Annotated in this window: 28 protein-coding genes, 1 tRNA gene and 2 pseudogenes (2 of these 31 cut by a window edge); 23 read left to right on the top strand and 8 right to left on the bottom strand. The window is 66.2% G+C overall.

Annotated elements, in window-relative coordinates; translation table 11 throughout:
- The 6 genes from rplT to GDH07_RS08895 form a co-directional block, all read left to right on the top strand.
- A protein-coding gene (gene rplT / locus GDH07_RS08870) for a 50S ribosomal protein L20 (protein ID WP_016963673.1) crosses the window boundary here: on the top strand, window positions 1-71 show its 3' portion. The gene continues 286 nt to the left of window position 1, outside the view; the window shows 71 of its 357 coding nt (coding positions 287-357); the start codon falls outside the window, past its left edge; it ends in the stop codon at window positions 69-71.
- Between the two features lie 109 nt (window positions 72-180).
- A complete protein-coding gene (pheS, locus tag GDH07_RS08875; RefSeq protein ID WP_152897151.1) occupies window positions 181-1,197 on the top strand; it encodes a phenylalanine--tRNA ligase subunit alpha in 1,017 nt (338 codons plus the stop codon).
- Between the two features lie 35 nt (window positions 1,198-1,232).
- Complete coding sequence (gene pheT / locus GDH07_RS08880; protein ID WP_152897152.1) at window positions 1,233-3,611, top strand: phenylalanine--tRNA ligase subunit beta; 2,379 nt, start codon at window positions 1,233-1,235, stop codon at window positions 3,609-3,611.
- Between the two features lie 3 nt (window positions 3,612-3,614).
- Window positions 3,615-3,917: an integration host factor subunit alpha gene (gene ihfA / locus GDH07_RS08885; protein WP_002553164.1), complete on the top strand. Its 303-nt coding sequence runs from the start codon at window positions 3,615-3,617 to the stop codon at window positions 3,915-3,917.
- Window positions 3,898-4,254: a MerR family transcriptional regulator gene (locus GDH07_RS08890; protein WP_007920509.1), complete on the top strand. Its 357-nt coding sequence runs from the start codon at window positions 3,898-3,900 to the stop codon at window positions 4,252-4,254. The genes ihfA and GDH07_RS08890 overlap by 20 nt, the downstream gene beginning before the upstream one ends.
- 88 nt (window positions 4,255-4,342) lie before the next feature.
- Window positions 4,343-4,419 (top strand) — tRNA-Pro (locus tag GDH07_RS08895).
- Between the two features lie 69 nt (window positions 4,420-4,488).
- Here GDH07_RS08895 and GDH07_RS32490 read toward each other — a convergent pair.
- Window positions 4,489-4,611: pseudogene (locus GDH07_RS32490) on the bottom strand (tyrosine-type recombinase/integrase); the annotation flags it as partial.
- 11 nt (window positions 4,612-4,622) lie between these two features.
- Here GDH07_RS32490 and GDH07_RS08905 point away from each other — a divergent pair.
- The 6 genes and pseudogenes from GDH07_RS08905 to GDH07_RS08935 form a co-directional block, all read left to right on the top strand.
- The gene (locus GDH07_RS08905) at window positions 4,623-4,880 is read left to right on the top strand and encodes a hypothetical protein (RefSeq protein ID WP_246195912.1); all 258 of its coding nucleotides are present in this window, start codon (window positions 4,623-4,625) and stop codon (window positions 4,878-4,880) included.
- Window positions 4,881-5,297: 417 nt separating this feature from the next.
- Window positions 5,298-5,630, top strand: a complete 333-nt coding sequence (locus GDH07_RS08910; protein WP_152897153.1) for a hypothetical protein — start codon at window positions 5,298-5,300, stop codon at window positions 5,628-5,630.
- 629 nt (window positions 5,631-6,259) lie between these two features.
- Window positions 6,260-6,604 carry a hypothetical protein gene (locus tag GDH07_RS08920; RefSeq protein ID WP_152897154.1) on the top strand — a complete coding sequence of 115 codons (345 nt, stop codon included), beginning with the start codon at window positions 6,260-6,262 and terminating at the stop codon, window positions 6,602-6,604.
- Window positions 6,605-6,783: 179 nt separating this feature from the next.
- Window positions 6,784-7,008 (top strand): hypothetical protein, encoded by a 225-nt coding sequence (locus GDH07_RS08925; RefSeq protein ID WP_178124016.1) that lies wholly within the window; start codon window positions 6,784-6,786, stop codon window positions 7,006-7,008.
- 186 nt (window positions 7,009-7,194) lie between these two features.
- Complete coding sequence (locus GDH07_RS08930; RefSeq protein ID WP_218584729.1) at window positions 7,195-8,229, top strand: GNAT family N-acetyltransferase; 1,035 nt, start codon at window positions 7,195-7,197, stop codon at window positions 8,227-8,229.
- A gap of 31 nt (window positions 8,230-8,260) precedes the next feature.
- Window positions 8,261-8,410 (top strand): annotated as a pseudogene (locus GDH07_RS08935) (integrase core domain-containing protein); the annotation flags it as partial.
- Window positions 8,411-8,503: 93 nt separating this feature from the next.
- Here GDH07_RS08935 and flgE read toward each other — a convergent pair.
- From flgE to GDH07_RS08950, 3 genes are all read right to left on the bottom strand, one after another.
- Window positions 8,504-9,850 carry a flagellar hook protein FlgE gene (gene flgE, locus GDH07_RS08940; RefSeq protein ID WP_124421289.1) on the bottom strand — a complete coding sequence of 449 codons (1,347 nt, stop codon included), beginning with the start codon at window positions 9,848-9,850 and terminating at the stop codon, window positions 8,504-8,506.
- A 536-nt stretch (window positions 9,851-10,386) separates the two neighbouring features.
- Entirely contained in the window at window positions 10,387-10,752 is a 366-nt protein-coding gene (locus GDH07_RS08945) for a hypothetical protein (RefSeq protein ID WP_152897156.1), read from the bottom strand.
- Window positions 10,753-11,391: 639 nt separating this feature from the next.
- On the bottom strand, window positions 11,392-12,150 hold the full coding sequence (locus tag GDH07_RS08950) for an SDR family NAD(P)-dependent oxidoreductase (protein WP_152897157.1): 759 nt from the start codon (window positions 12,148-12,150) through the stop codon (window positions 11,392-11,394).
- 143 nt (window positions 12,151-12,293) lie between these two features.
- Here GDH07_RS08950 and GDH07_RS08955 point away from each other — a divergent pair, with 143 nt between their 5' ends.
- Window positions 12,294-13,205 carry a LysR family transcriptional regulator gene (locus tag GDH07_RS08955; RefSeq protein WP_053138361.1) on the top strand — a complete coding sequence of 304 codons (912 nt, stop codon included), beginning with the start codon at window positions 12,294-12,296 and terminating at the stop codon, window positions 13,203-13,205.
- 20 nt (window positions 13,206-13,225) lie between these two features.
- Here the strand turns inward: GDH07_RS08955 and GDH07_RS08960 are convergent, their stop codons facing one another.
- Window positions 13,226-13,543 (bottom strand): hypothetical protein, encoded by a 318-nt coding sequence (locus GDH07_RS08960; protein WP_152897158.1) that lies wholly within the window; start codon window positions 13,541-13,543, stop codon window positions 13,226-13,228.
- A 217-nt stretch (window positions 13,544-13,760) separates the two neighbouring features.
- Between GDH07_RS08960 and GDH07_RS08965 the strand changes: the two genes are divergently transcribed.
- Window positions 13,761-14,408 (top strand): Qnr family pentapeptide repeat protein, encoded by a 648-nt coding sequence (locus GDH07_RS08965; protein ID WP_053138367.1) that lies wholly within the window; start codon window positions 13,761-13,763, stop codon window positions 14,406-14,408.
- 70 nt (window positions 14,409-14,478) lie between these two features.
- Here the strand turns inward: GDH07_RS08965 and GDH07_RS08970 are convergent, their stop codons facing one another.
- On the bottom strand, window positions 14,479-15,135 hold the full coding sequence (locus tag GDH07_RS08970) for an acetyltransferase (RefSeq protein ID WP_152897159.1): 657 nt from the start codon (window positions 15,133-15,135) through the stop codon (window positions 14,479-14,481).
- 157 nt (window positions 15,136-15,292) lie between these two features.
- Here GDH07_RS08970 and GDH07_RS08975 point away from each other — a divergent pair, with 157 nt between their 5' ends.
- Window positions 15,293-15,991 (top strand): pentapeptide repeat-containing protein, encoded by a 699-nt coding sequence (locus GDH07_RS08975; protein WP_152897160.1) that lies wholly within the window; start codon window positions 15,293-15,295, stop codon window positions 15,989-15,991.
- Window position 15,992: 1 nt separating this feature from the next.
- Here GDH07_RS08975 and GDH07_RS08980 read toward each other — a convergent pair whose 3' ends face one another.
- The gene (locus GDH07_RS08980; protein WP_152897161.1) at window positions 15,993-16,898 is read right to left on the bottom strand and encodes a LysR family transcriptional regulator; all 906 of its coding nucleotides are present in this window, start codon (window positions 16,896-16,898) and stop codon (window positions 15,993-15,995) included.
- A gap of 95 nt (window positions 16,899-16,993) precedes the next feature.
- Here GDH07_RS08980 and GDH07_RS08985 point away from each other — a divergent pair, with 95 nt between their 5' ends.
- From GDH07_RS08985 to GDH07_RS09000, 4 genes are all read left to right on the top strand, one after another.
- Window positions 16,994-18,169, top strand: coding sequence for an MFS transporter (locus GDH07_RS08985; protein WP_152897162.1), 1,176 nt, complete (start codon window positions 16,994-16,996; stop codon window positions 18,167-18,169).
- A gap of 24 nt (window positions 18,170-18,193) precedes the next feature.
- Window positions 18,194-19,057, top strand: coding sequence for a hypothetical protein (locus tag GDH07_RS08990; protein WP_152897163.1), 864 nt, complete (start codon window positions 18,194-18,196; stop codon window positions 19,055-19,057).
- Entirely contained in the window at window positions 19,050-20,270 is a 1,221-nt protein-coding gene (locus tag GDH07_RS08995; protein ID WP_152897164.1) for an MFS transporter, read from the top strand. Before GDH07_RS08990 ends, GDH07_RS08995 begins: the two co-directional genes overlap by 8 nt.
- 177 nt (window positions 20,271-20,447) lie before the next feature.
- The gene (locus tag GDH07_RS09000; protein ID WP_152897165.1) at window positions 20,448-21,173 is read left to right on the top strand and encodes a GNAT family N-acetyltransferase; all 726 of its coding nucleotides are present in this window, start codon (window positions 20,448-20,450) and stop codon (window positions 21,171-21,173) included.
- 42 nt (window positions 21,174-21,215) lie between these two features.
- On the opposite strand, the gene GDH07_RS09005 is transcribed toward GDH07_RS09000, so the two are convergent.
- Complete coding sequence (locus tag GDH07_RS09005) at window positions 21,216-22,010, bottom strand: helix-turn-helix transcriptional regulator (protein ID WP_022643551.1); 795 nt, start codon at window positions 22,008-22,010, stop codon at window positions 21,216-21,218.
- Window positions 22,011-22,607: 597 nt separating this feature from the next.
- Between GDH07_RS09005 and GDH07_RS09010 the strand changes: the two genes are divergently transcribed.
- From GDH07_RS09010 to macA, 4 genes are all read left to right on the top strand, one after another.
- Window positions 22,608-28,988: a non-ribosomal peptide synthetase gene (locus GDH07_RS09010; protein WP_152897166.1), complete on the top strand. Its 6,381-nt coding sequence runs from the start codon at window positions 22,608-22,610 to the stop codon at window positions 28,986-28,988.
- Between the two features lie 286 nt (window positions 28,989-29,274).
- Window positions 29,275-42,372, top strand: a complete 13,098-nt coding sequence (locus GDH07_RS09015) for a non-ribosomal peptide synthetase (RefSeq protein WP_152897167.1) — start codon at window positions 29,275-29,277, stop codon at window positions 42,370-42,372.
- Window positions 42,369-57,047, top strand: coding sequence for an amino acid adenylation domain-containing protein (locus GDH07_RS09020; protein ID WP_343038199.1), 14,679 nt, complete (start codon window positions 42,369-42,371; stop codon window positions 57,045-57,047). The genes GDH07_RS09015 and GDH07_RS09020 overlap by 4 nt, the downstream gene beginning before the upstream one ends.
- Before the next feature lie 159 nt (window positions 57,048-57,206).
- Window positions 57,207-57,671, top strand: the beginning of a protein-coding gene (gene macA, locus GDH07_RS09025) for a macrolide transporter subunit MacA (RefSeq protein ID WP_152897168.1). Its footprint extends 687 nt past the window's final position; 465 of the gene's 1,152 nt are visible here — the first part of the coding sequence; it begins with the start codon at window positions 57,207-57,209; its stop codon lies off the right edge, out of view.

Genomic DNA, 57,671 nt, shown 5'->3' on the forward strand with positions numbered 1-57,671 from the left:
CTGATCTGGCAGTGAACGAAAAAGCGGCGTTTGCTGCGATTGTCGAGAAAGCTAAAGCCACCTTGGCTTAAGTACCCCCGACAGTCACCCGGGCTCACCTTCGTGGGCTCTGGTGTTAAACGTCATAAATAGGGGAAGAGCCTTCAAGCTCTTCCCCTATTTTGTATCTGGAGTCTGTACATGGAAAACCTGGATGCGCTGGTTTCTCAAGCACTTGAGGCCGTGCAACACGCTGAAGACATCAATACCCTGGAACAGATCCGGGTTCACTTCCTTGGCAAGAAGGGCGAGCTGACTCAGGTGATGAAGACCCTGGGCAACCTGCCGGCCGAAGAGCGCCCGCAGGTCGGTGCGCTGATCAACGTTGCCAAGGAGCGTGTGACAGAGGTTCTCAATGCTCGCAAAGCGGCTTTCGAGGAGGCGGAACTCAGCGCCAAGCTCGCCGCCGAGTGCATTGATGTGACCCTGCCGGGCCGTGGCCAGACCTCTGGTGGCCTGCACCCGATCACTCGGACCCTGGAGCGTATCGAGCAGTTCTTCACCCATATCGGCTTCGGCATCGCCGAAGGCCCCGAGGTCGAAGACGATTATCACAACTTTGAAGCGCTCAACATCCCAGGCCACCACCCGGCCCGGTCGATGCATGACACCTTCTATTTCAATGCGAACATGCTGTTGCGCACCCATACCTCGCCGGTACAGGTCCGCACCATGGAATCGCAGCAGCCGCCGATTCGCATCGTCTGCCCAGGCCGTGTGTATCGCAGCGACTCCGATATCACCCACTCGCCGATGTTCCACCAGGTCGAAGGCCTGTTGGTGGATCGCGGGATCAACTTCGCCGACCTGAAGGGCACCATCGAGGAGTTCTTGCGGGTGTTCTTCGAGAAAGAACTGGCGGTGCGTTTCCGTCCTTCCTACTTCCCATTCACCGAGCCATCCGCTGAAGTCGACATGGAATGCGTGATGTGCAGTGGCAAGGGTTGCCGCGTCTGCAAACAGACTGGCTGGCTGGAAGTGATGGGTTGCGGCATGGTTCACCCCAACGTGCTGCGTATGTCCGGGATCGATCCGGAAGAATTCCAGGGCTTTGCCTTCGGCATGGGCGCCGAGCGTCTGGCCATGCTGCGTTACGGTGTCAATGACTTGCGCCTGTTCTTCGACAACGACTTGCGGTTCCTTGCGCAATTTCGCTAGTCGCGCGTCCGTAACGAATCTATTAGGAGAGCAGGATGAAATTCAGTGAACAATGGCTGCGCGGTTGGGTTAGCCCGCAGGTAAGTCGTGACGAGCTGGTCGCTCGTCTGTCCATGGCCGGCCTTGAGGTGGACAGTGTTACGCCAGCCGCCGGTGACTTCAGTGGTGTGGTCGTGGGTGAGGTGCTAAGCACCGAGCAGCACCCTGACGCCGACAAACTGCGGGTCTGCCAAGTCAGCAACGGAGCCGAGACTTTCCAGGTTGTCTGCGGTGCGCCGAACGTGCGCCCCGGCCTGAAGGTCCCTTTCGCGATGATCGGTGCCCAGCTGCCCGGCGACTTCAAGATCAAGAAGGCCAAGCTGCGTGGCGTCGAGTCCAACGGCATGCTGTGTTCCCAGGCGGAGCTCCAGATCGGTGAAGGCAACGACGGCTTGATGGAGTTGCCGGCTGACGCGCCAGTGGGTGAGGACATTCGCGCCTACCTGAGCCTTGACGATGCCAGTATCGAAGTCGACCTGACCCCAAACCGCGGTGACTGCCTGTCGTTGGCCGGTATTGCACGCGAAGTTGGTGCCCTTTATGCGGCCAAGGTGCAGCGTCCGGAAGTCAAGGCAGTTCCTGCAGTGCACGATGAAGTACGTCCAGTTGACGTGTTGGCGCCAGCAGCCTGCCCGCGTTACCTGGGGCGGGTGATCCGTAACGTGGACCTGTCCAAGCCGACCCCGCTGTGGATGGTCGAGCGCCTGCGACGTGCCGAAGTCCGCAGCATCGATGCCGCAGTGGATATCACCAACTACGTGATGCTTGAATTGGGTCAGCCGCTGCATGCGTTCGACCTGGCCGAGATCAACGGTGGCATTCGCGTACGCATGGCTGAAGAAGGCGAGAAGCTGGTATTGCTCGATGGTCAGGAAGTGGCCCTGCGCAGCGATACCCTGGTGATCGCCGACCATACCCGTGCCCTGGCGATTGCCGGTGTGATGGGTGGCGAGCATAGTGGTGTCACCACCAAGACTCGCGATGTATTCTTGGAAAGCGCATTCTTCGACCAGATCGCCGTGGCTGGCAAAGCCCGTTCCTACGGCCTGCATACCGATGCTTCCCATCGTTATGAGCGTGGCGTGGATTGGCAGTTGGCCCGTGAGGCCATGGAGCGTGCTACTGGCCTGCTGCTGGAAATCACCGGCGGTGAAGCCGGCCCGATCATCGAAACCGTCAGCGAGCAACATCTGCCATTGGTGGCACCTGTCACCCTGCGGGCCGAGCGCATCAGTCAAATGCTGGGCATGGAACTCGAAGATTCCGAGGTCGAGCGCCTGCTCACCGCGTTGGGCCTGACGGTAGCTGCCGATGGGGCAGGGCAGTGGCGCGTTGACGTGCCGAGTCATCGTTTCGATATCAGCCTCGAGGTCGATCTGATCGAGGAACTGGCACGCCTGTACGGTTACAACCGCTTGCCGGTTCGTTATCCGCAAGCCCGCCTGGCTCCTCAGGCCAAGGCCGAGGCGCAAGGCGACTTGCCGGCACTGCGGCGCCTGCTGGTGGCTCGTGGTTACCAGGAAGCCATCACCTACAGCTTCATCGACCCGAAACTGTTCGAACTGTTCAGCCCTGGTGTCGAGCCGTTGCTGTTGGCGAACCCGATTTCCGCCGACATGGCTGCCATGCGTTCGTCCCTGTGGCCAGGCTTGGTCAAGGCGCTTCAGCACAACCTGAACCGTCAGCAGGATCGCGTCCGCATGTTCGAAAGCGGCCTGCGGTTCGTTGGTCAGCTGGAAGGCCTGAAACAGCAGCAGATGCTGGCAGGTATCGTTTGTGGTACCCGGTTGCCTGAAGGTTGGGCGCAAGGCCGCGATGGCGTGGACTTCTTCGACGTCAAGGCAGATGTCGAGGCGGTGCTGGGCTTTGCCGGCGCTTTGGATGCGTTCACTTTCGTACCGGGCAAGCACCCTGCGCTGCATCCGGGCCAGACAGCACGCATCGAGCGCGCTGGGCGTGAAGTCGGTTACCTGGGAGCCATTCATCCGGAACTGGCGAAGCAACTCGGGCTGGATCGCGCGGTTTTCGTGTTCGAACTGGTCCTGGGCGAAGTGGCCCAGGGTCGTTTGCCGAAGTTCCACGAGCTGTCGCGCTTCCCTGAAGTGCGTCGTGACTTGGCCCTGCTGGCAGATCGTGACGTTGCCGCGAGTGCGGTCTTGGAGGTCATTCGCGAGAATGCTGGCGAGTGGCTGACCGACCTCAGGCTATTTGACGTGTATCAGGGTAAAGGCATTGATCCTCATAGAAAAAGCCTTGCCGTTGGCTTGACCTGGCAGCATCCATCGCGCACTCTTAATGACGATGAGGTGAACTCAGCGACGCAAAATATCCTCACCTCGCTCGAACAAAGGTTGAACGCCACGTTAAGGAAGTGACGTATGGGGGCTCTGACGAAAGCTGAAATGGCCGAACGTCTCTACGAAGAGCTGGGCCTGAACAAACGCGAGGCCAAGGAATTGGTCGAGCTATTCTTTGAAGAAATCAGGCACGCTCTCGAAGATAACGAACAGGTCAAATTGTCCGGTTTTGGTAACTTCGATCTTCGGGATAAACGCCAGCGTCCTGGCCGGAACCCGAAGACAGGCGAAGAAATCCCGATCACGGCTCGCCGAGTCGTCACCTTTCGTCCAGGGCAGAAGTTGAAGGCCCGGGTTGAGGCTTATGCTGGAACCAAGTCATAACGACGAGCTCCCGGTTATCCCGGGTAAACGCTACTTCACCATTGGTGAAGTCAGCGAGCTCTGTGCGGTCAAACCGCATGTGCTGCGTTATTGGGAGCAGGAGTTTCCTCAACTCAACCCCGTCAAACGCCGCGGAAATCGCCGGTATTATCAGCGCCAGGATGTGCTGATGATCCGGCAGATCCGCGCGTTGCTTTATGATCAGGGTTTCACCATCGGTGGCGCGCGCTTGCGCCTCTCTGGTGATGAAGCCAAAGACGATACCACCCAGTACAAGCAACTGATCCGTCAGATGATCTCCGAACTGGAAGATGTGCTCGTAGTACTCAAGAAATAATTCTCTGTTTTAAATACTTCCACTTTTCAAAAGGTTGCGGTATATTCCTCAGCGTTTCCTGAGAAGTGAAACAGGTTTCACGCCTAGTCGGGGCGTAGCGCAGTCCGGTAGCGCACTAGCATGGGGTGCTAGGGGTCGAGTGTTCGAATCACTCCGTCCCGACCATATTTTTCAATGACTTAGCCCAATCTTCACAGGTTGGGCTTTTTCATGCCCAGGGACTTTTGCGGGGGGTCAACCCGTTTTCCTCCTCAAGATGGTCAGTGCCGGCCCTCGCGAGTCGGTCGCTGATACTTTGGTCGCCGCCTCAATCAGCTGCTGCAGCTCCGGGGTAGAATAGTGGCTACCTTTACCACCCGGCGATGAACATGCGGCAGCTGCTGAACGCAGTGCTGTTGATTACCGCCAAGGCAGCATTGCCCGATCTGACATCAGCCAAGCGCGTGAAGGCTCAGTACCTGATGGCCCTGGCCTTGCAATCGTATAAAGGGGAGGCTCACGGCGCCGCAGAGTGGGGCCCCCGGGTCGCCTCCGAGATGAAGGAGTTCTTTGGTGTCACCATCGATCCAAAGAACTGGACGCGTGACTGGCTGGAGTTGTGGGAATCCCTGAAAGAGGTGATCTAGGAAGTGGATAAACAGGCTCAGCAGCCAGTATGGTAGGGATTCACGCGGAAAAATATCAAAAAGCGGCATAATTATATTGATATGACGGGTTTTGTACGTACTTTACCCATAGTGTACAAGTAACGTGAAACGCACACGAAACCCTGAGCCCGGCCAAGCGCCGGGTTTTTTATTACTCCGATTTCACCAGAATGATTTTTGTAGGGGCGGGCAGCAGTATGAAAAATACTGTTTGCATGTACAGTGTTTTGTTGAGATAGTCATTCCACTCCACGGTTGCATCGGGCGCGATCATCTACTGATGTAGATGCTGACCTGCAGTCAGCCGTGCGAAGGCCTCGAGCCCCGAACCTTCGCCTTTGAGCGACATGAAAGCGGAATTTCCCGCAACCAATCATTCCATTCAAAGGTAGCAAAATGAACGCAGTAACTATGGGTAAGCACTTCACTACACTGCACCCTAAAGGGATTGTGGAGATTGTATCGGCAGCACAAAACACTGGTGGCCTGATTATCCAGACTGGTCTGATCGCCCCCTCGAACGGTACTGTTGATCTGTATGTAGGGCCGACCGGTTCTTCCCTTGCCGATTCAGCAATCATCTTCTCCGGCAACGGCTCTCATATCACGAATAGCAACTCGGAGGTTGTTATGCCGTACCCGATTCGCATCCCTGCGGGCAAAGCACTGTGGACGTACTCGTCTACTCCGGATGGCGCAATCGCATTGACATGGGATTTGCTGGCTTAACGGTGCTTCCTGATCCATAAACCTGGATGAAATAGAAAAGCCCGGACCTGTACCGGGCTTTTTTGTGCCTCTGAGGAAAGTCGCTACCGAAGTGGACGTTTTCCCGGATGTCTTTCGGATTCCCGGCAGCGACGGCAGCCTCACGGAAGGCCTGGATATAGATAAGCGGGCAAGTGCAGTGCAACGGAAAAACACCGGCAGTCCGCGTACCTTTACCTCACGCTTGCTGTCGGGATGGTGCGAGACTGGGTCTGGCGAGATCGATGCAATGGGGCGTCGACGCTGGGAAGGTCTTTGGCAGACAGCGCGGAAAGACGCGCGCACCTATTCAGGCCCTGGCACCCGTTGGGGCTTTTTCATTTCTAAAGCGTCGATGGGCGCGACCAGGCCGGTCCGGTTAGGCGTCCTGGCTGTGGATGCGAATGGCTAGAATGATTACTGGTTGCATATCCAGTATTTTGCTGAGATAGTAATTTCACTCCTCGGGTGTATCAGAAGCGAAACCCACTGCGCTGTTGGTGTTTACATTCTCGACTCGTGTGAAGGCCTTGAGCCTCGAGCAATCGCCTTTGAGCGACATGAAAGCGGAATTCTTCGCGATACGACATTCGACTCAATAGGTGGTTAATATGAACGCAGTAAAAGTTGGCAAGAATTACCTGACAGTAAACCCAGGTAGCAATGTGGTTCAGGTTGTAGCTCCTGCGGCAAACACCTCCGGTGTGATTGTTAGCACTTGCCTCATTAGCACGTCCAACGGCGGGGTGGGAGTATTCACTGGTACTTCTGCTCCTTCGAGTATTGTCGACCAGTCCAAGCCAATCATTTTCTCTGCAAACGCGAGCTCGGCTGTCGGCACAGGCTCTGAGCTTGCTTTGCCATACCCACTGTTTCTTCCCGCTGGTCAGGGGCTGTGGCTCGCTGCAAGTGTTCCAGGCGCAGCGGTTGCACTGACCTGGGATGTCTTGGCTTGATTTGAGAGTGTGTGGAAGGGCTTCGATAGAAGCTCCCACACTGGTGACATAAGCCCCTAGCTAACCCATAGCCTCGGCAACTGTCGGGGCTTTTTCGTTTTCGGCTTCCCGAACCTATTGCTCCGAATTGGGAGTGCAAAGGGGGTGAGCTATTCGCATGCACCCACGGAGTCGAGCGCATGGAGTTTCTGTACCGCCTGCTCGACAGGCTTGATACCTGGTTTACCGCAGGATTGGTTGGTGCGTTCGCCGCGAGCTGGTGGCACCGCGACGACCTGGTCGATCGAAAGGCTTGGGCCGTCTTCATTTTCTCGCGTGCTGTATGCGCCCATTACTTGACTGGACTGGTGAGCGCTTATCTGGGGGGGGGCGAGCCCCGTAGCTGCAGCATTCTTGGCGTGTGATTGTTTCGTCTTGGCTTAGAACAGACGGTCGTGACAGATAGTTCTCGACCAAAAGCTGCTTGCCAGCTACCAATCAATCTGCCCCCTTACTGTTCTGTTCCGCCCAATCTCCTCCTGACTGTCCTTGTACTTCCAGACCCTTTGCGGCGAGCATGCATGCACTGACCGACCCCTATGATCCTGAACATGATGAACCTTCCTGTCGAATTCCCCGAGTTCTTCCTGCCCGACTGCACGCTGCGGCGGATTCATCGCCGTGATGTCGATGCGATTTTCGCCGGGTTGTCCCACCCGCAGGTGATCGCCCACTACGGTGTGTCTTACGACAGCCTCGAGGCGACAGGTGAGCAGATGCGCTGGTACGACGAGTTGCTGGAGGAGCGTCGGGGCATCTGGTGGGGCATCGCCTTGCCGGGGCGGGAAGAGCTGGTGGGTGCCTGTGGCTTCAATGATTGGTCCCACGCCGATCGCAGTCTGGATATTGGCTACTGGCTGATGCCTGAGCACTGGGGGCGGGGGCTGATGCAGGCCTGCTTGCCCACCATCCTCAACTTCGCCCTGGGTACCCTCGGTGTGCACCGCATCCATGCCGATGTTGAGCCGGAGAACTCCGCCAGCGCCCGCTTGCTGGAGCGGTTGGGCTTCTTGCTTGAGGGAACCCTGCGGGACGTGGAGTACAAGAACGGGGGCTTCCTGAGCCTGCACCAGTACAGCATGCTGGCCACTGACCCGGCCGCGCGAGTGTTGTTGGCGGACGATACGCCAACCCTGCGCCCGTCCTGTGGGAGGGATGCGCCGGCGCTCAGTGCCTTGGCTCAGCGCAGCAAGGCCCATTGGGGTTATCCCGAGGCCTGGATGGAGGCGTGGGAGGCCGCACTGACTTTAACCCCGGCGCAACTGGTCGGTCATTACGCGGTGCTGGCTGCGGCGAATGGCTCGACGCTGGGATTCTATGGACTGGAGCGCGACGAGGACGGCTGGAAACTGGAGCACTGCTGGGTCGACCCCTCGGCCATGATGGGGGGGCACGGGCGGCGCTTGGTAGGACATGCCCTGGCTGTGGCTCGCGGGCTGGGCGTGACCACTTTGGCGGTGGAGTCCGATCCTTCGGCCCAGGCCTTCTACGAGCGGCTCGGGGCCCGGCATGTGCGCGATGTATCACGCCCGGTGTGTGGCGAGCCACGGCAACTGCCGGTACTTGAGTGGCAGCTCGGTGACTGACCCTTGGTAGTGGATAGGCGAAGCATTGCGGTTATTGAAGACGGAGTTTCTGCGCCATCGCCCGAAAGCCTTGGCCGAAGCCAAGCGTATGGTCGACGAATCGGTAGAGGTTTATAACCGCAAGCGGCCACATCAGGCCTTGAAATACAAAACGCCCGATGTGGTGCATCGGGCGTTTTGAGTGTGAAACAGGTGTAAACCTATTTCAGGACTAGACCCTGCTTTCAAAAAAGCCCCTTGAGCTAGGGGCTTTTTGCTTATCGGCATCAGCGCATCATCGGCCCATCTGGATGATGGTCTGCATGATGGTGCTCTGGGTGGAGATGGTCTTGGCGTTCGCCTGGTAGTTGCTCTGGGCCTTGATCAGGTTCACCAGCTCGTTGGTCAGGTTGACGTTGGACTCTTCCAGGGAGTTGGACTGGATCGCTCCCAAGGTGCCGGTCTTCGGTGCGTCATAACCCGGGATACCCGAGGCGTAGGTTTCCTTCCACTGAGTACCACCGATCGGCTGCAGGCCCTGCTCGTTGGTGAAGCTGGCCAGGGAGATCTGGCCGATCGGCTTGGTCTGCTCGTTGCTGAAGTTGGCCAGCATCACGCCGCTGCCGTCGATGGTCAGGTTGGTGATCTGGCCAGTGGAATAGCCGTTCTGCGCGACTACCGAGCGGGCGGTATCACCCAGTACCGAGCCGGTCTTGGTCATGTCGATCTTCACGCCGCCTGCCGCTGCTATCGAACCGTTGGGGACGAAGTTGCCATTGACCACGTTGCCCGGGGTCCAGTTGCCCATCACGATACTGTTGCCACTCACCGTGAACTGGCTACCTGTAGCAGGAGTGGGGGGCGTCAGGGACTGGAGCTTGCCCGAGGAATCGAACTTGATGGTGATCGGTTTCTGGTTGGCCATGCTGAAAGCCGTACCGTCGGGGTTGCGGCCATCGATCAGGGTGTAGGTCTGCCACTCGTTGGGATTGGACGTCTTGATCATGTACTGATCCATGACGTGCTTGTTGCCCTGGGAGTCATACACCGGGGTGCTGAACTGCTTGCTGTAGGTTTCGCTCTTGGTCGGATCGAACACATACGCCGGGGCCGGGGCCGTTGGGTTGACGTTGATCGTTTTTTCGCTGGAGTTCAGGTTGATGGTCGAGGAGATCGAACTGGTCGGCTTTGGCGCCAGGTTCGAAGTATCGATCCGCAGGTCGGTCAACACGCCGTTGATGATCTTGCCGTTGGCATCCACGGCATAACCTTGCAGACGGGCAGTGCCGTCGCTGGTGGTGATGTAGCCTTCCTTGTCGGCCTTGAAGGCGCCGGCGCGGGTGTAGCTCAGCGAGCCATTGGTGCTCAGCACGAAGAAGCCCTGGCCTTGGATCCCCATGTCCAGCACGTTGCCGGTGTTGTTGATATCGCCGTTGGTGAACTGCTGGGACACGTTGGCCAGGCGCACACCGTTACCCACTACCTGGGTGCCGCTGCCCAGTTTGGTGGCCGAGTACACGTCGGCGAATTCCGCACGGGAATACTTGAAACCAGTGGTGGCGACGTTGGCGATGTTGTTGCCGGTAACGTCCAGTTGCTTGTTGGCAGCGTAGAGACCGCTAAGGCCGATATTGAAAGACATGTTCCACTCCTTGTGTGTCGGTTACAGCAGCGATTGATCGTCACGGTTCGTTTTTGGATACCGGGGCTCTATCGATGCTGACGCTTGAGTCGGGAAGCTCCAGGAGACCAGACTCTTCGCTGGCTGAGGCTTAGCAACCTGTGTGCCAAGCCTGAGAGCTCCATAAAATCAAGGCCTCCCCGAAAGGGGGATGTGGCAAATGCAGAAAAGCGGCAATGGTTTTCCGCGCATTCTTTACAAAGTGGCAACGGCATTGCCGCTCTCATCCGGGTAACAGCAAGCTGCATTCCGGCGAGAACAACCCGCTGCCTTTCGGTTCGTTTGATGGGGCGGATCGACTCCTGACGCGAGGCCACGCTGAGTATTTCGGGGGCTAGTTGGTCATCCACGCCAAGGATGGTTTCTGGTTTGCAAAAGGATCAACCCGGCAATGCCCCGCGGGAGGCCAACTAGGCCAGCCTGGTCCTGAGGAGCGTCAGACGACCGGGTTCACTAGGTTTGCCCGAAGTTCGACGACCTTCGCCAGTGACGGGCTGTCACCAGCCCCCTGGAAACCACTGGCGAGCGAGCTTGACTGTCACTCGAAGTGCAACTTGAGCTTCATTGCACTGTGCTTCCTGCTCTTCAGTAGTTGCAGGTCTATGCCAGCGAGGGGTAGCTGAAAGACCTTTCGCATAGGTCTTTTCAAACTCAGGGCTGGCCGCCTTGGCCAATAGCATCGCCTTGGCGTAGTCAGTTTCGAGGTCATCGGGCAGCGCTTTACAAGCCAGCTTGGCTTGCTGATATCTAACGGCGTACATGTAGCCGTCCGTTGGGGGCCGGTCGTAGTTGTAAGGGGATGGCTGCGCAGCCAGGGTTGGGGCGGCGATGAATAGCGCGCAGAGATACAAGCGTCCGTGCATGGGGCCGATGCCTCGAAAAATCGACGGATTATACCCAGCTCGCCGGCGCTGCGAATGTCCATGCACTAGCTCGTTGGAATGCATTGATGAAATGGCGGCGCAGGTTCGCTCATGGTTTGCCTCCAGACCTGCGCCATCGCTGTGCGGGTGACAATCCAGTTGCTCGTTTGGAAAGACCATGCCCCTCTGGTAGGTTCGTTCCCAAAGTGGGAGGACCCGATGAAGTGGAAGCGTTTTAAGGTAGTGATCCTGTACGTCGGTGCTGGCGCCATGGTTGTGCAGGCGGGGCGGCACCTGGCGGGCGGTGTCACTGACCTCGACAATGTAGCGCCAGCCCTGTTCGCCCTGGGTATCGCTTACTACCTGGCCAGGCGCGCAAGATCCTATGCTGGGTAGCAAGACGGCTTGGGCTATTGCGGCCCTCCTGGATCAACCCCTTGGAATTGCCACGTAGCATCGAGCGCCGGCTTGCCATTCACATCCCGGGTCCTCTCCTTGATAACGGTCCGTCCCATCGAACACGGGCCACTCCGCGAGCCAAATCGGAGTAGATGCACAGCTTGCAGGGCCTGGTTCGAGCCAGGCTCTCCAGGCCTTTGCCCCTGAGGGGCGTGCGCAGTTATCGGTCCCAGACGCCACTCAATGGGCATGGAAGTGCATGCCACCATCGACGGGAATCACCGCTCCGGTGATATAGCGAGCCAGGGGCGAGGCGAGGAATGCGACCAGTTGGCCAACATCTTGCGGTTCGCCGAAGTAACCGATGGGGATATGACGGGCGATGAATGCCTGCCGGCTGTCTTGCGTTGGGTGCAACCTTTCCAGCACCTGGGCGCTGTTGATCCGGCCGGGGGCGATGCAGTTGACCGTGATGCCCGCGCAGGCTACCTCGCATGACAATCCCTTGGCCCAGAGATGCAGCGCACCTTTGGCGGCGCTAGCGGCGTTCAGCGATCGAGGCTCCATCGAGCCGCTGAGGTTGATGATGCGGCCCCACTGGCGTGCATGCATTGTTGGCAATACCGCCTGGGTCAGTCGTCGCGCCGCAGAGAAGTTGAGGGCGAAGGCTTCCTCCCAGTCGTCATCGCAAGCATAGAGCCCGGTGGGGCGGGCGCCGCCAGCGCAATTGACCAGGATATCGATGCCACCCAAGGCCCTGGCGGCTTCGGCAGCGATATGGGCAACATCGCTTGCATTCGTCACATCTGCGCTGATGACAATCGGCGCGGTAGCCCCGGCGGCTTCGATGTGGGCGGCAACCTCTTGCAATCGATCAGGCTGGCGCGCGGTGATGGCGATGCGCACTCCCTCCTGGGCGAGCACCCGGGCAACGCCAGCCCCGATGCCGCTGCTGGCTCCGGAAATCAGGGCCGTACGGCCTGCCAGATTCAATTCCATGATCTTCTCCTGTAAGAGCTTCCAGCCGCTTCTGGGGCCGGGTGGCCTCTATCCGAATGGCTGAGCGCTTGCGGAGAGTTTATTGATTACCCCAAGTAGATAAACTTGCATCCAGTTGCATAACTTGGAACCAGGAGTTTCGAATGGATTTGTTGGACAGCATGCGGGTGTACGTCCTGACGGTAGAGAAGGGCAGCCTGAGTGCCGCCGCCGTTACCCTGGGTATCTCCGCGGCCATGGCTGGCAAGCACCTGCGCTCCCTCGAGGCACGCCTGGCCATGCAACTGCTCAAGCGGACGACGCGGCGCCAGCATCTGACGAGCTTCGGTGAGGACTACTATCTGCGCTGCAAGGAAATCCTGCGGTTGGTGGCCGAGACCGACGAGCAAGCCCAGCACCAGCATCTGGCACCCGTCGGCAAGCTGCGGATCACGGCGCCGGTGACCTTCGGAACAGACGCGCTGATGCCGGCCTTGTCGAGCTACATGGATCGTTATCCCGAGGTCCGGCTCGAGGTGGTGCTCTGCGATCGGGTCACGGACCTGGCGGAGGATGGCTTCGAGGTGGCCATTCGCATTGGCGCGCTGCCGGAGGATGCGCCGCTGGTGGCCAGGCCACTGGCTCCCTACCGGCTGATGATGTGCGCCTCCCCGGGCTATCTGGCGCGTCGGGGAATGCCGCGAAGAATGGAGGACTTGCTGCATCACGAATGCCTGTCGTTCAGTCCGACAGCATTGAACGACTGGCCCGACGCTCGGGAAGAACTGGCCCACCGGGCGCCATCGGCGCGGCTGCAGGTCAACAACGGCCAGGCACTGCGCGTCGCCGCCCTGCATGGCCTGGGGATCGTCCTGCAACCCGCGCTCTTGTTGCAGGCAGACGTCCAGGCGGGCCACCTGGTGCAGCTGTTTCCCGAGCAGAGCCTGCCGGACCGCCCAGTGCACGCGGTATACCTGCCGGATCGCTATCACTCGGCCAGGCTACGCAGCTTTGTGGCGTTCCTGGTCGAACAATTTCCCCCTGAAGCCGGGGTGCCACGTCCGGGTGCCTCATGAACTGTTTTATGGAACCTGGCTCAGCTATTCATCTTCGCCGCCAGCAGGGCTCGCTCCTTGGTGAGCGGCTTGAGTACACCCTGGTCATTGCCGACGCGCTGGTAGAAAAAGTAGTTCTCGGCCTGGTCATGCAGGATGCGGTAGATATTGCCCTGGCGTCTCGAGCCCGGGGTGACGCTGCGCTCCACCAGCAATTGATAATCCTCGATGTTCAGGCGTTTCAGCGCTTGCTCGAAGTCCTGCCGGGTACTGGTCTCCCAGCGACGGATGTTGTTCATGTGCCACATGATCGAAAGGAACATGAACAGCACCGCACCCTGGACCACAAGGTGCTTCATGATTTGCTCCATAGAATGACTTCCTGTCTCCTGAGGCTGGTGCGAGTCGTGCGCCACAAGCGATAGCGGGGCTGCAACTGGACGTGGCGCATGAGCCCGGCACGCTGGGATTGTGCTTCCGAGGTGGTTACGACTTGAGACACAAAGGCTTCAAATGGCTCTGCCCGGGATGCTAGGTTTGTCGCGTTATCGGTCGCGGATTGTGTAGGAAAGCGCCATGGAATCCCAAGTTTTTGAGAATAAGCGCATTGGCGTGGAGGAGTTTACCGGTCAGGTGGTCACGGGTATGACCTTTCTGGATTGCGATTTTTCCCGGGTCGACCTGTCGGAAACCCAGTTCATCGATTGCAGTTTCTACGATCCCGAGCGCCAGGTCGGCTGCAACTTTCGCAGTGCCAAGCTCAAGGGCGCCTCGTTCAAGCGCTGTGACCTGACGGTCTGCGTATTCAACTTCGCCAGCGCCCTGGGGCTGGAGATCACCGAGTGCAAGGCCCAGGGGGCCGACTTCAGCAGCGCCAGCTTCATGAACGTGATTTCCAGCAAGTCCTGGTTCTGCAATGCCTACATCAACAAGAGCAACCTGGCCTACGCCAACTTCTCCAAGGTCAACCTCGAGAAGTGCGAGCTGTGGGACAACCGCTGGACCGGCGCCAATGTCACCGGCGCCACTTTTGCCGGGTCGGACTTGTCCGGTGGCGAGTTCAGCCTCCTGGATTGGCGAACCGCCGATTTCACCGGCTGCGACCTGACCAACTCGCAGTTGGGCGACCTGGATATCCGGCTGGTCAACCTGGACGGAGTCAAGCTCGACCGCGACCAGATGAGCCACCTTGCCGCGCGCCTGGGGATCAACGTGATCGGCTAGCCCGGTACAACGAGGCAACTGGAACCCGCTACGGCGGGTTTTTCATTGCCCCGGCGCTGGCCCGGCCGTGTCAGGGTTCCTTGTGCAGAGGGCGAGCAGGGTTGCCGCAGACCGTGGTGCCGGGTGCCACGCTGCGGGTCACCACCGCTCCCATGCCCACCACGGCGCCCCGGCCGATGACGATGGGCCGCTGGGGCGTGCCTTGCTTGATGATGGCGCCGGCGCCGAGGTAGGCATGGTCCTCGATCACCACCGCCCCATTGCAATGCACGTTGGGCGCGAAGGTGACGAAGTCGCCGATGATGCAGTCATGGGCGACGTAGCTGTAGAGATTGGCGTGGAAGAACCGGCCGATTCGCACATTGGCCGTCACCACGGCAAATGGGCACAGCACCGCGCCCTCGCCGATCTCGTTGCACGCCAGGTCCAGTGCATTGGCCGCCATGATGGAGAAGGGCCGGGCCCCGGCGCTGGCCATCCGCGTGGCCAGCTCTTCGCGGATATGGCTGTTGGCGATGGTGATGTTGAAGTGCCTGGTGGCATCCAGGGCCAGGAACTCCTCGAGTCCCAGCACGCTGAAGCCATTGAGGCAGGTGCCGGCCAGTTGTTCATCGACGAACACCAGTCGTGCCGTTTGCCAGCACTGCGTCTTGTGCAACTGCTGGGCGGCCAACGGCATCACTTCGCGACCGAAGCCGCCGGCGCCACAAATCGCGTAGACATCCATTGTGCATTTCCTCGTTTCCGGGGGCGGGCAGGCGCCAAGCCTAACTCAATTGCCGCGCCTCGCACGCCATTCGAAGGGCCGGGAGCGAGGCCAACCTTGACCTGCCGGTCCGCTATCCAGAAGATGCCTACCTTCAATCCCAGGCTCAGGAGAGGGCATGCAGGCGCAAGACGGCTACTTCGAAATCACCCCCGAGGATCTGCAGGAGCGCTCCCTGGCGCAACTGGCCGCCAGCCAGCCACTGCCCGTGCGTGGCGTGGGCCTGGACCTGAGCGGCCAGGACCTGTCCCGCAGCAACCTGGCCGGTGCCCATTTCGAACGCTGCAGCTTCAGTGCTACCAACCTCACCGCTGCCAACCTGGCCAACAGCCGCTGGACCAGTTGCCGGGCCGGCCAGGCGACACTGCGCTCGGCGGTGCTCACCGATGCCCGCTTCGAACGCTGCGACCTGAACAACACCCTGTGGCAACGCAGCAAGGTCGCCCATGTGCAGTTCGAAGGCTGCAAGCTCACCGGCGCCAACTTCGCCGATGTCTCGGCCCTGGGCCTGGGCTTCTCCGACTGCCTGCTCAACAGCGCCATGCTGTCCGGTATCTCGTTCTACAAGGCGCAGCTGTATCGCATCGATTTCAGCGAAGCGGACCTGACCTATTGCGACTTTCGCAAGGCAGTGTTCATCGAGGGGGGCAGCCTGTCCCTGGCCCGGGTGAACAATGCCCGTTTCGACGACGCCGACCTGCGTGAAGCCAGCCTGCAGGGCCTGCGACTGGTGGATGCGAAGCTGTTCAAGGGCGCGATCATCTCCCGTAGCCAAGCCGGCATGCTCCTGGCCGGCCTGGGCCTGACGGTCCTCTGAATCAGGCCTGCCGGGCCTGGTGCAGGTTTTCCAGTACGCCGATGAAGGCCTGCGCCAGGGGGCTGCGCTTCTGGCTGTGGGTCAGTACCAGCAACGGAGCGGTGGCGCCCAGGTCCACCACCGGCCGGTAGCTCACGCCTTTTTTCGCCAGGGTCCGGGTGCAACTGGGCACCAGGGCGATACCCTGGCCCGCGGCGACCAGGGCGATGATCGAGGTGATCTGGCGCCCGCTGGGCCCCGGCCGCAGGGGCAGGTCGTTGCGACGGTACAGCTGTTCGATGGCTTCATTGAGCCCAGAGCCATAGCCGGCCGGAAACAGGATCAGCGGCGACTCGCTGAGTTCGGCCAGGGTCACCTCGGCCTGGGCCGCCAACGGGCTGTCGCTGGCCAGCGCCGCCACCAGCGGCTCGTCCCCCAGGGACAGGGTGTGGATCTCGGCCAGCTCGTCCGGCGGCTGCATCCGGCTCAGGCCGATGTCGATCCGCCCATCGACGATCTGCGCCCACTGGCTGGCCGAGGCGCCTTCCACCAGTGTCAACTGCACCTCGGGAAAGCGCTGGGCGAAGGCCTGGATCGCCTCGCTGAACAACTCCGACAAGGCGATCGAGCTGGCATATCCCAGGGCCAGTTGCCCGGCGCTGCCGGCGGCCAGCTTGGCGGCCATGGCCTCGGCCAGTTCCATTTGCTCCAGCACCGCCCGGGCATAGGGTAAAAAATGCAGGCCCTGGGCCGTGAGGGTCACGCTGCGGCTGGTGCGATCGAACAAGCGAAACCCCAGCTCGCTCTCCAGCGCCGAGATCTGTCGGGTCAGAGGAGGTTGCGCCAGATGCAGGCGCAACGCGGCGCGGCCGAAGTGCAGTTCTTCGGCGACGGTCAGAAAATAACGCAGCCTGCGTAGATCGAGCATCCTGTTCCCTGGGTATTGATCGGTCGGAAATCGGTATTGGTCCTGGTCCAGCGACGTATTTTATAAAAGCCTTTCGCCACAAAACGAGAGGTTTCATGTCCCTGTTTGCACACCGTGCCCGCCTGGCCCTGTTTCTATGTGGCTGCGCCGCCTTCCTCAACCTGTATGCGACCCAGGGCATCCTCCCGGTGTTCGCTGCGGATTTTGCCGTGAGCGCCAGGGAAGCGGGCTGGAGCATCACCGTCACCACCTTGGCGGTGGCTCTCGGGGCGCCATTCACCAGCCGCTTGAGCAGTGCCTGGGATCAACGCCGGGTGATAGTGCTGGCAGCGCTGGCCCTGGCGCTGCCAGCTGTGCTGGTGGCCTGCGCTGGCAACCTGGCCCAGTTGCTGCTGTGGCGTTTTGTCGAAGGCCTGCTGATTCCCCTGGTCTTCGCCACCAGCGTTGCCTACATCGGCGACCGCTGGCGCGGCGGCATGATCACCGAGGTCACCAGCCTGTATGTGGCCGGCACCGTGCTCGGTGGGTTCGCCGGGCGCTTCGTCACGGGTGTCGCGACCCAGTACCTGGGCTGGCGCGAGGCCTTCGCGCTGCTGGCGGGTCTGAGCCTGCTGCTTGGCCTGGCCATCCACTGGCTGTTGCCGGCCAATCCGCCGGCGGCCGAGCGCCATCTGGCCGAGCGTCGTGGCAGTTGGCGTCAACTCTGCGGCAAGCCCTTGCTGGCGTCCTACGCCGTGGGGTTCTGCGTGCTGTTCGCGCAAGTCGCCACCTTCACCTACGCCGGGCTCTACCTTGGCCAGCCGCCATTCGAATTGGGCCCGGCGGCCCTGGGAGCGCTCTATGGCGTGTTCCTGCTGGCGCTGGTGGTGATCCCGCTCGCCGGGCGCCTGAGCAAGTCCCGGCCCCAGGCCGAACTGTTGCTGGTGGCGGCATCGCTGGGTGTCTGCGGCTCGGCCCTGAGCCTGTTGTCGTCATTGTGGCTGATGGTGCTGGGCCTGGCCCTGAGCTCCACCGGGGTGTTCCTGGCCCAGGCGGCGGCCAATGCCTTCATCAGCGCCAGCGCCGGGCCGCACAAGGCCAGGGCGGTGGGGCTGTACCTGACCTGCTACTACCTGGGCGGCAGCGCTGGCGCCGTGCTGCCGGCAGTACTCTGGAACCGCTGGGGCTGGCCGGGCTGCGTGGCGTTGATCCTGGCGTTCCAGGTGCTGGCCCTGCTGATCGGCTGGCACGGTTGGCGCGCGCCGCGGCCACGCCAGCAACTGGCCAGCTGATGCAGCCCCAAGGGACTACCTGAGATGAGCCTGAGCGATCTGCCGCTGCGCCAGAGCCAATTGTTGAAGTTCGTCGAGCCGCTGCTCAACGACATGCCCGCCAGTGCCTGGAAGCATGCGCTGTTCGAGGCATTCTGGAGCCAGCGGTGCGACCTGCTGGCCATCGAGGATGCCTTCTTGAAGCTGGTCGAATACCCGGGGCTGGGGCCGGGGCTGGCGAGCTTCTTCGCCGGCTGGTGGCAGGTCCATGACGGCCTGCGCGTTGACGCCATCCCAGCTAGATGCCTGGAGTCGCTGGTCGCCGACAGCCCCTCGGCCTGCGGTCATCGCGAGTGGGCCGAGGCCAGCCTCGGCCAGGGACGGCCGGGCGCCGGTGCGCCGCCCGGGGCAGGGCAGGACCGCGCCCCGCAGCTGTTCCAGGCCATGGCTGGATTGGCCTGCGGCAATGACCGCTGGCTGCAGCGCACGCATCGCGTGCCTGCGGTCCTGGAGTTTCGCCAGTGGCTGGAGGCCGGTTACCTGGATGGCCAGTTGCCCGGGCTGCAGGCCAACCTGGTCCGGCAGGTCTACGTGCTGGGCGAGGCGCGGTATCTGCAACCGCTGCTCCAGCGCTGGCTGGCCGGTACCCAGGGGTGGCCTGCGCAGCTCGCACCGGCTGCCCAGGCCTGGTGCCAACTGCACGCCGGATCGCTGCAGCAGGCGCGCTTCCAGTCGGCCCTGGCCGCCGTCGATGCCTGCACCGAGGCCATGGCGATCGCCCCCGACGAGCCCGCCGCCCGCAACCTGTTCGCCCAGTACTTGCAGCGCCGTTCCCGGGCCATGCTCGCTTGCGCCCGGGTACTGCCCGCCGATTCTTCCCCCAACCCATCCGGCCACCCCCATGAATGACCAGAACCCCGCGATTCCCGCTGTAGCCTCCGCCAGCGCCGCCCAGGTGCGGCGCCGCTCGCTGCTGGCCGGTTGCAGCGCCCACGCCGTGCACGATGGCCTGACCGATGTGATCTATGTCCTGCTGCCGGTGTGGCAGGCCCAGTTCGCCATGAGCTATGCCCAGGTCGGCCTCTTGCGCGGGGTCTATGCCGGGATGATGGCCGGCGTCCAACTGCTGGCCAGCCGCGCGGCCGGGCGCTGGGGGCGCGAGCGCCTGCTGGTGGGAGGAACCGCGCTGGCCGGCCTGGCCTATCTGCTGGTCGGGCAGGCGACCGGCCTGGGCGTGCTGTTCCTGGCGCTGTTGCTGGGCGGCCTGGGGGCCAGTACCCAGCACCCGCTGGCCTCGTCGCTGATTACCGATACCCATGAGGCTGGTGGCGGGGTCAAGGAGGCCCTGGCGCAATACAACTTCGCCGGCGATATCGGCAAGACCCTGGTTCCCGGTGTGGTGGGCCTGTTGCTGGCGCTGGTCAGCTGGCGCGCCAGCGTGACCCTGGTGGGCCTGCTGGGGTTGGCCGCGGCCTTGCTGCTGTGGTGGTTGCTCCCGTCCCGGGCCAGCACTTCGGCGCTGCGCGACAAGGCACCCAGGATCCTCAGCGGCCAGGGTTCGGTAGGTGGCCTGTGGGCGCTGATCGTCACCGGCACCCTGGACAGCGCGGTGCGCATGGGCTTCTTGACCTTCCTGCCATTCCTGCTCAAGGCCAAGGGCGCCGGCAGCGCCGGAATCGGCCTGGCCCTGACCCTGCTGTTCATCGGCGGCGCGTTCGGCAAGCTGTTCTGCGGTTACCTGGGGGCACGCATCGGCATGATGAAGACCGTCTGGCTGACCGAATCCAGCACGGCGTGCCTGATCGTCCTGGCGGTGTTCCTGCCCTATGGCGCCCTGATGGTGACGCTGCCGCTGCTGGGCCTGGTGCTCAACGGCACCTCGTCGGTGCTGTATGGCGCAGTGCCGGACCTGGCAGGGGCCGGCAAGCGCGAGCAGGCATTCTCGCTGTTCTACACCGGCACCATCGGCGGCGGCGCGTTGGCCCCGATGCTGGCCGGACTGCTCAGCGATGTCGCCGGCGTGGCGCCGGCGGTGATGGTCCTGGCGGCGCTCCTGCTGCTGACGTTGCCCCTGTCCTGGCAGGTGCAGCGCGGGCTGCCAGCTGCAGCTGGCACGCCATGAACGAAGGCTCGAGGATGGAAAGAGACAAGGGCATGGCGCTGCTGGCGTGGTGCTCCTGCACTGTTTTTCACACAGATTTACAGCTGCCGGAACAGCACCGCGCTAGCCTGGGCACTCGCAGGCCACCAGCCAGGGGAGGTGCGTGGTCACGCAACGACAATCTCGATGGATGCCCTGATGAGCCTGTTTGCAACGAGCATTTACCACTACTGGCAATCCAGCTTGAGTGCCCTCGAAGGCTTGCGGGAGGACGGCGGCTTCAGCGTGCGGGTCGATCCCGGGCTGGAAGACCAATCGCGCCTGATGCTGCTGCGCACTCCCGGCGGCAGCCAGGCAGTGTTGACCCCGGGCTTGGCGCAGATCCTCGGTCTGGCCGAGGGACCGGTGGATACCGAGGCCGCCTTCCTGGCGCGCCTGGAGCAGGCCGGTATCCGCCTCAACGGCGCCGACCATGTGTTCTATTACCCCCGGCAACGTCACGCCGAGCTGTTGCGCGATACGGCCCTGGGCGATACCCGGGCATTGTCGGCGGCGGACGAGCAGCGGTTCGCCCGCTTCCAGTCCAGCGCCAGCGCAGAGGACCTGGACAATGCCTATGTCGAACTGGATCACTGGGCGGTGTTCGGCGCTTTCGAACAGGACCGGCTGGTGGCGGCGGCGAGCATGTATGCCTGGGACGGGTCGCCGCTCGCCGATCTGGGCGTGCTGACCCTGGAGGCGTTTCGCGGCCGGGGCCATGCCCGCAGGTTGGTGCGGGCGATCTGCCGGCATGCCCTGGAGCAGGGCCAGGAGCCGCAGTACCGCTGCCAGGTCGACAACCTGGCCTCGGTGGCGCTGGCTCGGGCGGCGGGGCTGGAGCTGTTCGGCCAGTGGCTGGTGATCCACCCCGATTGCGAGATCTGACGGCTTAGCGGTGCAGGCGGGTGTGGCCCGGGCCGTGCCGGTTCAGGCGCCCACCATCCACTTGGCCAGGCCGTGGCGGCCACTGACCCCGAGCTTGGCGGCGGCGCGCTTGAGGTAGGTCTCGATGGAGCTGTTCTTCACGCTCAGGCGCTGGGCCATCTCCGGCACGGTACCGCCGGTGAGCAGCCCCAGGCAGACTTCTTTTTCCCGGGCCGAGAGGGTGATATCGCCCAGTGACAGGCGTTCGTCGAACTCGCGCTGCAATGGTGACTGCTCCTGGTTGTCCCGGGGGCGGCTGGTCCAGCTGCGCAGGTTCTTCAGGGCTTGCTGGCGATGCATCTGCGCATGGCGTTCCAGCAGCGGCAGCAGGGTCGAGGACAGGCTCTTGAGGAACGACAGCTCGGACAGGGAAAACCCACCCTGGGTCGATTCGCGGTAGAGCGCGATCACGCAGCGGCGGTTGGCCTTGCGCGACACCAGGTGGCATTGGTGCGGGGTATTGCGTGCTTGCCGGGCATGGACCTGGGCGTTGATCTGGATCAGCAGCGAATCATCCATTTCCAGCATTTTGTGCAGCAGCGGTTCTTGGCGCCGGGCGGCTTCCGGCAGTTGTTCCGGCTGTCCGGCACGTCCCAGCAGGGTGATTTCCTCGGCGCGGGTCTGGCGCTCGTCGAGGGTCCATTCACTGAGTACCAGATGATCGGCCGGCACCAGTTTGTTCACCAGTTCGAGCATGTTCGCGGCGAACTGGCCCTGGCCGGTGTTGGAGATCAACTGCCCCAGTTCCAAGTAGAAATTCGGTGTTTCCAGGTTGGCGATACTGCTGGTCAGACTCATATCCCTATCATCCTTGATCAAGGCAAATCGCTGATCGAAGCCTTGAAACCTTATTGCGACGGCGCACCGCAGCAGGTCCTCCATGAACCCGATCCGGTCAGATGCGTCTGATTTAAGCCTAAGCATTTGCTTCGCGTCTGTAGGGGGAAACCGGGACACAAAACCCCGGGCCGGGCTCGCCAAGCCCCCTGCGCCGGGCCTCGGCCAGTGCGCCGCAAGCCCGTGGGCACGGGGTCGCAGTGAGTTGCAACGGACTTTGGCGACAGGCTTCGCAAAGAGTTCGGGACTGGACTGACGAGTCAGGAACCTCAGGTACAGATGGTCAATTTCCTACAGCTAATTCAGCCGATCCGCAAACCATCGCCAACCCCTCCGATACCCGCCAGAGCCGCGTCCCAGGCGGCCGGCAGCCCGGCGGACTGTCCGGGTTTGGGGTGACATACAGCCCAGGGGGCCGATGCTTAAATTTCGTTCGCCGGTGCCTTGGCCATCACATGAGAAGGATCTTATGACGCGTTTTTCTGCCATTGCCGTGGGCGACGCTGCCGTCGCCATCCGTCGCTCGCCGCAGGCCGGATGCCTGCCCCGGAAGCAGTCATGAACGCCGGTCCGCTACAGGCCCCGGGCCTGCCGTTGACCGCCGGGCAGCGGGATATCTGGCTCGACCAGCTCAGCCGCGGCGACTCGCCCTTGTACAACATCGGCGGTTATGCCGAGTTGCGCGGCCCGTTCCGTCCCGAGTTGATGCAGCGCACCGTGGAACTGGTGGTGGCCCGGCACGACGTGCTGCGCACCGTGCTGTCCCGCGAGGGCAGCCAGGACGGCCTGCCGCTGCAGTATTTCGACCGCCACTGGCCGGTGCAGCTGGCGCTCCACGACCTGTCCGATGCCGCCGATCCGCTGGCCGCCGCCCGAGTGCAGATTCAAGGGCAGATGCAGCAGCCGTTCGCCCTCGAAGGCCAGCGGCTGTGCCGTTTCTCGTTGTTTCGCCTGGGCTCCGAGCATCACCTGATGCAGGTCGAAGCCCATCACTTGATCCTCGATGGCTGGGGCTTCGCCCAGTTGTCCCAGGCCCTGGGCGAGGTCTACGGCGCCCTGCTGCAGGGTGAGCAGCCGGCAGCCGAGGCGCCATCCTTCAGCGACTTCGTCGAGGACGATGGCCGCTACCACCAGTCCAGCCGTTACCAGCGCGACCGCGACTACTGGCTGGCCAAGTACCACAGCGTGCCGGAACCGTTGCTGCGTCCGCGCTATCGCCCCAGCGCCACCGACGAGACCCCCGGCGGGGCGCTGGTACAGGCTTTCCCCGCGGTGTTGCACGAGCGGATGAAGGCCCTGGGCAAGCAGCTTGGCGGCTCGGCTTTCCATGTACTGCTGGCCGCATTGCATGTGTATTTCACCCGGGTCGACCAGCGCCGTGACTGGGTCCTGGGCATGCCGGTGCTGAACCGGCCCAACGCCGCCTTCAAGGCCACCCTCGGCTCCTTCACCCAGGTCAGCGCGGTGCGCATGGACTTCGCCCCGGACTTGACCTTCGAAGCCCTGGTGATGGCGGTGCGCGACAGGTTGAAACAGGATTTTCGCCACCAGCGCTTCCCCTTGAGCGAGCTCAATCGTGCCCTCGGCCTGCTGCGCGAAGACCGCACCCAGCTGTTCGAGTTGTCGCTGTCCTACGAGGTGGAGAACCTGGACTACCGCTACGGTGAGGCCAGCGCCTCGTCGGTCAAGGTTTCCAACCGCCACGAACCGGAACCCCTGGCCATCCACCTGCGCAGCAACAGCTTCGAGGACAGTGCCTGGATGCACTACGTCTATGACCGCCGGTATTTCCAGGCCGAGGAGATCCAGGCCATGGCCGGGCACTTGCTGCACGTCCTGGAGCAAGGGCTGGAGGACACAGGTTTGCCGATGCAGCGCTTCTCGTTGCTCACCGGCGCCGATCGCGCCCGCCTGGAGCAATGGAATACCACCGGCCAGGCGAACGCCGCCGAGCAGCGCATCCATGGGCGGATCGAGGCCTGGGCCGAGCGCACCCCGGATGCCATCGCCCTTATCGCCCAGGGCCAGCAGATCAGCTATGCCCAGCTCAACCAGCAGGCCAACACCCTGGCCCGGCACCTGCAGGCCCTGGGCGCCGGCCCGGATGAGCGGGTGGCCATCGTGGCCCGGCGCAGCCCGCAAACCCTGGTGGGCTTGCTGGCGATCCTCAAGGCCGGCGCCGGCTACGTGCCCATCGATCCGGCGCACCCGGCCGAGCGCCTGGCCTACCTGCTGGAGGACTGCGCCCCGGTGGCGGTGCTGGTCCAGCAAGACCTGCGCCAGCGCCTGCCGGCGTTGTCGATGCCAGTGGTGGAACTGGATAGCCAGCAGTGGCAACCGGGGACCGTTGCCAACCCGCAAGTGTCGGGGCTGACGCCGCGGCACCTGGCCTATGTGATCTACACCTCGGGCTCCACCGGCTTGCCCAAGGGCGTGCAGGTGGAGCACCAGAGCTTGTCCGGCCTGGTGGACTGGCATTGCCAGGCGTTCGACCTGGGCCCGGGCCGCCACAGCTCGTGCCTGGCCGGTTTTGGCTTCGACGCCATGGCCTGGGAAATCTGGCCGACCTTGTGCGCCGGGGCGACCCTGCACCTGGCGCCGGTCAGCGATGGTCCCGAGGACCTGGATCGCCTGCTCGCCTGGTGGCACGCCCAGCCCCTGGACGTGAGTTTTTTGCCGACCCCGGTGGCCGAGTACGCCTTCAGCTGTCACACCGGCCATCCGCACCTCAAGACCCTGCTGGTGGGCGGCGACCGCCTGCGCCAGCCACCCGCAGCCCAGGGCTTTACCCTGGTCAACAACTACGGCCCCACCGAAGCCACGGTGGTGGCCACTTCCGGGGTCATCGAGCCGGGCGGGGCGCTGCACATCGGCCGGCCGATCGCCAACACCCGCATCTATCTGCTGGACGAGCAGCAGCGGCCACTGCCCATCGGCATTCCCGGCGAGCTGTACGTCGGTGGCGCCGGAGTGGCCCGGGGTTACCTCAAGCGTCCCGAGTTGACTGCCGAACGCTTCCTCGACGACCCGTTCAGCGAAGTGCCGGGGGCACGCATGTATCGCACCGGCGACCTGGCGTGCTGGCGCCACGACGGCACCCTGGAGTACCTGGGGCGCAACGACGACCAGGTGAAGATCCGCGGCCTGCGCATCGAGCTGGGGGAAATCGAAACCTGCCTGGGTCGCCATCCGGCCCTGCGCGAGGCGGTGGTCCAGGCCCGCGACGGCCAACTAGTGGCCTGGTTCAGTGCCGACGGCGAGGTGCCCATCGGCGAGCTGCGCGAACACCTGCTGCAACGCCTGCCGGACTACATGGTGCCGATGGCCTATGTGCGGCTCGACGCCTTGCCGCTGACCGCCAACGGCAAGCTGGACCGCAAGGCCCTGCCGGCGCCGGACCCGCTGGCCTTGATCAGTCGCGAATACGAGGCGCCCCAGGGGCCGCTGGAAACCACCCTGGCGCGGCTCTGGGCCGAAGTGCTGCAGGTCGGGCGGGTCGGGCGCCAGGATCACTTCTTCGAACTGGGCGGGCATTCGCTGCTGGCCTTGCAACTGATCCAGCGCATGGATCAGGAAGGCTTGCAGGCCGATGTGCGAGTACTGTTCGGCCAACCGACCCTGGCCAGCCTCGCCGCCGCGGTGGAGCAGGGGGCCGGGCTGCAGGTCCCGGCCAACCGTGTGCCGCCGGGCTGCCAGCGCATCACCCCGGACATGCTCAGCCTGGTGGATCTGGACCAGGACAGCATCGACCGGGTAGTGGCGACGATTCCCGGCGGAGCGGCCAACGTCCAGGAGATCTATCCCCTGGCGCCTTTGCAGGCCGGCCTGTTGTACCACCACATGACCTCGGTCCAGCGCGATCCCTACCAGCAACATGCGCTGTTCGCCTTCGCCCGCCGCGAGGACCTGGACGCCTTCGCCAACGCCTTGCAGGCAGTGATCCAGCGCCATGACATCCTGCGCACCAGCCTGGTCTGGGAAGTGCTGGAGCCAGCGGTGCAGGTGGTCTGGCGCGAAGCCCGGCTGAACCTGGAAGAACTGCGGCCGGCGGCGGGCGAACCGGTGCTCGAGCAATTGCGCCGGCACTTCGATCCACGCCAGCGGCCACTGGATATCCGCCAGGCGCCGATGCTCGCCCTGGCCTGGGCCGAGGACCGGCCACAGGGGCGCTGGCTGGCGCTGCTGCGCTTCCATCACCTGGTCAACGACGCCACTTCCACGGCGGTGCTGATGGCGGAAATCGGCGCCCACATGGACGGCCGCCAGCAGCAGTTGGCCGCGCCTTTCGCCTACCGCGAATACGTGGCCCGCACCGGCCTGGACCAGGAGCGCCACGCCGCGTTCTTCCGCCAGGCCCTGGCCGGGGTGGACGAGCCGACCCTGGCCTTCGAACTCAAGGAGCGCCCCGGCGAGCAAGCGGACCACGAAGAGGCTGGGCAGTCGCTCGACGCCGGCTTCGAGCAGCGCCTGCGTGAGCAGGTTCGGCGCCATGGGGTCAGCGCCGCCAGCCTGTTCCACCTGGCCTGGGCCATGGTGCTGGGACGTACTTGCGGCCGCGACGACGTGCTGTTCGGCACCGTGCTGCTGGGACGCTTGCAAGCCGGTGCCGGGGCGGACCGGGCCCTGGGCATGTTCATCAATACCTTGCCCCTGCGCCTGGAACTGGCGGGGCTCAACGTCGTCGACGGGCTGCGCCAGGTCCAGGAGCGTCTCAGCGCGCTCCTGGCCCATGAACAGGCGCCGTTGTCCCTGGCCCAGCGTTGCAGCGCAGTGGCGCCGCCGACCCCGCTGTTCAATGCCTTGCTCAACTACCGGCACAACGTCGAGGCCGACGCCCAGGCGCTGTTGCAGGACCTGCCGGCCGGGGTGCAATTGCTCGCCAGCGAGGAGGTGGTCAGCTATCCGCTGATGCTGGCGGTGGACGACCTGGAGCCGGGCTTGCGCCTGGGCCTTCGCGCGCCCCGGCGGATCGGCGCGCAACGCTTGCTGGACTACCTGCAATGCACGCTGCAAAGCCTGCTACTGGCCCTGGAGCAGGCGCCGGCGACATTCCTGCACAGCCTGTCGATCCTGCCCGAGACGGAGCGCACGCAGTTGCTGTCGGCGTACAACGCCACCGAGTCGGACTATCCCCGCCAGCTGACCCTGCATGCGCTGTTCGAGGCCCAGGTCCGGCGCACGCCCGAGGCCATCGCGGTACAGGCCGGCGAGCGCCGCTTGAGTTATGCAGAGCTCAATCGCCAGGCCAACCAGTTGGCCCATCACCTGCGCGAGTTGGGCGTGGGGCCGGACGTGCGAGTCGGGCTCTGCGTCCAGCGCAGTCCCGAGCTGCTGGTGGGCCTGCTGGGCATTCTCAAGGCCGGCGGCGCCTACGTGCCCCTGGACCCGGACTACCCGGCCGAGCGCCTGCACTTCCTGGTGCAGGACAGCCAGCCGCTGGCGGTGCTGGTGCACCAGCCGACCCACGGCTTGCTGGCGGATCTGGCCCTGCCGCTGCTGGACTTCGACGCCAGCCCCTGGCAGCACCAGCCGCAGCACGACCCGCAGGTGCCGGACCTGGAGGTCTCGCACCTGGCCTACGTGATCTACACCTCGGGTTCCACCGGCACGCCCAAGGGCGTGATGGTCGAGCACCGTGGCCTGGGCAACCTGATGCACTGGGGCTCGCAGCTGTGCCCGCAGTCTGCGGGCGGCACCTTGCTGCAAAAGGCCCCGTTCAGCTTCGACGGCTCGGTCTGGGAGCTGTTCTGGCCCCTGGTCACCGGCATGCGCCTGCTGCTGGCGCGGCCGGGCGGCCACCGCGACCCGGACTACCTGGCGCATCTGGTAGTGGAACAGCAGGTGACGATGATCAAGTTCGTCCCGGCGATGTTGCTGCAGTTCCTGCAACTGGAAGAGTCGAGCCAGTGCCAGAGCCTGACCGACGTGTTCTGCGGCGGCGGCGAGCTGACCGAGGCCATCGCCCGGTTGCTGCGCCAGCGCCTGCCCCGGGCCCGCCTGCATAACGTCTACGGGCCTACCGAGGCCACGGTGGACAGCACGGCCTGGACCCTGGAGCCCGATGCGCCGATTCCGCCGGTGCAACTGCCCATCGGCCGGGCCATCACCAACACCCGGCTGTATGTCCTGGATGCCCACGACCAGCCAGTGCCACGGGGCGTCAGCGGCCAGTTGCACATCGGTGGCGTCGGGGTCGCCCGCGGCTACCTGGGCTTGGCGCAGTTGCAGGCCGAGCGGTTCATCGCCAGCCCCTTCGTCGCCGGCGACCGGCTGTACCGCAGTGGCGACCTGGTGCGCTATGCCGAGGATGGCAACCTGGAGTTCCTCGGGCGCAACGACTTCCAGGTCAAGCTGCGCGGCTTGCGCCTGGAGCCGGGGGAAATCGAGGCACGGCTGGCCGAGCATCCGGCGGTGCGCGAGGTGGCGGTGCTGCTGCGCGGCGAGCGCCTGGTGGCCTACTACAGCCTGCATCCGGGAGCCACGGAACCGGGGATCGAGACCTTGCGCGCCCATGTCCTGGAGCGCCTGCCCGACTACATGGTGCCGGCGGCCTACGTGCGCCTGGACGCCTTGCCCCTGAGCGGCAATGGCAAGCTGGATCGCAAGGCCTTGCCCGAGCCCGGGGCCGATGCGGTGCTGGCCCGGGAATTCGTGGCCCCCGAGGGTGAACTGGAAACCACCCTGGCGCGGCTCTGGGCCGAAGTGCTGCAGGTCGAGCGGGTGGGGCGCCACGACCACTTCTTCGAGCTGGGCGGACACTCGCTGCTGGCGGTCAGCCTGGTGGCGCGCATGCGCCAGGAAGGCCTGCATGCCGATGCCCGGTTGCTATTCAGCCAGCCGACCCTGGCCGCGCTGGCGGCCAATACCCGCAGCCAGTTGCAACAGGTGGACATTCCCGCCACCACCATTCCACAGCTCAAGCGCCAGCGGCGCCTCTGAGCCTTTCGCACCTTCTGTCATGACCTTGGCGCGCCGGCCCGGATGCCGGCGCGGCGGCGTGACGCCAAGGGGGACAGGCCCGGGATAGTGTCCCGAGTTCCCATGCCAGACACCTGTGGAGGGATGTTTTAGCGTTCCTTCGCTGCGCCAGATCCTGGCTGTTGCGCGGCCCCCTGCACCCAAGGGGCGTGGCTGCTCGTGAAGTGGACAGCGGCCACATCTGAAACGTTGCATCTGAAACACGGACGTTCTCTTCAACCGTTTCCGAATCCTAGGCAGGTCACACATGCAGTTCAGCGAATTGATGGCGGTTCTTTCCACCCTGGCGATCCGACTCCAGCGCGACGGCCAGGACCTGCTGGTCCAGGGCGATGACGAGGCCCTGGACGATGGGCTTTGGGACAGTCTGGTCGAGCACAAGCCACGGCTCCTGGAACTGCTGGACGAGCAGGGCGGCGACTGGCTGAGCCCGGCCTTCAAGATCACCCCGGACATGCTGCCGCTGGCCCGGCTGGACGTATCGGCCATCGAGCGCATCGTCGCCGCGGTGCCCGGTGGCGCGGCCAACGTCCAGGACATCTACCCCCTGGCGCCACTGCAAGAAGGCATGCTCTACCACCATCTGTCCGCGGCCCAGGGTGATCCCTACGTGCTGCAGGCACGCTTCGCCTTCGCCAACGATGCGTTGCGCCAGGACTTCGCCGGCGCCTTGCAATGGGTCATCGAGCGGCATGACATCCTGCGTACCGCCATCGCCTGGGAAAGCCTCGACGAACCGCTGCAAGTGGTCTGGCGCCATGCGCCGCTGGTGTGCGAGCAGGTCGCCCTGGACCCTGCCGGCGGCGATGCCCTGGGCCAGTTGCAGGCCCGCTACGATGCTCGGCATCTGCGCCTGGACCTGCGCCAGGCACCGCTGCTGCGCCTGGTCTACGCCGAGGACCCGGGCAACGGGCGCCAGGTGGCCCTGTTGCTGTTCCACCACATGGCCCTGGACCATGCCGCGCTGGATGTGGTGCGCCAGGAAATCCAGGCCCGCTTGCTCGGACACAGCGACCGGCTGCCGGCCCCGGTGCCGTTTCGCAATCATCTGGCCCAGGCGCGCCTGGCCCAGGAGCAGGGGCACCATGAGGCGTTCTTTCGCGAGATGCTGGGGGACATCGACGAGCCGACGTTGCCGTTCGGCATCGCCGATGTACAGGGCGCGGGCCGGCGCATCGAGGAGCGGCGGGCGACCCTGCCCAGCGAGCTCAGCCAGCGCCTGCGGGCCCAGGCCCGGCAATTGGGGGTGAGCGTGGCGAGCCTGATGCACCTGGCCCTGGCGCGGGTCCTGGGTCAGGTATCCGGACGCGAGGCGGTGGTATTCGGCACGGTGCTGCTGGGCCGCATGGAAGCCGGCGAGGGCGGCGAGCGGGCCTTGGGCATGTTCATCAATACCTTGCCGCTACGGGTGGATGTCGGTGCCCAGGGCGTGCGCGCCGGAGTGCTGGCCACCCACCGCCGGCTGACCGCCATGCTCGGCCATGAACACGCGTCGCTGGCCCAGGCCCAGCGCTGCAGCGGCGTCAGCGCGCCGACCCCGCTGTTCAGCGCCATGCTCAACTATCGCCACAGCCACGCTGGCGACGCCCAGGAAGTCCAGGAAGTCGTGCCGGGCATGCAGATCCTGGGAGCCGAGGAGCACACCAACTATCCGCTGACCATCAACGTCGACGATCTCGGCGAAGACCTGCGGATCGTCGCCCTGGCGGACGTCGCCATCGGCGCCGAGCGCATCACCGGCTACTTGCTGGGCGTGCTGGAGAGCCTGGCCCTGGCCTTGCAGGACAGCCCCGAGGCACCGCTGCACAGCCTGCAGATGTTGCCGGCCAGCGAGCGCCAGTACCTGTTGCAAGGGCTCAACACGCCCCAGGGCCACTACCCGGATCACCCGCTGATCCACCAGCAGGTCGAGGCCCAGGCCCGGGTCCAGCCCGAGGCCACGGCGCTGATCTTCCAGGACCAGCGGCTGAGCTACGGCGAGCTCAACCAGCGTGCCAACCAGGTCGCCCACCGCCTGTTGGCCCTGGGTGTGCGTCCGGACCAACGGGTGGCGATCTGCGTCGAGCGCGGCCTGGAAATGATCGTCGGCCTGCTGGGCATCCTCAAGGCCGGTGGGGCCTACGTGCCCATCGACCCGGCTTACCCGCGCGAACGGATTGCCTACACCTTGCAGGACAGCGCCCCGGTGGCATTGCTGGTGCAGGCCGACACCCAGGCCCTGGTGAGCGACCTGCGGGTGCCGCTGATCGACCTCGACAGCCGCACCCTGGCCCATGAGGCCCTGGACAATCCCCAGGTGTCCGGGCTGACCCCGGCCAGCCTGGCCTATGTGATCTACACCTCCGGCTCCACCGGCCTGCCCAAGGGGGTGATGGTGGAGCACCGCAACGTCGCCCGGCTGTTCTCGGCCACCCGCGACTGGTTCGGTTTCAACTGGCGCGATGTCTGGGCGCTGTTCCATTCCTTCGCCTTCGATTTCTCGGTCTGGGAAATCTGGGGTGCGCTGGTCCATGGCGGTCAGTTGCTGATCGTGCCCCAGGCGGTCAGCCGCTCGCCCGACGCCTGCTATGCGCTGCTGTGCGAAGCCTCGGTGAGCATTCTCAACCAGACGCCCAGCGCCTTCCGCTCGCTGATCTCGGCCCAGGGCCGCAGCGCCCTCAAGCATTCGCTGCGCCAGGTGATCTTCGGTGGCGAGGCCCTGGAGCCCGGGCTGCTCAAGCCCTGGTACGCGCGTGTGGGCAACGTCGGCACCCAGCTGGTGAACATGTACGGCATCACCGAGACCACCGTGCACGTGACCTACCGGCCATTGCAGGCGGCGGACGCGCAACTGGTGGGCAGCAGTCCCATTGGTCGGCGCATCCCTGACCTGCAGCTATACGTCCTCGATGCCTGGCGCGAGCCGCTGCCCACCGGCGTGGTGGGTGAGCTGTACGTAGGTGGGGCCGGGGTCGCCAGGGGCTACCTCAATCGTGAGGAATTGACCGCCGAGCGCTTCATCGTCGATCCGTTCAGCCAGCAGGTAGGCGCCCGCCTGTACAAGACCGGCGACCTGGCGCGCTGGCGCGAAGACGGCAGCCTGGAGTACCTGGGACGCAACGATGACCAGGTGAAGATCCGCGGCTTCCGTATCGAGCTGGGGGAGATCGAAGCGCGCCTGGCCAGTTGCGACGGCGTTCGTGAAGCCGTGGTGGTGGCCCGCGAGGACCTGCCCGGGGACAAGCGCCTGGTGGCCTATGTGATCGCCGCCCCGGGTGCCGCGCCCAGCGCCACGCAATTGCGTGAACAACTGCGCTACAGCCTGGCCGACTACATGCTGCCCAGCGCCTTCGTGCTGCTGGACAGCCTGCCGCTGACCACCAATGGCAAGCTCGACCGCAAGGCCCTGCCGGCGCCCGACAGCCAGGCAGTGGCCCGGCGTGAGTACGAGGCGCCCCAGGGTGAGGTGGAGCAAGCCATCGCGGGGATCTGGCAAGAGCTGCTGCAACTGCCCCAGGTTGGGCGCCAGGACAACTTCTTCGAGCTGGGCGGACATTCGCTGCTGGCAGTCAAGCTGATGGAACGCATGCGCCAGGTGGACCTGTGCGCCGATGTGCGAGTGCTGTTCGGGCAACCGACCCTGGCGGCCCTGGCCGCTGCCGTGGGCGCAGTGAGCGAGGTGCAGGTGCCGGCCAACCGCATTCCCGGCGATTGTTCGCGCATCACTCCAGACCTGCTGCCCCTGGCCAGCCTCGACCAGGCCGCCATCGACCGGCTGGTAGCCCGAGTGCCCGGCGGCGCCGCCAACATCCAGGATATCTACCCGCTGGCGCCGTTGCAGGCGGGCATTCTCTATCACCACTTGAGCTGCGAGGAGGGCGATCCCTACCTGCTGCAAGTGCAGTTCGAGTTCGCCGACGAAGCGACCCTGCAAGCCTTTACCCAGGCCGTGCAACAGGTGATCGAGCGGCATGACATCCTGCGTACCAGCCTGGCCTGGGAAGGCCTGGACGAGCCGGTCCAGGTGGTCTGGCGCCAGGCGCCGCTGGTGGTGCAGGTGCTGGCGGCGGACCCGGCCCGGGGTTCGGCCCTGGCCCAGTTGCAGGAGCGTTTCGATCCACGGCACTACCGCCTGGACCTGGGCGGTGCGCCGCTGCTGCGCCTGGCCTGCGCCCGGGACCCGGGGCAGTCGCGCTGGCTGGGCATCCTGCTGTTCCATCACCTGGCCCTGGACCACACCTCGCTGGAGGTGCTGGTGGAGGAAATCAGCGCCGTGCTGCAAGGCCGTGGCGGGCAACTGCCACCCGCCGTGCCGTATCGCAACTACGTGGCCCAGGCCCGCCTGGGCTTGAGCGAGGCGCAGCACCAGGAGTTCTTCCAGGAGTTGCTGGGCGATATCGACGAGCCGACCCTGGCCTTCGGCTTGCAGGACGTGAAGCGTGACGGTGGCGATATCCACGAACGCCAACTGCACCTGGACCCGCTGCTGTGCCAGCGTTTGCGCACCCAGGCCCGGGCTCTTGGGGTGAGTGTCGCGAGCCTGCTGCACCTGGCCTGGGGCCGGGTGCTGGGGCAATTGTCCGGGCGTGATGACGTGGTATTCGGCACCGTGCTGCTGGGCCGCATGCAGGGTGGCGAGGGGGCCGACCGCGCCCTGGGCATGTTCATCAACACCCTGGCGCTGCGCATCAGCCTGGGCGAGCAGGGCGTGGAACAGGCGCTGCGTTGCACCCATGCGCGGCTGGCGCAACTGCTCGGCCACGAGCATGCCTCCCTGGCCCTGGCCCAACGTTGCAGCGCAGTCCCGGCGGCGCAACCGCTATTCAACAGCCTGCTCAACTACCGCCACAGCGCCAGCCTCGACGCAGACCCCCAGGGGCCGGCGATCTGGGATGGCATCCGCGTGCTCGAATCCCGCGAGCGCAGCAACTATCCGCTGACGGTGAACGTCGACGACGACCACCAGGGCCTGCGCCTGACCGTGCAGGCGCAAGCCTCGGTGGACGGGGCGCGGGTCTGCGGCTACCTGGCTTGCGTCCTAGAGCACCTGGCCCAGGCCCTGGAGCAGGCGCCGGACAAGGCCCTGCTGGCGATCCCGGTGATGCCCAGGACCGAGCGCCAGCAAGTGCTGGTGGAATTCAACGCCACCGCCCGCGACTACCCGCGCCAGCAGACCCTGGCGCAACTGTTCGAGGCCCGGGTCCAGGCCCACCCCGAGCAGGTCGCGGCAGTGCACGGCCAGGAGCGGCTCAGCTACGCCGGGCTCAATGCCCGGGCCAACCGGTTGGCCCATCACCTGCGCGAATTCGGGGTGCAGCCGGGCGATCACCTGGCGATCCTGCTGCCGCGCTCCCTGGACCTGCTGGTCAGCCAGCTGGCCATCAGCAAGTGCGGCGCGGCCTACGTGCCGCTGGACAGCAACGCCCCGGCCAGCCGCCAGGGTTTCATGGTGAGCGATAGCCAGAGCGTGGCCCTGGTCACCCACAGCGACCTGCCGCTGGCGGTGGCGGTGCCCCGGATCGAGCTCGACCGGCTGGAGCTGCAGGCCCTGCCAGCGGATGACGTGCAAGTGCAGCAATCCAGCGCGGCGGTGGCATACATCATGTACACCTCCGGTTCCACCGGCGAGCCCAAGGGCGTGCGGGTGCCGCACCGGGCCATCACCCGCCTGGTGATCAACAACGGTTACGCCGACTTCAACGCCGATGACCGGGTGGCGTTCGCTTCCAACCCGGCCTTCGACGCCAGCACCATGGACGTCTGGGGCCCGCTGCTCAACGGTGGCCGGGTCGTGGTGGTGGACCAACAGACCCTGCTCGACCCGCCGGCGTTCGCCCAGCTGCTGCAAGCTTCTGGCGTGACGCTGCTGTTCCTCACCACCAGCTTGTTCAACCAGTACGTGCAGTTGATCCCCCAGGCCCTCAAGGGCTTGCGCATGCTCCTGTGTGGCGGCGAGCGGGCGGATGCCACGGCGTTCCGGCGGATGCAGGCCCAGGCGCCGAGGCTGCGCCTGGTCAATGGTTACGGCCCGACCGAGACCACCACCTTCGCCGTCACCCACGAGCCCGGAGAGCTGCCGGAAGCTGCCGACAGCCTGCCCATCGGCCGACCGCTGTCCAACACCCAGGTGTACATCCTCGACGCCCACCAGCAGCCGCTGCCCATCGGGGTCGCGGGCGAGATCGTGATCGGTGGCGACGGCGTGGCCCTGGGCTACCTCAACCGTCCCGAACTCACTGCCCAGAAGTTCATCCACGATCCGTTCGCCAACCGCGCCGGTGCCTTGCTCTACCGCACCGGGGACATCGGCCGCTGGCTGGGCAACGGCCTGCTGGAGTATCTGGGGCGCAACGACGACCAGGTGAAGATCCGTGGCCTGCGCATCGAGCCGGGGGAAGTCGAGGTGCGCCTGGCGGCGTGCCCGGGGATCAGGGATGCGCAGGTCCTGGTGCGCGAGGACGAGCCCGGGGACCAGCGCCTGGTGGCCTACTACCGGGTGCAGGACGATGTCGCGCAGCTGTCCGCCCAGACCCTGCGCGACGCCTTGCTCCAGCAATTGCCGGAATACATGGTGCCGCTGGCCTATGTGCGGCTGGATGCCTGGCCGCTGACCGCCAACGGCAAGCTCGACCGCAAGGCCCTGCCGGCCCCGGCCGCCTCGGCCAGCCTCAGCCGTGAGTTCGTCGCGCCCCGGGGCGAGGTGGAAATCGCCCTGGCGCGGATCTGGAGCGACCTGCTCAAGGTAGAGCGGGTCGGGCGCCATGACCACTTCTTCGAACTGGGTGGGCATTCGCTGCTGGCGGTGAGCCTGATCGAACGCATGCGCCAGATCGGCCTGGGAGCCGATGTGCGGGTGCTGTTCAGCCAGCCGACCCTGGCCGACCTCGCCGCCGCCGTGGGCAGCAGCCGCGAAGTCCGGGTGCCGGCCAACCGCATCGGCGCCCAGTGCCGGCAGATCACCCCGGACCTGCTGCCGCTGGTGGAGCTGGAGCAGGCGGACATCGACCGGGTGGTGGCCTGTGTGCCGGGCGGGGTGGCCAATGTGCAGGACATCTATCCCCTGGCGCCCTTGCAGGAAGGCATTCTCTACCACCACCTGAGCGCCGGGCAGGGCGATCCCTACCTGCTGCAATCGCGTATGACCTTCGACAGTCCCGAGCGCCTGGAGCGCTTCGCCGCGGGCTTGCAGCAAGTCATCGACCGCCACGACATCCTGCGCACCGCGGTGCTCTGGGAGGGCCTGGCGCAGCCGCTGCAGGTGGTCTGGCGCGAGGCTCGGCTGCAACTGCTGGAGCAGGCGCTGGATCCGGCCGACGGCGACATCCTCGAACAACTGCAACAGCGTTTCGACGCCCGCCACTGGCGCCTGGACCTGGCCCAGGCACCGCTGATCCGCCTGGTGCATGCCTATGACCGGCAACGCCAGCGGGTGGTGGCGATCCTGTTGTTCCATCACCTGGCCCTGGACCACACCGCTATGGAGGTGATCGGCCAGGAAATGCGCGAGCTGCTGTTCAACGGTGGTCGCGGCCTCGGCGCCCCGGTGCCGTATCGCAACTACGTGGCCCAGGCCCGCCTGGGGGCCGGCCAGGCCGAGCATGAGGCGTTCTTTCGCGAGATGCTCGGCGACATCGACGAGCCGACCCTGGCCTTCGCCGTGGAGGATGTGCAAGGCGACGGCCGGGACATCGAGGAGGCCCACCTGGCGTTGCCCGAGGCCCTGGGCCTGCGCTTGCGTGAGCAGGCGCGGCAACTGGGGGTCAGTGCCGCGGCGCTGATGCACCTGGCCTGGGCCCTGGTGCTGGGGCAGGTGGCCAACCGCCGGCAAGTGGTGTTCGGCACCGTGCTCATGGGCCGCATGCAAGGCGGCGAGGGCGCCGACCGGGCCCTGGGGGTGTTCATCAACACCTTGCCGTTGCGGGTGGATGTGCAGGGTTGCACGGTGCGCGCGGCGGTCAAGGCCACCCACGCCCGGCTCAGTGCCTTGCTCGGCCATGAACACGCTTCCCTGGCCCTGGCCCAGCGCTGCAGCGCCCTGGCCAGCGGGGCGCCGCTGTTCAACGCCTTGCTCAACTACCGGCACAGCGTCCCGCAACCGGCCGCCGCCGGCCAGGACATCTGGCAGGGCGTGGAACTGCTCGGTGGCGAGGAGCGCAGCAACTATCCGCTGAGCCTGAGCGTCGACGATCTGGGCGCAGGCTTCGGCCTGTCTTTGCTGGCCCTGGCCGGGATCGGCGCGCAGCGCCTGGGGGACTACATGTCGCGTGCCCTGGAGCAACTGGTCGATGCCTTGGAGTGGAGCCCCGAGCTGGAGCTGGGGCAACTGTCGGTGTTGCCGCTGGCGGAACGCGAGCGCCTGCTGCGGGACTTCAATGCCAGCACCGCCGCCTATCCGCGTGGGCAGACCTTGCATGGCCTGTTCGAGGCCCGGGTCCGCGCGGCCCCCGACGCCGTGGCGCTGGTCCAGGGGCCGCTGCGCCTGAGCTATCGCCAGTTGGACCAGCAGGCCAACCAGCTGGCCCGGAAACTCTTGGCGTTCGGCGTGCAACCCGATGACCGGGTGGCCTTGTGCCTGGCCCGTGGCCCGCAACTGCTGCAAGGAATGCTGGCGGTGCTCAAGGCCGGGGCCGCCTATGTGCCCATCGACCCGAGCCATCCGGCCGAGCGCATCGCCTACCTGGTACAGGACAGCGCCCCCCGGGCGCTGCTGGTGGCCGGTGGCTTGTCGCCAGCGCCTGGGGTGCCGGTGCTCGACCTCGACCGGCAGGTCTGGACCGACTCCGATCCGGACACCCCGCAGGTGCCACGGCTGACCCCGGCGCACCTGGCCTATGTGATCTACACCTCGGGCTCCACCGGCCAGCCCAAGGGCGTGATGGTCGAGCACCAGAGCCTGGAGAACCTGGTGCACTGGCATTGCCAGGCCTTCGACCTGGGCCCCGGGCGGCATGCCTCCAGCCTCGCCGGCCTGGGCTTCGACGCCATGGCCTGGGAGGTCTGGCCGACCCTGTGCAGTGGCGCGACCCTGCACCTGCCGCCGGCCGATATCGGCCACCAGGACATCGAGCGGCTGCTGGCCTGGTGGCGCGACCAGCCGCTGGATGTGAGCTTCCTGCCGACGCCGGTGGCCGAGTACGCCTTCAGCCAGCAACTGCGGCACCCGACCCTGCGTACCTTGCTGATCGGCGGTGACCGCTTGCGCCAGTTCACCCGCGACCCGGGCTTTACCGTGGTCAACAACTACGGGCCCACCGAAGCCACGGTGGTGGCGACCTCCGGGGCGCTCGTGGCCGGTGGTGCGCTGCATATCGGCCGGCCCATGGCCAACGCCCGCATCTACCTGCTGGACGAGCTGCTGCGGCCGGTACCGGTCGGTGTCGCCGGCGAGTTGTACGTGGGCGGCGCCGGGGTAGCCCGGGGTTACCTGAATCGTCCCGAGCTGACCGCCGAGCGCTTCCTCGACGACCCATTCAGTGCCGAGCCCGGCGCGCGCATGTACCGCAGCGGCGACCTGGCGCGCTGGCGCGAAGACGGCACCCTCGATTACCTGGGGCGCAACGACGACCAGGTCAAGGTACGTGGCATGCGCATCGAACCGGGGGAAATCGAAGCCGCGCTGCTCCAGCACCCGGCCCTCGAGGAAGCCCTGGTGCTGGTGGCCGAAGAGCGCCTGCTGGCTTACTTCACCTTGCGCGCAGGCGCCGCGGAACTGGCGGCCGAAGACCTGCGCGACCACCTGCAGGGGCGCCTGCCGGACTACATGCTGCCGGCGGCCTACGTCCGCCTCGCAGCCCTGCCACTGACCGCCAACGGCAAGCTCGATCGCCAGGCCTTGCCGGCGCCGGCCCAGGGCGATTGGCTCAGTCGCGAGTTCGAGGCCCCCCAAGGCGAGGTGGAAACCACCCTGGCGCGGATCTGGAGCGAGTTGCTCAAGGTCGAGCAAGTCGGCCGCCACGATCACTTCTTCGAGCTGGGCGGGTACTCGCTGCTGGCGGTGACCCTGGTGGAGCGCATGCGCCAGGCCGGCCTGGAAGCCGACGTGCGGGTGCTGTTCGAACAGCCGACCCTGGCCGCCCTGGCCGGGGCGGTGGGTGCCGGGCGCCAGGTCGCGGTGCCGGCCAATCGCATCCCGGCCGGCTGCCGGCACATCACCCCGCAGCTGTTGCCACTGATCGAGCTGGACCAGGAGGCCATCGACCGGGTGCTGGCCACGGTCCCCGGCGGCGCCGCCAATGTGCAGGACATCTACCCCCTGGCGCCCTTGCAGGAGGGCATCCTCTACCATCACCTGAGCGCCCGCGAAGGCGACCCCTACCTGTTGCAGTCGCACCTGGCGTTCGCCAGCCGCCAGCGCCTGGAGGATTTCGCCGCGGCCCTGCAACGGGTCGGCGAGCGCCACGATATCCTGCGCACGGCGATCCTCTGGGAGGGACTCAAGCAACCGCTGCAAGTGGTCTGGCGCGAGGCCCGGGTGGCCCTCGAGGAAGTCGACCTGGATCCGGCCGATGGCGACATCCTGCAGCAGTTGCACCAACGCTTCGATCCTCGCCATTGGCGCCTGGACCTGACCCGGGCGCCGTTGCTGCGCCTGGTGTTCGCCCAGGACCCGGTACGTCAGGGCGTGGCGGCGATCCTGTTGTTCCACCATATCGTCCTCGACCACACCGCCCTGGATGTGGTGCGCGAGGAGATCCAGGCCTGCCTGCTGGGGCAGCAGCCCGCGGGCGCGCCGATCCCCTATCGCAACTACGTGGCCCAGGCGCGCCTGGGTGTCAGCCGCGAGGAGCACGAGGCGTTCTTCCGCCAGATGCTCGGCGACATCGATGCCCCGACCCTGCCGTTCGGCTTGCAGGATGTGCAGGGCGATGGCGATGCCATCGAAGAGGTGCAGCAAGCTGTGGACGCGACCCTGGCCACTCGCTTGCGGGCCCAGGCGCGGCTGCTGGGGGTCAGTGCCGCGAGCCTGTTCCACCTGGCCTGGGCCCGGGTGCTGAACCTCACTACCGGCCAGGAGCGGGTGGTATTCGGCACCGTGCTGCTGGGCCGCCTGCAGGCCGGGCAGGGCGCCGACCGGGCCCTGGGCATGTTCATCAACACCTTGCCGCTGCGGGTCGATCTGGACGCCGGTGGGGTGCGTGCGGCGGTCAAGGCCACCCACGTCCGGCTCAGCGCCTTGCTCGGCCATGAGCATGCGTCCCTGGCCCTGGCCCAGCGTTGCAGTGGGGTGGCCGCGCCGCTGCCGCTGTTCAGCGCCATGCTCAACTACCGCCACGGCAGCGATGCGCCGCCGAGCGAGGCCGTACGCCAGGCCTGGCAGGGCATCCAGACCCTGCACAGCGAGGAGCGCACCAACTATCCGCTGAGCCTCAACGTCGACGACTTTGGCCAGGGCTTCCGCCTGACCGCCATGACCCCGGCGCGGATTGGCGCCGGACGGGTGTGCGGCTACTTGCAGCAAGCCCTGCTGGCCCTGGTGGACAGCCTGGAGCAAGCGCCGCAGCGTTCCCTGCTGCAGGTGCCGATCCTGCCCGAGGCCGAGCGCCGGCAACTGCTGGAAGGCTTCAACGCCACGGCCCGCGACTACCCGCTGGAGCAGACCCTGCACGGGTTGTTCGAAGCCCAGGTACTGCGCAGCCCCGAAGCGCTGGCGGTACAGGCCGGCGAGCAGCGCCTGAGTTATCGCCAGTTGAACCAGCAGGCCAACCAGTTGGCCGGGCACTTGCTGCAACTGGGCGTCGGCCCGGACCAGCGGGTGGCGATCTGCGTCGAGCGCAGCGTCGACATGGTGCTGGGCCTGCTGGCGATCCTCAAGGCCGGGGGCGCTTACGTGCCTATCGATCCGGCCTATCCCCAGGAGCGGATCGACTACATGCTCCAGGACAGCGCGCCGCTGGCGGTGCTGGTCCAGGGCGCGACCCGGCACCTGGCGCAGGCGTGCGGGCTGGCGTTGCTGGACCTGGACCAGCCGCAATGGGCCGCACAGTCCCGGGACAACCTGCCAGCGCCGCACTGCGCGCCACGGCAGCTGGCCTACGTGATCTACACCTCCGGCTCCACCGGCCAGCCCAAGGGCGTGATGAACGAGCACCGGGCGGTGGTCAACCGCTTGCTGTGGATGCAGGAGCAGTACCGCCTGGACGCGAACGATGCGGTGTTGCAGAAGACCCCATTCAGCTTCGATGTGTCGGTGTGGGAGTTCCTCTGGCCGCTGTTCACCGGCGCCCGCCTGGTGATGGCCCGCCCCGAAGGGCACAAGGACCCGGCCTACCTGCGCCAGCTGATACGCGAGCAGGGCATCAGTACCTTGCACTTCGTGCCGTCGATGCTCGATGTATTCCTCGCCCACGACGCCACGCCGGACGACCTCGGCCTGCGCCAGGTGATGTGCAGCGGCGAGGCGCTGCCGGGCAGCCTGGTGCGGCGCTTCAAGCAGCAGTTGCCCAACGTCGCCCTGCATAACCTGTATGGCCCCACCGAAGCCGCGGTGGACGTGACGGCCTGGGATTGCACCGGCCCGCTGGACGCCACCCCGGACAACACGCCCATCGGCAAGCCGATCGCCAACACCCGCCTGTACCTGCTGGATGCGCAATTGCAGCCGGTGCCCTTGGGGGTGGTGGGCGAGCTGTTCATCGCCGGGGTGCAGGTGGCCCGTGGTTATCTCAACCGCGAACAACTGACCGCCGAACGTTTTGTCGACGACCCGTTCAGTGATCAACCAGGCGCGCGCATGTACCGCACCGGCGACCTGGGGCGCTATCTCGCCGACGGCAATATCGAGTACCTGGGGCGCAACGACGACCAGGTGAAGATCCGCGGCCTGCGCATCGAGCTGGGGGAAATCCAGGCGCGCCTGACCCAGCTCGAAGGCATCAAGGAAGCGGTGGTCCTGGCCCGCGAGGACGTGCCTGGGGACAAGCGCCTGGTGGCCTACTACACCAGCGCCGCCGGGCACGCGAAGTTGCCCGTGGAGCAGCTGCGCCAGGCGTTGCTGGAGCACCTGCCGGACTACATGGTGCCGGCGCTGTTCGTGCACCTGGAGGCCTTGCCCCTGAGCCCCAACGGCAAGCTGGAGCGCAAGGCGCTGCCGGCGCCGGGGCTGGAAGCGGCGGTGGTGCGCGAGTACGAGGCGCCGGTGGGCGACACCGAGATCCTGCTGGCGCAGTTGTGGGCCGAGCTGCTCAACGTCGAGCGGGTAGGGCGCCACGATCACTTCTTCGAACTGGGCGGGCACTCGCTGCTGGCGGTGAGCCTGATCAGCCGGATGCGCGAACACGGCATGGAGGCCGATGTCCGCGCGTTGTTCGAACAACCGACCCTGGCCGGCTACGCGGCAATTACCGAACGAATGGAGATCGTCCTGTGAGCGTGATCGAACTGTTGGCGACACTGAAGGAAAAGGACGTCCAGCTGGTGCTCAAGGACGACCAACTGGTGGTCCAGGGCAACAAGCAGGCCTTGAGCGACCCGGCCTTGCTGGCGCGCCTGCGCGAGCTCAAGCCGCAGTTGATCGAACTGATCAAGAGTGGTGAGTACGCGCCGGCCAAGGCCGGCCAGGTCGAGGTGCCGGCCAACGGCATCACCGCGCAGACCCGGCGCATCACCCCGGACCTGCTGCCCTTGGCCAACCTCGACCAGCAGGCCATCGATCGCATCGTCGCCACGGTGCCGGGCGGGGTCGCCAACATCCAGGACATCTACCCCCTGGCGCCGCTGCAGGAAGGCATCCTCTATCACCACGTCAGCGCCACCCTGGGCGATCCCTATGTGATGCAGGCGCAGTTCGCCTTCGCCAGCGCGCAGCACCTGGAGGCTTTCGCCGAGGCCCTGCGCGGGGTCATCGCCCGCCATGACATCCTGCGTACCGCCGTGCTCTGGGACGGCCTGGCGCAACCGATGCAGGTGGTCTGGCGCGAAGCCGGGCTGATCCTCCAGGAAGTCGAGCCGGACCCGGCCGGCGGCGCCGTGCTGGAGCAACTGCAAGGGCGCTTCGATGCCCGCCACTACCGCCTGGACATCAGCCAGGCGCCGATGCTGCGCCTGGTGCATGCCTGGGACGAAGCCGGACAGCGCATCGTCGCCATCTTGCTGTTCCACCACATGGCCATGGACCACAGCGCCCTGGACGTGGTGCGCCACGAAATGCAGGCCCTGCTCACCGGCCAGGCCGCGCGCCTGGGCCCGGCCCTGCCGTTTCGCAACTACGTGGCCCAGGCCCGGCTGGGCATCAGTGAGCAAGAACACGAGACCTTTTTCCGCCAGATGCTGGCGGACGTCGACGAGCCGACCCTGCCGTTCGGCCTGCAGGACGTGCAAGGCGATGGTCGGGCGATCGAGGAGGCCAGCCTGGCCCTGCCCACCGCCCTGAGCCTGCGCCTGCGCAGCCAGGCGCGGCAGGCCGGGGTCAGTGCCGCGAGCCTGTTCCACCTGGCCTGGGGCCGGGTGCTGGCGACCCTGGCCGGCAAGCACAAAGTGGTGTTCGGCACCGTGCTGATGGGCCGGATGCAGGGCGCCGAAGCCACCGACCGGGCCCTGGGCATCTTCATCAACACCTTGCCGTTTCGCCTGGACGTGGCCGAGCAGGGCCTGGCCGAGGCCCTCAAGGACACCCACAAGCGCCTGACCAGTCTCTTGCGCCATGAGCATGCGGCCCTGGCCCTGGCCCAGCGCTGTAGCGGAGTCAGTGCGCCGACCCCGCTGTTCAGCAGCTTGCTCAACTACCGCCACAGCGCCGCCGGAGCCAGTGCCGAGGCCCAGGCCGCCTGGGCCGGGATCAGCACCCTGCACAGCGAGGAACGCACCAACTACCCCCTGACCTTGAGCATCGATGATTTCGCCGAGGACTTTGGCCTGACCCTGCTGGCCAGCACCCAGGTCGATCCGCGGCGGATCCTCGGTTACCTGCTGTGCACCCTGGAGCATCTGGCCCAGGCCCTGGAGCAGGACCCGCAGCTGGCCCTGGAAGCGCTGGCGGTGTTGCCGGCCAGCGAACGCCGGCAGGTACTCGAAGGTTTCAACCGCAGCACGCGGGACTACCCCCGGGGCCAACCCCTGCATCGGCGCATCGAGGCCCAGGCGGCCCATGCCCCCGAGGCGCTGGCGGCCTGCTGCCAGGGTCGTGAACTGAGCTATGCCCGGCTCAATGCCCAGGCCAATGGCCTGGCCCACCGGCTGCGGGCCCTGGGAGTGCGGCCCGACGACCGGGTGGCGATCGTCGCCCGCCGGGGCCTGGAGACCCTGGTGGGCCTGCTGGCGATCCTCAAGGCTGGTGGCGCCTACGTGCCCATCGATCCGGCCCATCCCGATGAACGCCTGAACTACCTGCTGGACGACAGCAGCCCACGGGTGGTGCTGGTCCAGGCCGAGTTGCGCCAGCGCCTGCCGGCCCTGGCGGTGCCGGTGCTCGAACTCGACCCGCGGCACTGGCAGGACCAGCCCGGGGACAACCTGGAGGTGCCCGGGCTGAGTGAGCGGAACCTGGCTTACGTGATCTACACCTCCGGTTCCACCGGCCTGCCCAAGGGCGTGATGGTCGAGCACCAGACCCTGGGCAACCTGGTGGACTGGCATTGCCAGGCGTTCGAGCTGGGCCGCGCCAGCCAGACCTCGAGCCTGGCCGGTTTCGGCTTCGACGCCATGGCCTGGGAAATCTGGCCGGCCTTGTGCGTGGGCGCGACCCTGCACCTGGCGCCGGCCAGCCAGGGCACCGAGGATGTCGACGCCTTGCTCGCCTGGTGGCGGGCCCAGCCGCTGGATGTGAGCTTCCTGCCGACCCCGGTGGCCGAGTACGCCTTCAGCCAGCAACTGGGGCACCCGAGCTTGCGTACCCTGCTGATCGGCGGCGATCGCCTGCGCCAGTTCGGCCAGCGGCAGAGCTTTACCCTGGTCAACAACTACGGCCCCACCGAGGCCACGGTGGTGGCCACCTCCGGCACCGTCGAGGCCGGTGGCGCCCTGGATATCGGCCGGCCCATGGCCAATGCGCGGATCTACCTGCTGGACGAACGCCGCCAGCCGGTGCCCATCGGGGTCGCCGGCGAGCTGTACGTGGGCGGGGCGGGAGTGGCCCGCGGCTACCTGAATCGTCCCGAGTTGACCGTCGAGCGCTTCCTCGACGACCCCTTCAGCTCCGTGCCGGGGGCGCGTATGTATCGCACCGGCGACCTGGCCCGCTGGCTCGAGGATGGGCGCATCGAATACCTGGGACGCAACGACCACCAGGTGAAGATCCGGGGCGTGCGCATCGAGCTGGGCGAGATCGAGAGCCGCCTCAACCAGATTCCCGGCATCCAGGAGGCGGTGCTCCTGGCCCGTGAGGACCAGCCGGGCAACCTGCGGCTGGTGGCCTACTTCACCGTCCGCGAAGGGCTCGCGGCGCCGACCCCGGGGGAGCTGCGCGAATACCTGCTGGCGCAATTGCCGGACTACATGGTGCCGGTGGCCTATGTGCAGTTGCAGGTCTTGCCGCTGACCGCCAATGGCAAGCTGGACCGCACCGCTTTGCCGGCACCTGACCAGCAGGCACTGTTCAGCCGTCACTACCAGGCGCCTGAAGGGCCTGTCGAAACGACCCTGGCGCAGATCTGGAGCGAAGTGCTGCAGGTGGAGCGAGTGGGGCGCCACGATCACTTCTTCGAGCTGGGCGGGCATTCGCTGCTGGCCATGCGCATGGTCTCGCTGGTGCGCCAGCGCCTGGGCCTGGAACTGGCCCTGGCCGAATTGTTCGCCAATGCCGAATTGCACGCCCTGGCCAGCGTCCTGGAGCGCAGCGGGCGCAGCCAGTTGCCGGAAATCTTCCCGGCGCCCCAGGACCAGGACCTGCCGCTGTCCTTCGCCCAGCAGCGCTTGTGGTTCCTGGCGCAGATGGCCGGCGGCGCCAGCGCCTACAACATTCCCATCGGCCTGGGCCTGCGCGGGCAGTTGGATCGCCAGGCACTGCAACAGGCCTTGCAGACGATCGTCGCCCGGCATGCCACCTTGCGCAGTCGCTTCGTCCTGGTGGATGACCAGCCCCAGGTCCAGGTGGGGCCGCTGGAGGGCGCCCTGGAGCTGTCGCTGGAGGACCTGGGCGATGCGCCGCTGACCCTGGCCGAGCGGGTGCAGGCTGAGGCGGCGCAAGCCTTCGACCTGGAACACGGGCCGGTGATCCGCGGGCGTTTGCTGCGCCTGGCGGACGAGCACCATGTGTTGTTGCTGACCCTGCACCATATCGTCGCCGATGGCTGGTCCATGGGCGTGCTGACCCGTGAGCTGGTGGCCCTGTACAGCGCCTTCAGCCAAGGCCAGGCGGACCCGCTGCCACCCCTGGCGGTGCAATACGGTGACTTCGCCCTGTGGCAACGGCGCTGGCTCAGCGGCGAGGTGCTGCAACAACAGGCCGACTACTGGCGGCGAGTACTGGCCGGGGCTCCGACCCTGCTGATGCTGCCCACCGACCGACCACGGCCGGTGCAACAGGATTTTCGCGGTGCCAGCGTGCCGTTGGCGCTGGAGCCGTCGCTCAGTGCCCGGCTCAAGGCCCTGGCCCAGCGCCATGGCTGCACCCTGCACATGACCTTGCTGGCCGGGTGGGCCTTGTTGCTCGCACGCCTGTCCGGCCAGGACGACCTGGTGGTCGGCACCCCGGTGGCCAACCGCATGCGCGCCGAGGTCGAAGGCTTGATCGGCTTGTTCGTCAACACCCTGGCCCTGCGCCTGGAGCTGGACGGTGCGCAGAGCGTGGCCGGGCTGCTGGCCCAGGTCCGCGCCCGCAGCCTGCAAGCCCAGGCCCACCAGGACCTGCCGTTCGAGCAGGTGGTGGAAATCGTCCGGCCCCAGCGCAGCCTGGCCCACAGCCCGTTGTTCCAGACGGTGCTGACCTGGGTCGAGGACTTCGCCCAGGACCTGGTGCTGGGCGAGCTCAAGCTCGAAGGGGTGGTCGCCGCCAACCAGGTGGCCAAGTTCGACCTGACCCTGAGCCTGGGGGAAAGCCAGGGCCAGATCCGCGGCTCCCTGGACTACGCCAGCGCGCTGTTCGATGCCGGCACCGCCCAGCGTTTTGCCGGCTACCTGGTCCAGGTGCTACAGGCGATGGTCGCCGACGACCAGCAAGCGCTGGCGCGGATCTCGCTGCTGGACCAGGCCGAACGGCACCAGGTGCTGCAAGGCTTCAATGCCGCTGGCCCCGACTATCCCCGGGGTACGCCCCTGCACCAGCTGTTCGCCGCCCAGGCGGCGCAGCAGCCTGCGGCCACGGCCCTGCAAGCCGGCGACCGGCGCCTGAGCTACGCCGAGCTGGAGGCCCGGGCCAATCGCCTGGCCCATCACTTGCGCGGCCTGGGCGTGGGCCCGGACAGCCGGGTGGCGATCTGTGTCGAACGCGGTCCGGAGCTGGTCGTGGGCTTGTTGGCGATCCTCAAGGCCGGGGGCGCCTACGTGCCCATCGACCCGGCCCATCCGGCCGAGCGCATCGCCTACCTGCTGGAGGACAGCGCGCCGCTGGCGCTGCTGGTGCAAGGCGCGACCCGGACCGTGGCCGCCAGCCCGGGCCTCTCGCGGGTCGACCTCGACGATCCGGCCTGGCTGCAGCAACCGCCCAGCGCGCCGCAGGTGCCCGGGCTGACCGCGCAGCACCTGGCCTATGTGATCTACACCTCGGGTTCCACCGGCCAGCCCAAGGGCGTGATGGTCGAGCACCAGAGCCTGGAGAACCTGGTGCACTGGCATTGCCAGGCCTTCGACCTGGGCCCGGGCCGGCACACTTCCAGCGTTGCCGGGCTGGGTTTCGATGCCATGGCCTGGGAGGTCTGGCCGGCCCTGTGCGGCGGCGCGACCCTGCACTTGCCGCCGGCCGGCACCGACCACCAGGACATCGACCGGTTGCTGGACTGGTGGCGCGCCCAGCCGCTGGATGTGAGCTTCCTGCCGACCCCGGTGGCCGAGTACGCCTTCGGTCAGCAGGCCGGGCACCCGACCCTGCGGACTCTGCTGATCGGCGGCGACCGCCTGCGCCACTTCGAGCAGCCCCAGGCCTTTGCCGTGATCAACAACTACGGGCCCACCGAGGCCACGGTGGTGGCGACCTCGGGGCCCTTGGTGGCCGGCGGGGTGCTGGACATCGGCCGGCCCATGGCCAACGCGCGCATCTACCTGCTGGACGAGCAGCGCCAGCCGGTGCCGGTCGGCGTCGCCGGCGAGCTGTACGTGGGCGGTGCCGGGGTGGCCCGGGGCTACCTCAATCGCCCCGAGCTGACCGCCGAGCGCTTCCTCGACGACCCGTTCAGCGCCGAGCCGGGGGCACGCATGTATCGCAGCGGCGATCTGGCGCGCTGGCTGGCGGACGGGCGCATCGACTACCTGGGGCGCAACGACCACCAGGTCAAGGTGCGCGGCGTGCGCATCGAGCTGGGCGAGATCGAGACCTGCCTGAACCGCCTGGCGACCATCCAGGAGGCGGTATTGCTGGCCCGCGAGGATCAGCCGGGGCAGACCCGGCTGGTGGCTTATTTCACTGTTGCCGGGCAGCGGGTGCCGAGCCCCGCCGAGTTGCGGGCGCAGTTGCTGGAGCAGTTGCCCGAGTACATGGTGCCGGCGGCCTACGTACGGCTGGACAGCCTGCCGCTGACCGCCAACGGCAAAGTCGATCGCCGGGCCCTGCCGGAGCCGGCGCTGGACGCGCTGCTGGCCCGGGAATACCAGGCTCCCGAGGGCGACAACGAGATCGCCCTGGCGCAGATCTGGAGCGAGCTGCTGCAGGTGGAGCGGGTTGGCCGCCACGATCACTTCTTCGAGCTGGGCGGACACTCGTTGCTGGCCATGCGCATGCTCTCCCAGGTGCGCCAGAGCCTGGGGGTGGAGCTGGCCCTGGGCGACCTGTTCGCCAACGCCGAACTGCACGCGGTGGCCGCGGCCGTGGCCCGGGCCGAGCGCAGCAGCCTGCCGGACTTGCTGCCGGCGCCGCGCAATCAGCCCCTGGCCTTGTCCTTCGCCCAGCAGCGGCTGTGGTTCCTGGCGCAGATGGAAGGCGCCAACACCGCCTACAACATTCCCCTGGGCCTGCGCCTGCGTGGGCAACTGGACAGCCTGGCCCTGCAACGGGCCTTGGCGCGTATCGTCGCGCGGCATGAGACCTTGCGTAGCCGCTTCGCCCAGTACGGCGACCAGGCCGAGGTACTGATCGCCCCACAAGACTCCGGGCTCGGCCTGCAGGTGGAAAATCTGCGCGGCCATCCCCAGGCCGACGACGCCTTGCAGGCACTGGTCCAGGGCGAGGCTTCGGCGCCGTTCGACCTGGAGCGCGGGCCGCTGATCCGTGGGCGCCTGGTGACCCTGGCGGACGATCACCATGTGCTCTTGCTGACCCTGCACCACATCGTCAGCGATGGTTGGTCCATGGGGGTGCTGACCCGGGAACTGGTGGCCCTGTACGGCGCTTTCAGCCGTGGCCTGCCCGACCCCCTGCCGCCGCTGGCGTTGCAGTACAGCGACTTCGCCCACTGGCAGCGCCGCTGGCTCAGCGGCGAGGTGCTGCAACGCCAGGGTGACTACTGGCGCCAGGCCCTGGATGGGGCGCCGCCATTGCTGCTGTTGCCCACCGACCGGCCGCGCCCGGCCCAGCAGGACTACGCCGGCAGCAGCGTCCCGGTGCGCCTGGACCGCCAGCTCACCGCCAGCCTGCGGGCCTTGGGCCAACGCCATGGCAGCACCCTGTACATGACCTTGATGAGTGCTTGGGCGCTGTTGCTCGGGCGCCTGTCGGGGCAGGCCGAGGTGGTGATCGGCACCCCCGTGGCCAACCGCATGCGGGCCGAGGTCGAAGGCTTGATCGGCTTGTTCGTCAACACCCTGGCGGTGCGCGTGGACCTGGCTGGCGCGCCGCGCATCGAGGCATTGCTGGCCCAGGTCCGCGCCCGCACCCTCGAAGCCCAGGCCCACCAGCACCTGCCGTTCGAGCAGGTGGTGGAGATCCTGCGGCCTGTGCGCAGCCTGTCCCACAGCCCGGTGTTCCAGACGCTGATGACCTGGCAGAACGGCGATGCCCCGCAGTTGGTGCTGGGTGACTTGCGCCTGGAGGGGGGCCACGAGCCCAGCCATTTCGCCAAGTTCGACCTGTCGTTGAACCTGGGGGAGGTCCAGGACCATATCGAAGGCACCCTGGAATACGCCACGGCGCTGTTCGATGAGGCCACCATGCAGCGTTATGTCGGCTATCTGCAGCGGGTGCTGCAGGCCATGGTGAGCGACGACCAGATGCTCCTGGAACAGGTGCCGTTGCTGGACCGGGAGCAGCGTCGGCAGTTGCTCGAAGGCTTCAACGCCACGGCCCGCGACTACCCGCTGGAGCAGACCCTGCACGGGTTGTTCGAAGCCCAGGTGCTGCGCAGCCCCGAGGCGCTGGCGGTGCAAGCCGGCGAGCAGCGCTTGAGTTATCGCCAGCTGAACCAGCAGGCCAACCAGTTGGCCGGGCACTTGCTGCAACTGGGCGTCGGCCCGGACCAGCGGGTGGCGATCTGCGTCGAGCGCAGCGTCGACATGGTGCTGGGCCTGCTGGCGATCCTCAAGGCCGGCGGCGCCTACGTGCCCATCGATCCGGCCTATCCGGCCGAGCGCATCGCCTACATGCTTCAGGACAGTGCACCGCTGGCGGTACTGGCCGACGGCGCGACCCTGGGCCTGCTGGGCGACCCCGGCGTGCCGCTGGTGGACCTCGGGCAGGCGCTATGGAGCCGCCAGCCGCGGGTCAACCCACGCCTCGATGGGCTCACGCCGCGGCACCTGGCCTACGTGATCTACACCTCCGGTTCCACTGGCCAGCCCAAGGGCGCGATGAACGAGCATCGGGCGGTGGTCAACCGCCTGCTGTGGATGCAGGAGCAGTACCGGCTCACCAGCGGCGACGCGGTATTGCAGAAGACCCCGTTCAGCTTCGACGTGTCGGTGTGGGAGTTCTTCTGGCCGTTGTTCACCGGCGCCCGCCTGGTGATGGCTCGCCCCGAAGGGCACAAGGACCCGGCCTATCTGCGCCAGGTGATCGCCCGGGAAAACATCACCACCCTGCATTTCGTGCCCTCTATGCTCGACGTGTTCCTGGCCTATGGCGAGACCCGCGAGTGCGCCAGCCTGCGCCAGGTGATGTGCAGCGGCGAGGCGCTGCCGGGCAGCCTGGTGCGGCGCTTCAAGCAGCAGTTGCCCAACGTTGCCCTGCATAACCTGTATGGCCCCACCGAAGCGGCGGTGGACGTGACGGCCTGGGATTGCACCGGCCCGCTGGACGCCACCCCGGACAACACGCCCATCGGCAAGCCGATCGCCAACACCCGCCTGTACCTGCTGGATGCGCAATTGCAACCGGTGCCCTTGGGCGTGGTGGGCGAGCTGTTCATCGCCGGGGTGCAGGTGGCCCGTGGTTATCTCAACCGCGAACAACTGACCGCCGAGCGTTTTGTCGACGACCCGTTCAGTGATCAACCAGGCGCGCGCATGTACCGCACCGGCGACCTGGGGCGCTATCTCGCTGACGGCAATATCGAGTACCTGGGGCGCAACGACGACCAGGTGAAGATCCGTGGCCTGCGCATCGAGCTGGGGGAAATCCAGGCGCGCCTGACCCAGCTCGAAGGCATCAAGGAAGCGGTGGTCCTGGCCCGCGAGGACGTGCCCGGGGACAAGCGCTTGGTGGCCTACTACACCAGCGCCGCCGGGCACGCGAAGTTGCCCGTGGAGCAGTTGCGCCAGGCGCTGCTGGAGCACCTGCCGGACTACATGGTGCCGGCGCTGTTCGTGCACCTGGACGCGCTGCCCCTGAGCCCCAACGGCAAGCTGGAGCGCAAGGCGCTGCCGGCGCCGGGGCTGGAAGCGGCGGTGGTGCGCGAGTACGAGGCGCCGGTGGGCGACACCGAGATCCTGCTGGCGCAGTTGTGGGCCGAGCTGCTCAACGTCGAGCGGGTGGGGCGCCACGATCACTTCTTCGAACTGGGCGGGCACTCGCTGCTGGCGGTGAACCTGATCGGGCGCATGCGCCGGGCCGGTTTGTCGGCGGATGTGCGGGTGCTGTTCGGCCAGCCGACCCTGGCGGCCCTGGCCGCTGCCGTGGGTCGTGGTCGCGAGGTACAGGTACCGCAGAACCTGATCTACCGCGATTGCCCGCGCATCACCCCGCCACTGTTGCCGTTGATCGAACTGGACCAGGCGGCCATCGACCGAGTCGTGGCCACGGTGCCCGGGGGCACCGCCAACGTCCAGGACATCTACCCGCTGGCGCCGTTGCAGGCGGGCATTCTCTATCACCACCTGGCCGCCGGCCAGGGCGATCCCTATGTGCTCCAGGCGCAGTTCGCCTTCGACAGTGCCGGGCGCTTGCAAGCCTTCGCCAAGGCCTTGCAGGGGGTGATCGAACGTAATGACATCCTGCGCAGCGCGGTGCTGTGGGAGGGCCTGGAACAGCCGCTGCAAGTGGTCTGGCGCGAGGCGCCGCTGGTTTGTGAAGAGCTGGTGCTGGACGCCGCCCAAGGGCCGGTGCTGGAGCAGTTGCAGGCACGGTTCGACAGCCGTCGCTACCGCCTGGATATCGCCCAGGCGCCGTTGCTGCGCCTGGTGCATGCGCTGGACCCGGACCACGGACGGGTGGTGGCGCTGTTGCTGTTCCATCACCTGGTGATGGATCACGTCGCCCTGGAAGTGCTGCAGCACGAGCTGCAGGCTTTTCTCCTGGGGCGCCAGGAACGCCTGGCAGCGGCGGTGCCTTATCGCAACTACGTGGCCCAGGCGCGACTGGGCATGGGCGAGGCCGAGCATGAGGCGTTCTTCCGCCAGATGCTGGGGGATATCCAGCAACCGACCCTGCCCCTGGGCTTGCAGGAAGCGCCAGGGGGCGAGGTGGCACTCAGCGAGGCGCGCTTGCCTCTGGACCGACTGCTGGCCCGGCGCCTGCGCGAGCGTGCGCGGCAACTGGGGGTCAGTGCCGCAAGCCTGATGCACCTGGCCTGGGGCCGAGTGCTGGGCAGCTTGGCGGCGCAGCAGCAGGTGGTGTTCGGCACCGTGCTGCTGGGCCGGATGCAGGGCGGCGAGGGCGCTGAACACGCCCTGGGGGTGTTCATCAATACCTTGCCGCTGCGGGTCGACCTGGGCCAGGTGCCGGTACGCGAGGCGCTGCTGGCCACCCATGAGCGCCTGGCGCAACTGCTGGGCCACGAGCAGGCACCCCTGGCCCTGGTCCAGCGGTGCAGCGGGGTGGAGCCGGGCACGCCGCTGTTCAGCAGCTTGCTCAACTACCGGCACAGTGCGCCTGCGGCGGCTTCGGCCGCAGAGGCCTGGGAAGGCATGCAACTGCTCAACGCGCAGGAGCGCAGCAACTATCCCCTGACCCTGAGCGTCGACGACCTGGGCGATGGTTTCCTGCTCACGGCGGTGGCCGCCGGGGTCGATGCCCTGCGTATCTGCCAGTACCTGCAGTGCACCCTGGAGAACCTGCTGCAGGCCCTGGAGCAGACCCCGGAGCTGGCCATCGGCCAAGTCGCGGTGCTGCCGCAGGCCGAGCGCCAGCGGGTGCTGGTGGAGTTCAACGCCACCGCCCGCGACTACCCACGCCAGCAGGCCCTGCACCAGCGTTTCGAGGAGCAGGTGCGGGAGCGGCCGCAACAGGTAGCGGCGGTGCATGGCCAGGAGGTGTTCAGCTATGCCCGGCTCAATGCCCGGACCAACCAGCTGGCCCACCACCTGCTGGAACTGGGGGTGCGGCCGGGGGCCAACGTGGCCTTGCTGTTGCCCCGCAGCCTGGACCTGCTGGCCAGCCAGTTGGCGGTCAGCAAGTGCGGCGCGGCCTACGTGCCGCTGGACATCCATGCTCCGGCCGAACGCCTGGGCTTCATGCTGGCCGACAGCCAGGCACTGGTGCTGCTGGCCCACAGCGACCAGCCACTGGACGGCGCGCCGCAACGGGTGGACCTGGACCGCCTGCGCTTCGATCTCCTGCCGGGGCATAACCCGGACCTGGAAGCCTCCAGCGCGGCGGTGGCGTACATCATGTACACCTCCGGTTCCACCGGCGAGCCCAAGGGCGTGCGGGTGCCGCACCGGGCCATCACCCGCCTGGTGATCAACAATGGCTATGCCGACTTCAACGCCGATGACCGGGTGGCGTTCGCTTCCAACCCGGCCTTCGACGCCAGCACCATGGACGTCTGGGGCCCGCTGCTCAACGGTGGCCGGGTCGTGGTGGTGGACCAGCAGACCCTGCTCGACCCACCGGCGTTCGCCCAGCTGCTGCAAGCTTCTGGCGTGACGCTGCTGTTCCTCACCACGAGCCTGTTCAACCAGTACGTGCAGTTGATCCCCCAGGCCCTCAAGGGCTTGCGCATGCTCCTGTGTGGCGGCGAGCGGGCGGATGCCACGGCATTCCGGCGGATGCAGGCCCAGGCGCCGGGGCTGCGTCTGGTCAATGGTTACGGCCCGACCGAGACCACCACCTTCGCCGTCACCCACGAGCCCGGAGAGCTGCCGGAAGCTGCCGACAGCGTGCCCATCGGCCGACCGCTGTCCAACACCCAGGTGTATATCCTCGATGCCCTGGGCCAGCCGCTGCCCATCGGCGTGGTGGGGGAGATCCATATCGGTGGCGACGGCGTGGCCCTGGGCTACCTGAATCGCCCCGAGTTGAGCGCCGAACGCTTCCTCCACGACCCGTTCAGCAGCGAGCCCAAGGCCCGGATGTACCGCACCGGCGACCTGGGACGCTGGCTGGAGAACGGCGTGCTGGAGTGCATCGGCCGCAATGATGAGCAGGTGAAGATCCGTGGTTTTCGCATCGAGCCGGGGGAGATCCAGGCCTGCCTGGCGAGTTTTGCCGGGCTGCGCGACGCCGTGGTCCTGGTGCGCGAGGACGAGCCCGGAGACAAGCGCCTGGTGGCCTACTACAGCGTCAATGCAGGGCAGCTGCCGCCAACCAGCGAGATGTTGCGCGAGTACCTGCTGGAGCGGTTGCCGGAGTACATGGTGCCGCCGGCCTATGTCTGCCTGGAGACGTTGCCGTTGACCGCCAATGGCAAGCTGGATCGCAAGGCGCTGCCGGCTCCGGGGCCCGAAACCCGGGCCAGCAGTACCTACGAGGCGCCACGCACGCCCCTGGAGCAAGCCTTGGCCGAGCACTGGACCCAGGTCCTGCACATGCCCCAGGTGGGGCGCCACGAGCATTTCTTCGAGCAGGGCGGGCACTCGCTGCTGGCGATCCAGCTGGTCAACCGCCTGCAACAGGCGGGTTTCGAGCTGGGCCTGGCGGACCTGTTCCAGCACGCCAGCGTGGCCGCCATGGCGCGGCTGCTGGAGGAGCGTGGCGCGGCGCCGGCCCTGGAGCTGGTACCGATCCGCTGCGGCAGTGGGCCGGCGTTGTTCCTGGTGCACGAGTTCACCGGGCTGGACCTGTACTTCCCGGTGCTGGGGCAACATCTGCCGGGGGATTTCCCCATCTATGGCCTGCCCGGCATCGCCCTGGGCCAGCCGCAACTGCGCACCCTGGAATGCCTGGCCACGCGTTTGGTGCAGGTCTTGCGCGAGGCCCAGCCCGAGGGCCCGTACCGTATCGCCGGCTGGTCGTTCGGGGGTGTGCTGGCCTATGAAATCGCCCAGCAACTGCTCGGGCTGGATCAGCAGGTGGAGTTCCTCGGCCTGATCGACAGCTACGTGCCGCGCCTGACCGACCAGGGCAAGGCGCGCTGGTCCGGCGCCGATGCCCACCAGCAGCACTTGCTGTTGCAGTGCCAGGCCTACTGGAGCGCCCAGGGCGAGGCCGGCAGCGTGGCGCTGGCGGCTTTGGAGCGATTGCACGGACAGCTCGACGGCCTCGATTTCGCGGCCTTGCTGCACTGCCTGCGCGATCAGCGCCTGTTGTTCGACCAGCTGGAGGCGGCCAACCCCGAGCAGTTGTGGCAGTACCTGGATCGCGAGGTGGCCCATGGGCATGCGCTGGCCCATTACCGGTTGCATCCGATCGGTGTGCCGGTGCATCTGTTCTGCGCCGCCGAACGACCCACCGAACTGTCCCGGCGCAGCCCGACCCTGGGTTGGGGTGAAGTGCTGGCGGTGGAGCAGTTGCATTGCATCAGCGTTCCCGGCGACCACCTGAGCATGATGCAGCCGCCCCATGTCCAGGCCTTGGGGCAGGCCATGGGCCTGGCCCTGGAGCAGGCTCCGAGGCTGGCCGCCCGTACCGGCCAGGCCCACCAGCCGTTGCTGCGGATCCAGGGTGGGCGTGCCGGGCAGGTGCCGATCTTCTGCGTGCCCGGGGCCGGCGACAGCATTACCGGCTTCATCGGCCTGGCCGAGGCTCTGGGGCCGGATTGGCCGATCTTCGGCCTGCAGGCCCGGGGCCTGGATGGCAACGATGCGCCCCATGGCCAGGTGGAAGTGGCGGCCAGGCATTACCTGCAAGCGATAAAGGAGCAGCACCCGAGCGGGCCGCTGCACCTGATCGGCCACTCCTTCGGCGGCTGGGTGGCGTTCGAGATGGCCACGCTGTTGCAGGCCGCCGGCCGCGACGTGGCGTCCCTGACCCTGCTCGACAGCCAGGCCCCAGGAGGAACGGGCCTGGTGGGACGGCCCTATACCACCACGGCGGCGCTGCAACGCCTGATCGAATCCATGCAGTTGTCCGCCGGTCGCGACATGGGTATCGATGCCGAGGGGTTTGCCGCCGCGGATGACGCCGCACAGATGCGCCAGTTGCACGCGGGCATGGTGCGTATCGGCCTGCTGTCCCAGCGTGCCGACCCCCGGGCCATGCATGGCCCGGCGCGGACCTTCGCCACGGCCCTGCGCACCTGCTACCGGCCCGGGGATGGCTACCCTGGACGGGTGCGCCTGGTGCTGGCCGACGACCCGGTGCTGGACGCCGCCGGCAACCGTCGGGAACAGCAGGACATGATCCAGGGCTGGCGCGGCCTGGTGGGCGAGTTGGGCGTGTGGTACGCCCCGGGCAACCACTTCAGCCTGCTCAAGGCACCCAATGTGCGGCACCTGGCGGCCTGGTGGCAGGACGGCCTGGCGCTGCCCCGGGAGGAGGTCGTGTCATGACGCCAGGGACGACCTGGCTGGCGGCGGGCGGGTGCCCGCCGGCGGCCGGATAGGACCTTTCATCCACCTGGGACACCGCTCATCACGGCAACACGGTGTCCCGCCAGGGGGCGCGCCGCTGGCCGGCGCCGCCAACCCTCAACGTACTCGTGGTCATCTATGGAAAAGTCGAAGTTTCGCAAAATCGGTATGGGGCTGTTGCTGGTGGTCGTGGCCGGATTGATTTTCTATACGGTGCGCGCGCCGGCACAGCCGCCGCAGTACCTGACCGCCATCGTCGAACGGGGCGACATCGAGAACGCAGTGCTGGCCTCGGGGCTGCTGGAAGGCATCAAGCAGGTGGATGTCGGCGCCCAGGTCTCCGGGCAATTGAAGTCCCTCAAGGTCAAGGTCGGGGACAAGGTGAAGAAGGGCCAGTGGCTGGCGGAGATCGACCCCCTGGTCCTGCGCAACACCCTGCGCCAGGCCGAGGTGGACGAGGAGAACCTGCAGGCCAAGCGCCGTGCCACCGCTGCCCAGCTCAAGGAAACCAAGGCCATCTACGAGCGCTATGGCGAGCTGCAGACGGACGCCTCGATCTCCAAGCAGGACTTCGATACCTCCGAGTCCAACTACGAGGTGCAG

Source organism: Pseudomonas piscis, from assembly GCF_009380155.1.
GTDB classification, from domain to species: Bacteria; Pseudomonadota; Gammaproteobacteria; order Pseudomonadales; family Pseudomonadaceae; genus Aquipseudomonas; species Aquipseudomonas piscis.

What these genes read in the sequence shown, in the direction of transcription:
- pheS (WP_152897151.1), top strand. Translation starts at nt 181, where the DNA reads ATGGAAAACCTGGATGCGCTGGTTTCTCAAGCACTTGAGGCCGTGCAA.
- pheT (WP_152897152.1), top strand. Translation starts at nt 1,233, where the DNA reads ATGAAATTCAGTGAACAATGGCTGCGCGGTTGGGTTAGCCCGCAGGTA.
- ihfA (WP_002553164.1), top strand. Translation starts at nt 3,615, where the DNA reads ATGGGGGCTCTGACGAAAGCTGAAATGGCCGAACGTCTCTACGAAGAG.
- GDH07_RS08890 (WP_007920509.1), top strand. Translation starts at nt 3,898, where the DNA reads ATGCTGGAACCAAGTCATAACGACGAGCTCCCGGTTATCCCGGGTAAA.
- GDH07_RS08905 (WP_246195912.1), top strand. Translation starts at nt 4,623, where the DNA reads ATGCGGCAGCTGCTGAACGCAGTGCTGTTGATTACCGCCAAGGCAGCA.
- GDH07_RS08910 (WP_152897153.1), top strand. Translation starts at nt 5,298, where the DNA reads ATGAACGCAGTAACTATGGGTAAGCACTTCACTACACTGCACCCTAAA.
- GDH07_RS08920 (WP_152897154.1), top strand. Translation starts at nt 6,260, where the DNA reads ATGAACGCAGTAAAAGTTGGCAAGAATTACCTGACAGTAAACCCAGGT.
- GDH07_RS08925 (WP_178124016.1), top strand. Translation starts at nt 6,784, where the DNA reads ATGGAGTTTCTGTACCGCCTGCTCGACAGGCTTGATACCTGGTTTACC.
- GDH07_RS08930 (WP_218584729.1), top strand. Translation starts at nt 7,195, where the DNA reads ATGATGAACCTTCCTGTCGAATTCCCCGAGTTCTTCCTGCCCGACTGC.
- flgE (WP_124421289.1), bottom strand. Translation starts at nt 9,850, where the DNA reads ATGTCTTTCAATATCGGCCTTAGCGGTCTCTACGCTGCCAACAAGCAA.
- GDH07_RS08945 (WP_152897156.1), bottom strand. Translation starts at nt 10,752, where the DNA reads ATGCACGGACGCTTGTATCTCTGCGCGCTATTCATCGCCGCCCCAACC.
- GDH07_RS08950 (WP_152897157.1), bottom strand. Translation starts at nt 12,150, where the DNA reads ATGGAATTGAATCTGGCAGGCCGTACGGCCCTGATTTCCGGAGCCAGC.
- GDH07_RS08955 (WP_053138361.1), top strand. Translation starts at nt 12,294, where the DNA reads ATGGATTTGTTGGACAGCATGCGGGTGTACGTCCTGACGGTAGAGAAG.
- GDH07_RS08960 (WP_152897158.1), bottom strand. Translation starts at nt 13,543, where the DNA reads ATGAAGCACCTTGTGGTCCAGGGTGCGGTGCTGTTCATGTTCCTTTCG.
- GDH07_RS08965 (WP_053138367.1), top strand. Translation starts at nt 13,761, where the DNA reads ATGGAATCCCAAGTTTTTGAGAATAAGCGCATTGGCGTGGAGGAGTTT.
- GDH07_RS08970 (WP_152897159.1), bottom strand. Translation starts at nt 15,135, where the DNA reads ATGGATGTCTACGCGATTTGTGGCGCCGGCGGCTTCGGTCGCGAAGTG.
- GDH07_RS08975 (WP_152897160.1), top strand. Translation starts at nt 15,293, where the DNA reads ATGCAGGCGCAAGACGGCTACTTCGAAATCACCCCCGAGGATCTGCAG.
- GDH07_RS08980 (WP_152897161.1), bottom strand. Translation starts at nt 16,898, where the DNA reads ATGCTCGATCTACGCAGGCTGCGTTATTTTCTGACCGTCGCCGAAGAA.
- GDH07_RS08985 (WP_152897162.1), top strand. Translation starts at nt 16,994, where the DNA reads ATGTCCCTGTTTGCACACCGTGCCCGCCTGGCCCTGTTTCTATGTGGC.
- GDH07_RS08990 (WP_152897163.1), top strand. Translation starts at nt 18,194, where the DNA reads ATGAGCCTGAGCGATCTGCCGCTGCGCCAGAGCCAATTGTTGAAGTTC.
- GDH07_RS08995 (WP_152897164.1), top strand. Translation starts at nt 19,050, where the DNA reads ATGAATGACCAGAACCCCGCGATTCCCGCTGTAGCCTCCGCCAGCGCC.
- GDH07_RS09000 (WP_152897165.1), top strand. Translation starts at nt 20,448, where the DNA reads ATGAGCCTGTTTGCAACGAGCATTTACCACTACTGGCAATCCAGCTTG.
- GDH07_RS09005 (WP_022643551.1), bottom strand. Translation starts at nt 22,010, where the DNA reads ATGAGTCTGACCAGCAGTATCGCCAACCTGGAAACACCGAATTTCTAC.
- GDH07_RS09010 (WP_152897166.1), top strand. Translation starts at nt 22,608, where the DNA reads ATGAACGCCGGTCCGCTACAGGCCCCGGGCCTGCCGTTGACCGCCGGG.
- GDH07_RS09015 (WP_152897167.1), top strand. Translation starts at nt 29,275, where the DNA reads ATGCAGTTCAGCGAATTGATGGCGGTTCTTTCCACCCTGGCGATCCGA.